The 55,866-nt window shown below is 70.3% G+C and carries 56 protein-coding genes and 2 pseudogenes (1 of these 58 only partly in view); 42 read left to right on the forward strand and 16 right to left on the reverse strand.

Annotated features, from left to right (window positions below; translation table 11 throughout):
* The first annotated feature begins 273 nt into the window (after window positions 1-273).
* Window positions 274-1,272, forward strand: a complete 999-nt coding sequence (locus tag AB0M11_RS17755; RefSeq protein ID WP_365706341.1) for a DUF1259 domain-containing protein — start codon at window positions 274-276, stop codon at window positions 1,270-1,272.
* Complete coding sequence (locus AB0M11_RS17760) at window positions 1,272-2,480, forward strand: cytochrome P450 (RefSeq protein WP_365706343.1); 1,209 nt, start codon at window positions 1,272-1,274, stop codon at window positions 2,478-2,480. The genes AB0M11_RS17755 and AB0M11_RS17760 overlap by 1 nt, the downstream gene beginning before the upstream one ends.
* 100 nt (window positions 2,481-2,580) lie before the next feature.
* Here AB0M11_RS17760 and AB0M11_RS17765 read toward each other — a convergent pair whose 3' ends face one another.
* Window positions 2,581-2,784, reverse strand: coding sequence for a cold-shock protein (locus tag AB0M11_RS17765; RefSeq protein ID WP_003992177.1), 204 nt, complete (start codon window positions 2,782-2,784; stop codon window positions 2,581-2,583).
* A 314-nt stretch (window positions 2,785-3,098) separates the two neighbouring features.
* On the opposite strand from AB0M11_RS17765, the gene AB0M11_RS17770 reads away from it, so the two are divergent.
* Together AB0M11_RS17770 and AB0M11_RS17775 are read left to right on the forward strand one after the other, a co-directional pair.
* Window positions 3,099-3,950, forward strand: a complete 852-nt coding sequence (locus AB0M11_RS17770) for a menaquinone biosynthesis protein (RefSeq protein ID WP_365706345.1) — start codon at window positions 3,099-3,101, stop codon at window positions 3,948-3,950.
* A 134-nt stretch (window positions 3,951-4,084) separates the two neighbouring features.
* Complete coding sequence (locus AB0M11_RS17775; protein ID WP_365706347.1) at window positions 4,085-5,770, forward strand: serine/threonine-protein kinase; 1,686 nt, start codon at window positions 4,085-4,087, stop codon at window positions 5,768-5,770.
* 38 nt (window positions 5,771-5,808) lie between these two features.
* Here AB0M11_RS17775 and AB0M11_RS17780 read toward each other — a convergent pair whose 3' ends face one another.
* Window positions 5,809-10,443: an FtsK/SpoIIIE domain-containing protein gene (locus AB0M11_RS17780; RefSeq protein ID WP_365706349.1), complete on the reverse strand. Its 4,635-nt coding sequence runs from the start codon at window positions 10,441-10,443 to the stop codon at window positions 5,809-5,811.
* 239 nt (window positions 10,444-10,682) lie between these two features.
* Here AB0M11_RS17780 and AB0M11_RS17785 point away from each other — a divergent pair, with 239 nt between their 5' ends.
* Both AB0M11_RS17785 and AB0M11_RS17790 read left to right on the forward strand, forming a co-directional pair.
* The gene (locus AB0M11_RS17785) at window positions 10,683-10,985 is read left to right on the forward strand and encodes a WXG100 family type VII secretion target (RefSeq protein ID WP_365706350.1); all 303 of its coding nucleotides are present in this window, start codon (window positions 10,683-10,685) and stop codon (window positions 10,983-10,985) included.
* Window positions 10,986-11,122: 137 nt separating this feature from the next.
* On the forward strand, window positions 11,123-11,716 hold the full coding sequence (locus tag AB0M11_RS17790) for a hypothetical protein (RefSeq protein ID WP_365706352.1): 594 nt from the start codon (window positions 11,123-11,125) through the stop codon (window positions 11,714-11,716).
* Window positions 11,717-11,785: 69 nt separating this feature from the next.
* Here the strand turns inward: AB0M11_RS17790 and AB0M11_RS17795 are convergent, their stop codons facing one another.
* Window positions 11,786-12,238, reverse strand: a complete 453-nt coding sequence (locus AB0M11_RS17795) for a hypothetical protein (RefSeq protein ID WP_365706354.1) — start codon at window positions 12,236-12,238, stop codon at window positions 11,786-11,788.
* A 330-nt stretch (window positions 12,239-12,568) separates the two neighbouring features.
* Here AB0M11_RS17795 and AB0M11_RS17800 point away from each other — a divergent pair, with 330 nt between their 5' ends.
* The 3 genes from AB0M11_RS17800 to AB0M11_RS17810 are packed head-to-tail and all read left to right on the forward strand — an operon-like array spanning window position 12,569 to window position 15,079.
* Window positions 12,569-12,886 (forward strand): hypothetical protein, encoded by a 318-nt coding sequence (locus AB0M11_RS17800; RefSeq protein ID WP_365706356.1) that lies wholly within the window; start codon window positions 12,569-12,571, stop codon window positions 12,884-12,886.
* Window positions 12,876-13,583, forward strand: coding sequence for a hypothetical protein (locus tag AB0M11_RS17805; RefSeq protein WP_365706358.1), 708 nt, complete (start codon window positions 12,876-12,878; stop codon window positions 13,581-13,583). Before AB0M11_RS17800 ends, AB0M11_RS17805 begins: the two co-directional genes overlap by 11 nt.
* Before the next feature lie 5 nt (window positions 13,584-13,588).
* The gene (locus tag AB0M11_RS17810; RefSeq protein WP_365706360.1) at window positions 13,589-15,079 is read left to right on the forward strand and encodes a hypothetical protein; all 1,491 of its coding nucleotides are present in this window, start codon (window positions 13,589-13,591) and stop codon (window positions 15,077-15,079) included.
* Here the strand turns inward: AB0M11_RS17810 and AB0M11_RS17815 are convergent.
* The 6 genes from AB0M11_RS17815 to AB0M11_RS17840 all read right to left on the reverse strand — a co-directional run bounded on the left by AB0M11_RS17815 (window position 15,069) and on the right by AB0M11_RS17840 (window position 19,412).
* Window positions 15,069-15,557, reverse strand: a complete 489-nt coding sequence (locus AB0M11_RS17815) for a hypothetical protein (protein WP_365706362.1) — start codon at window positions 15,555-15,557, stop codon at window positions 15,069-15,071. The two genes, AB0M11_RS17810 and AB0M11_RS17815, sit on opposite strands and share 11 nt — an antisense overlap.
* A 55-nt stretch (window positions 15,558-15,612) precedes the next feature.
* Complete coding sequence (locus AB0M11_RS17820) at window positions 15,613-16,086, reverse strand: hypothetical protein (protein ID WP_365706364.1); 474 nt, start codon at window positions 16,084-16,086, stop codon at window positions 15,613-15,615.
* Between the two features lie 714 nt (window positions 16,087-16,800).
* Window positions 16,801-17,844, reverse strand: a complete 1,044-nt coding sequence (locus AB0M11_RS17825) for a hypothetical protein (RefSeq protein WP_365706366.1) — start codon at window positions 17,842-17,844, stop codon at window positions 16,801-16,803.
* A complete protein-coding gene (locus AB0M11_RS17830; RefSeq protein WP_365706368.1) occupies window positions 17,832-18,503 on the reverse strand; it encodes a hypothetical protein in 672 nt (223 codons plus the stop codon). Before AB0M11_RS17830 ends, AB0M11_RS17825 begins: the two co-directional genes overlap by 13 nt.
* 223 nt (window positions 18,504-18,726) lie before the next feature.
* On the reverse strand, window positions 18,727-19,083 hold the full coding sequence (locus AB0M11_RS17835) for a hypothetical protein (RefSeq protein WP_365706370.1): 357 nt from the start codon (window positions 19,081-19,083) through the stop codon (window positions 18,727-18,729).
* On the reverse strand, window positions 19,080-19,412 hold the full coding sequence (locus AB0M11_RS17840; RefSeq protein ID WP_365706372.1) for a hypothetical protein: 333 nt from the start codon (window positions 19,410-19,412) through the stop codon (window positions 19,080-19,082). Before AB0M11_RS17840 ends, AB0M11_RS17835 begins: the two co-directional genes overlap by 4 nt.
* A gap of 162 nt (window positions 19,413-19,574) precedes the next feature.
* On the opposite strand from AB0M11_RS17840, the gene AB0M11_RS17845 reads away from it, so the two are divergent.
* The 6 genes from AB0M11_RS17845 to AB0M11_RS17870 all read left to right on the forward strand — a co-directional run bounded on the left by AB0M11_RS17845 (window position 19,575) and on the right by AB0M11_RS17870 (window position 23,874).
* Entirely contained in the window at window positions 19,575-19,802 is a 228-nt protein-coding gene (locus AB0M11_RS17845; RefSeq protein WP_365706374.1) for a GntR family transcriptional regulator, read from the forward strand.
* A gap of 317 nt (window positions 19,803-20,119) precedes the next feature.
* A complete protein-coding gene (locus AB0M11_RS17850) occupies window positions 20,120-20,359 on the forward strand; it encodes a hypothetical protein (protein WP_365706376.1) in 240 nt (79 codons plus the stop codon).
* Window positions 20,356-21,771: a hypothetical protein gene (locus tag AB0M11_RS17855; protein ID WP_365706378.1), complete on the forward strand. Its 1,416-nt coding sequence runs from the start codon at window positions 20,356-20,358 to the stop codon at window positions 21,769-21,771. The genes AB0M11_RS17850 and AB0M11_RS17855 overlap by 4 nt, the downstream gene beginning before the upstream one ends.
* A gap of 59 nt (window positions 21,772-21,830) precedes the next feature.
* Window positions 21,831-22,625 carry a hypothetical protein gene (locus tag AB0M11_RS17860; RefSeq protein ID WP_365706380.1) on the forward strand — a complete coding sequence of 265 codons (795 nt, stop codon included), beginning with the start codon at window positions 21,831-21,833 and terminating at the stop codon, window positions 22,623-22,625.
* Complete coding sequence (locus AB0M11_RS17865) at window positions 22,622-23,278, forward strand: hypothetical protein (RefSeq protein ID WP_365706382.1); 657 nt, start codon at window positions 22,622-22,624, stop codon at window positions 23,276-23,278. Before AB0M11_RS17860 ends, AB0M11_RS17865 begins: the two co-directional genes overlap by 4 nt.
* A complete protein-coding gene (locus tag AB0M11_RS17870) occupies window positions 23,278-23,874 on the forward strand; it encodes a hypothetical protein (RefSeq protein WP_365706384.1) in 597 nt (198 codons plus the stop codon). Before AB0M11_RS17865 ends, AB0M11_RS17870 begins: the two co-directional genes overlap by 1 nt.
* Before the next feature lie 9 nt (window positions 23,875-23,883).
* Here the strand turns inward: AB0M11_RS17870 and AB0M11_RS17875 are convergent, their stop codons facing one another.
* The gene (locus tag AB0M11_RS17875) at window positions 23,884-24,555 is read right to left on the reverse strand and encodes a hypothetical protein (protein WP_365706386.1); all 672 of its coding nucleotides are present in this window, start codon (window positions 24,553-24,555) and stop codon (window positions 23,884-23,886) included.
* Window positions 24,556-25,040: 485 nt separating this feature from the next.
* On the opposite strand from AB0M11_RS17875, the gene AB0M11_RS17880 reads away from it, so the two are divergent.
* Genes AB0M11_RS17880 through AB0M11_RS17920 form a run of 9 tightly spaced genes read left to right on the forward strand, consistent with a single transcriptional unit; the run spans window position 25,041 to window position 31,595 of the window.
* On the forward strand, window positions 25,041-25,769 hold the full coding sequence (locus AB0M11_RS17880) for a hypothetical protein (RefSeq protein WP_365706388.1): 729 nt from the start codon (window positions 25,041-25,043) through the stop codon (window positions 25,767-25,769).
* A gap of 17 nt (window positions 25,770-25,786) precedes the next feature.
* A complete protein-coding gene (locus AB0M11_RS17885; protein ID WP_365706390.1) occupies window positions 25,787-26,638 on the forward strand; it encodes a hypothetical protein in 852 nt (283 codons plus the stop codon).
* The gene (locus AB0M11_RS17890; protein WP_365706392.1) at window positions 26,635-27,942 is read left to right on the forward strand and encodes an ATPase, T2SS/T4P/T4SS family; all 1,308 of its coding nucleotides are present in this window, start codon (window positions 26,635-26,637) and stop codon (window positions 27,940-27,942) included. Before AB0M11_RS17885 ends, AB0M11_RS17890 begins: the two co-directional genes overlap by 4 nt.
* Before the next feature lie 30 nt (window positions 27,943-27,972).
* The gene (locus AB0M11_RS17895) at window positions 27,973-28,983 is read left to right on the forward strand and encodes a type II secretion system F family protein (protein ID WP_365706512.1); all 1,011 of its coding nucleotides are present in this window, start codon (window positions 27,973-27,975) and stop codon (window positions 28,981-28,983) included.
* Entirely contained in the window at window positions 28,980-29,900 is a 921-nt protein-coding gene (locus tag AB0M11_RS17900; RefSeq protein WP_365706394.1) for a type II secretion system F family protein, read from the forward strand. Before AB0M11_RS17895 ends, AB0M11_RS17900 begins: the two co-directional genes overlap by 4 nt.
* A 49-nt stretch (window positions 29,901-29,949) precedes the next feature.
* The gene (locus AB0M11_RS17905; RefSeq protein WP_365706396.1) at window positions 29,950-30,201 is read left to right on the forward strand and encodes a hypothetical protein; all 252 of its coding nucleotides are present in this window, start codon (window positions 29,950-29,952) and stop codon (window positions 30,199-30,201) included.
* Window positions 30,202-30,252: 51 nt separating this feature from the next.
* Window positions 30,253-30,714, forward strand: coding sequence for a TadE family protein (locus tag AB0M11_RS17910; protein WP_365706398.1), 462 nt, complete (start codon window positions 30,253-30,255; stop codon window positions 30,712-30,714).
* Window positions 30,715-31,137: a TadE/TadG family type IV pilus assembly protein gene (locus AB0M11_RS17915; protein ID WP_365706400.1), complete on the forward strand. Its 423-nt coding sequence runs from the start codon at window positions 30,715-30,717 to the stop codon at window positions 31,135-31,137. It abuts the gene before it with no gap.
* A complete protein-coding gene (locus AB0M11_RS17920) occupies window positions 31,134-31,595 on the forward strand; it encodes a pilus assembly protein TadG-related protein (RefSeq protein ID WP_365706402.1) in 462 nt (153 codons plus the stop codon). Before AB0M11_RS17915 ends, AB0M11_RS17920 begins: the two co-directional genes overlap by 4 nt.
* Here the strand turns inward: AB0M11_RS17920 and AB0M11_RS17925 are convergent.
* On the reverse strand, window positions 31,592-33,205 hold the full coding sequence (locus AB0M11_RS17925; RefSeq protein ID WP_365706404.1) for a sigma-70 family RNA polymerase sigma factor: 1,614 nt from the start codon (window positions 33,203-33,205) through the stop codon (window positions 31,592-31,594). The genes AB0M11_RS17920 and AB0M11_RS17925 overlap by 4 nt on opposite strands.
* Window positions 33,206-33,401: 196 nt before the next feature.
* On the opposite strand from AB0M11_RS17925, the gene AB0M11_RS17930 reads away from it, so the two are divergent.
* The 5 genes from AB0M11_RS17930 (at window position 33,402) to AB0M11_RS17950 (ending at window position 39,740) form a co-directional block, all read left to right on the forward strand.
* Window positions 33,402-33,752 carry an SsgA family sporulation/cell division regulator gene (locus AB0M11_RS17930; protein WP_365706406.1) on the forward strand — a complete coding sequence of 117 codons (351 nt, stop codon included), beginning with the start codon at window positions 33,402-33,404 and terminating at the stop codon, window positions 33,750-33,752.
* A 239-nt stretch (window positions 33,753-33,991) separates the two neighbouring features.
* Window positions 33,992-37,057 (forward strand): BTAD domain-containing putative transcriptional regulator, encoded by a 3,066-nt coding sequence (locus tag AB0M11_RS17935; protein ID WP_365706408.1) that lies wholly within the window; start codon window positions 33,992-33,994, stop codon window positions 37,055-37,057.
* Complete coding sequence (locus AB0M11_RS17940; protein WP_365706410.1) at window positions 37,054-37,989, forward strand: A24 family peptidase; 936 nt, start codon at window positions 37,054-37,056, stop codon at window positions 37,987-37,989. Before AB0M11_RS17935 ends, AB0M11_RS17940 begins: the two co-directional genes overlap by 4 nt.
* Before the next feature lie 73 nt (window positions 37,990-38,062).
* Complete coding sequence (gene mqnC, locus AB0M11_RS17945) at window positions 38,063-39,262, forward strand: cyclic dehypoxanthinyl futalosine synthase (RefSeq protein ID WP_365706412.1); 1,200 nt, start codon at window positions 38,063-38,065, stop codon at window positions 39,260-39,262.
* A gap of 28 nt (window positions 39,263-39,290) precedes the next feature.
* A complete protein-coding gene (locus AB0M11_RS17950) occupies window positions 39,291-39,740 on the forward strand; it encodes a hypothetical protein (protein WP_365706414.1) in 450 nt (149 codons plus the stop codon).
* A gap of 38 nt (window positions 39,741-39,778) precedes the next feature.
* Here AB0M11_RS17950 and AB0M11_RS17955 read toward each other — a convergent pair.
* A pseudogene (locus AB0M11_RS17955) lies at window positions 39,779-40,216 on the reverse strand (hydrolase); the annotation flags it as partial.
* Here AB0M11_RS17955 and AB0M11_RS17960 point away from each other — a divergent pair.
* Window positions 40,216-40,344 (forward strand): annotated as a pseudogene (locus tag AB0M11_RS17960) (acyltransferase); the annotation flags it as partial. The pseudogenes AB0M11_RS17955 and AB0M11_RS17960 overlap by 1 nt on opposite strands.
* Window positions 40,345-40,368: 24 nt before the next feature.
* Window positions 40,369-41,064, forward strand: a complete 696-nt coding sequence (locus tag AB0M11_RS17965; protein ID WP_365706416.1) for a demethylmenaquinone methyltransferase — start codon at window positions 40,369-40,371, stop codon at window positions 41,062-41,064.
* Window positions 41,065-41,079: 15 nt separating this feature from the next.
* Here AB0M11_RS17965 and AB0M11_RS17970 read toward each other — a convergent pair whose 3' ends face one another.
* Both AB0M11_RS17970 and AB0M11_RS17975 read right to left on the reverse strand, forming a co-directional pair.
* A complete protein-coding gene (locus AB0M11_RS17970) occupies window positions 41,080-41,388 on the reverse strand; it encodes a PASTA domain-containing protein (RefSeq protein ID WP_365706418.1) in 309 nt (102 codons plus the stop codon).
* Between the two features lie 110 nt (window positions 41,389-41,498).
* Window positions 41,499-42,035: a GNAT family N-acetyltransferase gene (locus tag AB0M11_RS17975; RefSeq protein ID WP_365706420.1), complete on the reverse strand. Its 537-nt coding sequence runs from the start codon at window positions 42,033-42,035 to the stop codon at window positions 41,499-41,501.
* A gap of 48 nt (window positions 42,036-42,083) precedes the next feature.
* On the opposite strand from AB0M11_RS17975, the gene AB0M11_RS17980 reads away from it, so the two are divergent.
* Entirely contained in the window at window positions 42,084-43,418 is a 1,335-nt protein-coding gene (locus AB0M11_RS17980) for a geranylgeranyl reductase family protein (protein ID WP_365706422.1), read from the forward strand.
* Window positions 43,419-43,424: 6 nt separating this feature from the next.
* On the opposite strand, the gene def is transcribed toward AB0M11_RS17980, so the two are convergent.
* Together def and AB0M11_RS17990 are read right to left on the reverse strand one after the other, a co-directional pair.
* Window positions 43,425-44,051 carry a peptide deformylase gene (gene def / locus AB0M11_RS17985; RefSeq protein ID WP_365706424.1) on the reverse strand — a complete coding sequence of 209 codons (627 nt, stop codon included), beginning with the start codon at window positions 44,049-44,051 and terminating at the stop codon, window positions 43,425-43,427.
* 231 nt (window positions 44,052-44,282) lie between these two features.
* Window positions 44,283-45,086 carry a C40 family peptidase gene (locus AB0M11_RS17990; RefSeq protein WP_365706426.1) on the reverse strand — a complete coding sequence of 268 codons (804 nt, stop codon included), beginning with the start codon at window positions 45,084-45,086 and terminating at the stop codon, window positions 44,283-44,285.
* Window positions 45,087-45,855: 769 nt separating this feature from the next.
* Between AB0M11_RS17990 and AB0M11_RS17995 the strand changes: the two genes are divergently transcribed.
* The 10 genes in view from AB0M11_RS17995 to AB0M11_RS18040 are tightly spaced (at most 13 nt apart) and all read left to right on the forward strand, a layout consistent with a single transcriptional unit that may run on beyond the window.
* On the forward strand, window positions 45,856-46,215 hold the full coding sequence (locus AB0M11_RS17995; protein ID WP_007383963.1) for an NADH-quinone oxidoreductase subunit A: 360 nt from the start codon (window positions 45,856-45,858) through the stop codon (window positions 46,213-46,215).
* 13 nt (window positions 46,216-46,228) lie between these two features.
* Window positions 46,229-46,783: an NADH-quinone oxidoreductase subunit B family protein gene (locus AB0M11_RS18000; RefSeq protein WP_152885510.1), complete on the forward strand. Its 555-nt coding sequence runs from the start codon at window positions 46,229-46,231 to the stop codon at window positions 46,781-46,783.
* Window positions 46,780-47,523, forward strand: coding sequence for an NADH-quinone oxidoreductase subunit C (locus AB0M11_RS18005; RefSeq protein WP_365706428.1), 744 nt, complete (start codon window positions 46,780-46,782; stop codon window positions 47,521-47,523). The genes AB0M11_RS18000 and AB0M11_RS18005 overlap by 4 nt, the downstream gene beginning before the upstream one ends.
* Window positions 47,520-48,842, forward strand: a complete 1,323-nt coding sequence (locus AB0M11_RS18010) for an NADH-quinone oxidoreductase subunit D (protein WP_365706430.1) — start codon at window positions 47,520-47,522, stop codon at window positions 48,840-48,842. The genes AB0M11_RS18005 and AB0M11_RS18010 overlap by 4 nt, the downstream gene beginning before the upstream one ends.
* Window positions 48,839-49,714, forward strand: coding sequence for an NADH-quinone oxidoreductase subunit NuoE (gene nuoE / locus AB0M11_RS18015; protein ID WP_365706432.1), 876 nt, complete (start codon window positions 48,839-48,841; stop codon window positions 49,712-49,714). The genes AB0M11_RS18010 and nuoE overlap by 4 nt, the downstream gene beginning before the upstream one ends.
* A complete protein-coding gene (gene nuoF, locus AB0M11_RS18020) occupies window positions 49,711-51,060 on the forward strand; it encodes an NADH-quinone oxidoreductase subunit NuoF (RefSeq protein WP_365706434.1) in 1,350 nt (449 codons plus the stop codon). The genes nuoE and nuoF overlap by 4 nt, the downstream gene beginning before the upstream one ends.
* Window positions 51,057-53,561: an NADH-quinone oxidoreductase subunit G gene (locus AB0M11_RS18025; protein WP_365706436.1), complete on the forward strand. Its 2,505-nt coding sequence runs from the start codon at window positions 51,057-51,059 to the stop codon at window positions 53,559-53,561. Before nuoF ends, AB0M11_RS18025 begins: the two co-directional genes overlap by 4 nt.
* A complete protein-coding gene (nuoH, locus tag AB0M11_RS18030) occupies window positions 53,558-54,922 on the forward strand; it encodes an NADH-quinone oxidoreductase subunit NuoH (protein ID WP_365706438.1) in 1,365 nt (454 codons plus the stop codon). The genes AB0M11_RS18025 and nuoH overlap by 4 nt, the downstream gene beginning before the upstream one ends.
* On the forward strand, window positions 54,915-55,556 hold the full coding sequence (gene nuoI, locus AB0M11_RS18035) for an NADH-quinone oxidoreductase subunit NuoI (RefSeq protein WP_365706440.1): 642 nt from the start codon (window positions 54,915-54,917) through the stop codon (window positions 55,554-55,556). Before nuoH ends, nuoI begins: the two co-directional genes overlap by 8 nt.
* A protein-coding gene (locus tag AB0M11_RS18040; RefSeq protein WP_365706442.1) for an NADH-quinone oxidoreductase subunit J crosses the window boundary here: on the forward strand, window positions 55,553-55,866 show its beginning. The gene runs 532 nt beyond the window's last position; only the first 314 of its 846 coding nucleotides appear in the window; its start codon is at window positions 55,553-55,555; its stop codon lies off the right edge, out of view. The genes nuoI and AB0M11_RS18040 overlap by 4 nt, the downstream gene beginning before the upstream one ends.

Here is a 55,866-nt window from a genome sequence, read left to right on the forward strand (position 1 = left end):
AGCTGACCCGGCGTCGGCTGGGAGACGGGGCCGCGGGTGACCCGGCGTCGGCTGGGAGACGGGGCCGCGGGTGACCCGGCGTCGGCTGGGAGACGAGGCCGCGGGTGACCCGGCGTCGGCTGGGAGACGGGGCCGCGGGTGACCCGGCGTCGGCTGGGAGACGGGGCCGCGGGTGACCCGGCGTCGGCTCTGGTTAGGCCAGCTGGCTTCACTGGCGGGCGGAATCACCGGTCCTGGACAGCCCCCGTGCTTCCATCGCGGATGGAGGTACACATGGCTGAAATCCGACAGCGGACCATCCTCACCCCGCCCACCGCCACCCGGCGCCGCCTGCTCGCCGCGGGTGCCGTGGCCCCCGTCCTCGCGGGCACGGCGACCCCGGCCGCCCGCGCGCTGCCCCGGGAGCGCCCCCGCGCCCTGATCAAACCCGTCATGACCAAGCTCGCCGACTGGACCGAGGTCACCAAGGCCATGGGCCGGCCGGGTGACATGAAGCGGTACATGTACCACACCGGCCTTCCCCGCCGGGACCTCGACGTGGTCTCCCAGGGCGTGCGGATCGACACCGCGCTGGCCCTCGGCACCCACGTCTCCTTCGTGCGGTACGAGAACGGCGCCCATCTGCTGATGGGCGACGCGGTGATCACCGAGCAGGAACTGCAGGGCTTCAGCGACGCCCTGCTGGACCACGGCATCGGCATCACCGCCCTGCACAAGCACCTGCTCGCCCACAAGCCCGCCGTGTGGTGGCTGCACCTGCACGCCCACGCCCACGACCCGGTGGCGGTCGCCAAGGGGCTGCGTGCCGCCTTCGAGCGCACCGGCACCCCGCCCGACCGGCCGTCGCCCACCCCGCCGCGGCTGGACCTGGACACCAAGGCGATCGACCGCGTGTTCGGCTTCGCCGGCTTCCAGGACGAGGGTGTCTACAAGCTCACCTGGGTCCGTAGCGAGCAGATCGTCGACGGCGACATGATCCTGCCGGCCGGCCTCGGGGCGACCACCACGGTCAACTTCCAGCCGCTGGGCGGCGGGAGAGCCGTGATCAACGGGGACTTCGTGATGACCGCGAGCGAGGTCCAGACCGTGCTGAGGATCCTGCGCAAGGGCCGGATCGAGCTCGTGGAGCTGCACCACCACAACCTGACCGACGAACCGCGGCTGTTCTTCCTCCACTACTGGGGCACGGGCGACGCCCTGCGGCTGGCGAAGGCCCTGCGCGACGCCGCGCACGCCACCGCCGTGGTCCCGATGGCGGGGGTGGCCGGCTGATGACGACCCACCGCGACCAGACGGTCACCTGCCCCTTCGCGTTCAGCGAGGCCCTCGACTTCGACCCGGTGCTCGCCGAGCTCATGCAGCGCGAGTCCCTGGCCCGGATCCGGCTGCCGTACGGCGGGCCGGACGCCTGGCTGGTCACCGGATTCGAGTCGGTGCAGCAGGTGACCACCGACCACCGCTTCAGCCGGGCCGGGATCATCCGGCACGACTATCCGCGCCTCACCGCGGAGCCGATCGTCTCGCCCGAGTCCATCAACGTGATGGACCCGCCGCACAGCAGCCGGATCCGGCATCTGGCCACCCAGGCCTTCACCCCGCGCCACGTGGACCGCATGCGGGAGCGGATCACCGTCCTCGCGGACCGGCTGCTGGACGGGATGGAGTCCGAGGGCCCGTCGGCCGACCTGGTCCGCCACCTGTCCGACCCCCTTCCCCAGCACACGATCCTGGACCTGCTCGGCATCGAACGCGCCGAGTGGCCGCGGATGCAGGAGGGCGTCCACCGCCTGCTGGTGCTCGGCGAGGGCAACCGGGACGTCGCGCGGGCGGCGAAGGAGGACCTGACGGCCTACTTCATGAAACTCGTCGCCGAACGCCGCGAACGTCCCGGCACGGACATCATCAGCGTGCTCGCCGAGGCACGGGACGGCGAGGACAAGCTCGACGACAAGGAGCTGGCCGTCCTCGCCCTGACCTTCACCCTCAGTGGCCAGGACACGGCGACCTGCCAGATCAGCAACATCGTGTACCTGCTGCTGACCCGGCCGGAACTGGCCGAGTACGCGCGTGCGCACAGCGGCAAGCTGACGGACTTCCTGCACGAACTGCTCCGGTACATCCCCTTCCGCAAGGGGGTGGGCATTCCCCGGGTGGCGCTGGAGGACGTCGAGATGGACGGGGTGGTCATCCGGCGCGGTGACTTCGTGCACGTGTCGTACCTGACCGCCAACCGCGACCCGGCCCGCTTCCCGGACCCGGACGAGATCGTGCCCGGCCGTCTCGGGGCTCACCACATGGCGTTCGGCTGGGGCGGCCACCGGTGCATCGCGGTGCCCCTGGCGATGGCCGAGCTGGAGGTCGCCGTGGGCCGCCTGCTGGACCGCTTCCCGGCCCTGCGCCTCGCGGTACGGCCCGAGGAGATCCGCTGGGACACCAAGACCATCCGCCGCTTCCCCCTGGAGCTGCCTGTCGCCTGGTAGGACCGGCCTTTGGTGCGCAAGGCAGGAGCCCCGTCGCCTGACGGCGCGGGGCTCCTTGGGTACTGCACTCAGTCTGCGATCAGACTTGCTTTGTCTGGGATCAGACGGGGGTGACGTTCTCCGCCTGCGGACCCTTCGGGCCCTGCGTGACGTCGAAGCTCACCTGCTGGTTCTCCTCCAGGGAGCGGAACCCGCTGGCGTTGATCGCGGAGTAGTGAACGAAGACGTCGGGGCCGCCGCCTTCCTGGGCGATGAAACCAAAGCCCTTTTCGGCGTTGAACCACTTCACGGTTCCGGTAGCCATAAGCCCTCCTTGGGCTCAAAGGGTCGCCCTGCTCCAGAACCTGCAAGTGTGAAAACAAACTAAGTGCCGCACAACTGCATTCGTCTGAAAACGACGAGAGCCTGCGGTTACATGCTCCGCAGGCTCTGTACTGCAAGGAAACCAAACTGCAACTTGCGGCGAGCCTAGCATGTGGGCAGCGGAAAGCAACAGAGGCCAAGATCACGTCACCCGGACGTTTGAATGCGCCGGAAGCGGGTTGACCTCAGGGACGGCCTCGACCCAAGGGTGGGGGCGGTCCCAGCACCGTACCCCATGGGGTCTAGTGTCGCGATGTGGACAATGCTCGCACCCGGCCGCGCGTCGGACACATCCAGTTCCTGAACTGCCTTCCCCTCTACTGGGGGCTCGCGAGAACCGGCACCCTCCTCGACTTCGAGCTGACCAAGGACACCCCTGAGAAGCTCAGCGAGCAGCTCCTGCGCGGCGACCTCGACATCGGGCCCGTCACCCTCGTCGAGTTCCTGCGCAACGCCGGCGACCTGGTCGCCTTCCCGGACATCGCCGTCGGCTGCGACGGCCCCGTGATGTCCTGCGTGATCGCCTCCCAGGTGCCGCTGGACCAGCTGGACGGCCGCCGGGTCGCCCTCGGCTCCACCTCGCGCACCTCGGTCCGCCTCGCCCAGCTGCTGCTCGCCGACCGCTACGGCGTCCAGCCCGACTACTACACCTGCCCGCCCGACCTGAGCCTGATGATGCAGGAGGCGGAGGCGGCGGTGCTGATCGGCGACGCGGCCCTGCGCGCCAACCTGCTGGACGGCCAGCGCTACGGCCTCCAGGTCCACGACCTCGGCGCCCTGTGGAAGGAGTGGACGGGACTGCCGTTCGTCTTCGCGGTGTGGGCGGCGCGCCGCGACTACCTGGAGCGCGAACCCGGCATCACCCGCGCGGTGCACCGCGCCTTCCTGGAGTCCCGCAACCTCTCCCTGGAGGAGGTCGCCAAGGTCGCCGAGCAGGCCGCCCGCTGGGAGGCCTTCGACGAGGCGACCCTCGCCCAGTACTTCACCACCCTCGACTTCAGCTTCGGCGCGCCGCAGCTGGCGGCGGTGGCGGAGTTCGCCCGCCGGGTCGGCCCGACGACCGGGTTCGCGGCGGATGTGCAGGTCGACCTGCTGAGCGCCCCGTAGAGGCGCGGGGCGGTACGCGATCCGCGGCTGCCGCCGCGTGGGCGCGACCGGCCCTCGCCGGGCCCGCGACAGAAGAACCGCACAGCGCGCGAAGCGCATAGGCTGCTGCCGAACTCTCTGGGGGGTGAGGGCGCATGCAGCCGCTCGCGGGCGACGAACCCACGGCCGTCGGGCCGTACCGGCTGCTCGGCCGGCTCGGCTCCGGCGGCATGGGCCGCGTCTATCTGGGGCGTTCGGCCGGCGGCCGGACCGTCGCCGTGAAGATCGTGCACCCGCACCTCGCGCTGGACGAGGAGTTCCGCGCCCGGTTCCGCCGCGAGGTGGCGGCCGCCCGGCGGGTCGGCGGTGCCTGGACGGCGTCCGTCCTGGACGCCGACCCCGACGCGCCCGTGCCGTGGGTCGCCACGGCCTACGCGGCCGGCCCCTCCCTGACCGCCGCCGTGACCGACGGCGGCCCGCTGCCCGCGCACACGGTACGGGCGCTGGCCGCGGGGCTGGCCGAGGCGCTGGCCGCGGTGCACGCGCTGGGGCTGGTGCACCGGGACGTGAAGCCGTCCAACGTGCTGCTGACCCTCGACGGACCGCTCCTCATCGACTTCGGCATCGCCCGTGCCACGGACGGCACCGCCTCGCTGACCTCGTCGGGCGTGTCGATCGGCTCGCCCGGATACATGTCCCCGGAGCAGATCCTCGGCCGGGGGGTGACCGGCGCGGCGGACGTCTTCTCGCTCGGCGCGGTGCTGGCCTACGCGGCGAACGGTGAGCCGCCGTTCCCGGGCGACTCCTCGGCCGCCCTGCTCTACAAGGTCGTCCACGAGGAGCCCGAACTCGGCTCGCTGAGCGGCGAGCTGCGTGAGGTGGCCGAGGCGTGCCTGGCCAAGGAGCCGGGGCGGCGGCCCGGCCCGGCCGAGGTGGCCCGACGGCTGGCGCCGCAGGGGGCGGCACGTCTGGTGACGGACGGGTGGCTGCCGGGATCCCTGGTGGAGCGGGTGAGCCGCAGCGCCGTGGAACTGCTGAACCTGGAGGCCGCGGAGACCACACCGGCACCGCGACCGGGGGCCTGGCCGGAGCCGCCCGCGGTCGTGGCGGACGTGCCTGCGGTCGCACTGGAGCCGCCTGCGGTCGTACCGGACGCGCCCGTGGCCGTGCCCGACCCGTCCCCGGTCGTACCGAACCCGTCCCCGGTCGTACCGAACCCGCCCCCGGCCGTGCCGGAGCCGCGGGATGCGGGGGCTGCGTCGGCCGGGAAGGTGTCCGTGAGTGTCGCCGCGACCGCCGTGCCGGCGGAGGGCGGGCGGGGGCGCCGGGTGAGCTGCACGGTCGCGCTCGCGGTGGCCGGGGCGCTGGCGGTGGTCACCGTCGGGGTGGGGTTCCTGGTGAAGCCGTTCCTCGGGGCCGACGACGGCGGGCCGAGCAGCGACGCGGGCAGCGCGGCCAGGTCGCCCTCGGGGGCCGCGACGCCCGGCGCCGGGCCGATCCCGGCCGCCTACCTCGGCACCTGGCAGGGCTCGGCGACCGCCCTGTCCGGCAACCTGCCCATGGGCACCTTCCGGATCACCGTACGACAGGCCGCCGTCGGCCATGAGCTGGGCCGGCTGCGGCAGACCGACCAGCTGGGCGGGGTCTGCACCGACATCCTGACCCTGAGGTCGGTGTCGGCGACCAGGCTCGTCGCCTCCTCGACCGGCGCCGAGGGCAACCACGACGGCTGCGACCCCGGCACCAACACGGTCTACCTGACCCCGACCCACGACACCCTCGTCTACACGTCGGACAGCACGGCGGAGGGCAGTCCGGTGGCCGTGATGACGAGGCTGTGACAGCCCCGCCCCGCCCGGCCTCGGCCGCCGCGCCGTCGCTACTGCGGGGTCGTCACCGTGACGTGCTCCCCGCTGCCCAGGTGCAGCATGCCCTTGCCGGGCTGGATCGGGCCGCCCACCATCGCCCGGGTGGTCCGGATGCCGATCAGCTCACCGGAGCCGGACTCCTGCGGGGAGAGCAGGATGCCCCGGCGGGCCTTCTTGGCGTCCACCTGCCAGCCCGAGAAGCCGTCGCAGATCTCGTCCTCGTCACCGGCGATGACCACGGCGAGCCCCTCCTCGGCACCGCGCTCCACGATCCGCTTGAAGACGTCCTCGGCGTCGCAGTCGTCCAGCACCTCGGCGTCGTCGACCAGCACGACGATCGGCTCGGCCGGGGACGCCGACGCGAGCACCTCCGTCAGCTCGTCCTCGTCCACGTCCCGCCCGGTGAAGACCTTCAGCACGCCCTCCCGGCCGTCGAGTTCACGCAGCGGCGACTGGCGGGGCGCGGCGACGACGATCCGCACGCCGTTGGCCAGATAGGAGCGGGCGAAGCCCAACAGGGCAGTGGAGCGGCCGGACTTGGCGGGGCCGCCGATCACGAAGGCGGGCACGCCCTGGGCCAGGTCGGGCCCGAAGGCGGTGAGTTCGTCGCCACCGACACCGACGAGCGCCCACAGCGGGGAGGCCGCCGCGGCCGCGTCGCGCATCGCCCAGGCCTCCTCGAAGGAGATCCGGCTGGGCAGCACGTCCACCCGGAACGGCCGCCGGGAGCGGGGCACCTGGGCGTCGCGCGCCTCGGCCGCCTCGCCGATCGCGACGATCGCCGCGTTCTGCCCCTGGCCGGTGGTGTCCGCGGAGAGCAGCGCGAACTGCGTCTCTGCGGCCGTCTCGCTGCGGAAGGCGCGGCCGGGCGGGATCTCCTCGGGCACCTTGCGGGAGTTGATGTCCAGCATCGAGAAGTCCGCGCGGTCGGCGAGCCGCAGACCGTACTTGTCCTCGGTGAGGGAGGAGATCCGGCCGGCCAGGATCTGCCGGTCACCGGTGAGCACGAGATGGATGCCGACGCTCGCGCCCTCCCGCATCATCACCATGATCTGGTCGGTGAGGTCACCGTGGTTCAGCTCGCCGAGGGTGGGCAGCCAGCCCTCCCAGCGGTCCAGCAGCAGCACGACGTGCGGCAGCCGCTCCGCCTCCGGCACGGCGGCCCGCTGCTCCCCGATGTCCGCGAACCCCCGGTCGGCGAGCAGCTCCTGACGTCGGCTCAGCTCACCGGAGAGGCGGGCCATGAGCCGTTCCACCCGCTCGGTCTGGTTGCGGCCGACGACGGCACCGCAGTGCGGCAGCCGGGTCAGCGCGTTCAGCGCGCCGTTGCCGCAGTCGATGCCGTACAGGTGCACGTCGGCACAGGAGTTGGTGCGGGCCAGCGAACCGGCGATGGTGCGCAGCACCTGCGAGCGCCCGGTGCGCGGGGCACCGGCGATGATGAGGTGCCCGAAGGTCGCGAAGTCGACGGCGACCGCGCGCCGGGCCTGGTCGGCGGGCAGGTCCTCGACCCCGTACGGGGCGGCGGGCAGCGCGCCCTGCGCCTGCACGGCCGGCACGTCGTCGAGCAGCAGCATGTCGTCGAGGGCGGGCAGCCACGGCGAGTGCTGCGCCGGGATCCGCAGCGCGGTGTTGGCCTCGCGGACGGCGTCCACCAGCACCTTCAGGTCGGTGATCTCGTCGTCCTCCTTCACCTCCGACTTCGGCTTGCGCAGCGCGGCCCGCCCGAGGTCCTGCCAGGACAGCGCCCCGGCCCAGGGCGCGAGGGTGGCCGGGTCCGCGGCTCCCGGCCGCCGTCCCCCGACCCGGCCCGACTGGAAGGGGATCAGCGAGGCGTGCCCGAGCCGGACGTAGGCCCGTCCCGGCGTGCTCTTCGCGATGTGCCCGGCGTCGGGCGCGTCGATGACGTCGGTCGACTCACCGGCGTCGGTGACGCGCAGCGCGATCCGCAGGTTGGTGTTGGCGCGGATCTCGGGCGACACGACACCGGAGGGCCGCTGGGTGGCGAGCAGCAGGTGGATCCCGAGCGACCGTCCGCGCTGGGCGATGTTCACCAGCCCGGTGACGAAGTCCGGCAGGTCACGCACCATCGAGGCGAACTCGTCGATGACGATGAGCAGTCGGGGAACGGGAGAGCGCGAGGGGTCCCTCCTGACGAGGTCCTGGTAGTCCTCGATGTCCTTGGCGTCGGCGGCGGCGAGGATGTGCTCGCGCCGCTTGAGCTCCGCCCCCAGTGACTCCAGGGCCCGCTCCACGAGGTGGGCGTCGAGGTCGGTCACCATGCCCACGGTGTGCGGCAGCTTCACACAGTCCTTGAACGCCGAACCGCCCTTGTAGTCGACCAGGACGAAGGTCATGTTCTCGGGAGTGTTGGCGACGGCCAGCGCGGCCACGATGGTCTGCAGCAGCTCGGACTTGCCGGAACCGGTGGTGCCGGCGATGAGCCCGTGCGGCCCGTCCCGCCGCAGGTCGATACCGAACGGGCCGTCGTAGGACTCGCCGATGACGGCCATCGTCGACTGCCCGCCCATCCGCCAGCGCGCGGCGATCGCGTCCCGCGTGGGCGGCTCCAGCTGCAGCACGTCGAGCAGCCGGCTCGCGGCGGGCAGGGCGGAGTCCTCGCTCTCGCCGCTGATGTCCCGCAGCGGAGAGAGCGAGCGGGCGAGCCGCCCGCACCAGGCGGCGGAGACGAAGTCGGGCCGCACGTCCCGCTTGCGCAGCGCCCCGCTCTGCTCCACGCGCAGCCGCAACTCCAGCTCCTGCGGGGCCTGTTCCTCACCGGCGCCGTACTGGGGATGCCAGGCCTGGAAGGACGGGAAGCCGCCGGCCGCCTGCTGCGGCACCGGTGCGGCGGGGGCCTCCTGTCCGGCCCTCGGCTCGGCGACGACCACGCCCTGGCACTCACCGGGCAGGAAGCGCTCCTCCTCGTCGAGGCAGATGGAGCGGATGGCGACGCCCGGCCCTTCCTTCAGCAGCCGTACGACACCCGGCAGGGACCGCAGCCGCCGCGACCCGTCCCACACCACCACGATGTCCGGGTCGGCGAATGCGGGCCCGTCGAGCTTGCCGCGGCCGCCCTGCTGCAGGGCCTTCTGCCGGCCGTCGAGGAGCTGGGTCAGCTCGCCGACCCGGGCGCCGACGGTCTCGGAGTCGGTGCCGATCAGCACGTTCACGTCCTGGCCGCCGCTCGGGCGGGCGTGCGGCAGCCAGCGCACCCAGTCCCAGCGGGCGCCGGCGTCGTGGTCGGTGAGGACGTAGAACTGCACGTCCATCGGGCTGTGCAGGACGGCGGTCTGGGCGACGGCCCACCGCCCCAGCGCGTGCGCCGCATCCCCCGGCCCGGCGACCCCGATCACTCCGAGGTCGCGCAGCGACAGCGCCACCGGGGCGTCCTCGATGTACCAGCGGACCTTGCGCCTGTGCTCGTCCTGCTCGGGATCGTCGAGCTCGACCTCGCTGGGCACCCGCCCGGTGCCGAACCGGATCAGCAGGTGGTCGGCGTCCGTGCGCCGCCGCTCCCACAACCGGGTGCGCGGCCCGGTCCCGTACGTCAGCACGGCCGCCGGATCCGGCACCGCCGCCCGCCGCTCGGAGCGCTCCGCGACCAGCGCCTCCTGCGCCTCCCCCTCGATCCGCGCCTTGTGCTCCTTGTACTCCTTGAGCTGCTTGGCGTGGGACTTCCGACCGTGCTTCTTGTCCATGAAGTAGTTGCCGAAGAGCATCACCGGGCTCATCAGCGCCATGATCAGGTAGTACCAGCGCCCGAACATCAGCACCGAGACGACCGCGCCGACGAGCGGCAGCAGCGCCATCAGCCAGGGCAGCGGCCGGGCCTCGTAGTCACCGGGCGGGTTGGGCAGCGAGAAGTGCGTCTGCCGGTCGGCGGGGCGCAGCCGCGGGGGCCGGTTGTAGTCGAGCCCGGCACCGTCGTCGGACCACTTGAGGGCGGCGTTGGGCGGTGTGTACCCGGTGATCTCCAGGAGGCTGTTCCCGACCGAGAGCTGGGCGTTCAGCGGCCAGTCGGCACCGCTTGCGAACTCCTCCCCGTCCAGCCGCGCCCCTTCGGTGTGCACCTCGACTTTGCAGGTGCCGTCGATGGCGATGGTGAGGGTGGCGGCGCGGGCGGGCAGTTCGGGGTCCGCCACGCGGAGGGGGCAGGCGGGGCCGGCGCCGATGTCGTACCGCCCGACCCCGAGCCGGTGCACGGCGCCGGCGGCGGGGCCGCCGGCGACCCGGAACTCCACGACACCGGTGGGCTCGCCGAGCAGACACCCGGCGGGGTCGTGGAGACTGACGACCACACCGTCGCGCAGGGGCGAGCCGACGACGGTGGCGGCGGGGTCGAGGGCGTACCCGTCGACGTAGGCGAGCGGACCGGAGAACGGGACGGCGGCGGACGCCTGTTGGCGGTGCGCGCCGATGGGGATGACCTGGGCGCCGCCCCCGCCTTCACCTTCGCTCGCCCCCTCGCTCGCACCCCCGCGGTCGCCCCTGCCCGCACCGCCGGCCGGAGCCGCGTACTCCGCACCGACCTGCCGAGCCAGCTCCCTGGCGACGTCACCGACGGTCGACTCGGGATCCGCGTCGAGCACCACGTCGGCGGTGCCACCGCCGACCGGATCCACCACGGTCAGACTCAGGCGCACGTTCGTCCCCCCACAACCGAGAGCACCCAACACAGTGGAAGTGACCTTAGCCGCCCGCTCTTTCCCGGGTGCAACGGGATGTGTACGGTTCACGATTCCGCCGCAGAAGCACCGTGCGGTCCCGTGCGTCACCCCCGTAGGATCTTTGCTCGTGCGGACGGCCATGCCATGGCCGGGGATCCGCGCGCACGGTGCCACGGGGGAAGGCCCTGCGGCCACGTCAACGGGAGGGAGCCGTCATGGCCGGCAAGGACACGGATCTCACATATGCCGAGATGGAGAAGGTCGCGGGCGACCTGATCAAGGACATGCACGAGCTTGAGGACAGGATCAAGAACGTGGAGAAGCGGGTCAGCGCCCTGGTGGAGAACGGCTTCACCACCCAGAAGGCCTCGGGAGCGTACGACGACTCCATGAAGGACTTCACCAAGGGCGCGACCAAGACGATCCAGGGCCTGCACGGCCTCTCGGACTTCCTGAAGAAGGCCAAGGAAGCGTACGAGCAGCTGGACGAGCAGCTGGCGAAGCAGGCCAAGGGCTGAGCACCGCCTCGGCGGCGGAGGGCCCACGTCGGTGCGATGGAGCGGTCGGCCATCGCACCGACGGTCGCCGACCGCCATGGTCGAGCTCTTCGACGCGGTCGCTGGTTCGCTGACCTGGCTCGACGGTGGCACCATCCATGAGTGACGTCCAAATGTGCGGCATCGTCTGTCCGACGGACTGGGTGCCGCTGCCGCTTGATCCGTCGGACGACGTGAAGAGATGGGCAAAGGACACCGCGGCGGAACTCTGCGAGCGGAGCAGTGCTGCGGGATTCCAGTTGGATGGTAGGGCCCTGCGCAAGGACCTGCGTAACTGGGCCGAGGACAGCCGCAGACGTGCTCCGCTCTACGGCTTCGCCTTCTACCCCGGCGGCTTCGACTCGGCCTTGGGCCTTCTGGAAGTCGAGGTGATCCGGACCGACAATACGGTCCCGCGGTTCTCACTCGAATGGTTGGCGGACACCTTCAGCGCACATGACTTCGGCCCGCCGCAGATCTCCCACCCCGAACTGCCGATCGGTCCCGCCGTGCGCCTTCGTCAGAATTTCGTGGCGAACGATATGCCCCGCGGCGGTCCCGGAGTGCTGCTTCAGACCGTCACGTACGGAGTCCTGCCGGAGGGTACGGACGACGCCCTCGTTCTCCTCGTCTCCTGGACCGCACCGGGCTTCGACGACGTGATGGAGGACGCTGCGGACAGCATCGCGCAGACGTTGACGGTAGGTTTCTGAGCCGAGGGAGGCCGAGCAGCCGGCGGAAGGGCCGACCAGGGGGCCGTCAGCAACCGGCCTGCCGTCCCCTCACACGGCTTCAACGTGTACGTCGACCGGGTTGAGCACGGCCAGACACGCCTCGATGTCCGCGGGATCGCTCGTGAAGATCACCGCACTGCCGTGCCTGACGGCGGACAGGGTCACCCAGGCGTCCACCGCGTCCGCCCTCTTCTTGGCGGGAAGCCGCGCTTCGCCGAGAGCCGCACCGATCCGGCGCCAGTCGATCAGGTCGGGGCCGGTCGCGCACGCGATGCATTCCGGGCGTCCTGCCGCAGTTGCCCGCATGGGAGGCTCCGACGCGCGGGACTGCGGCACGGTGCAGTCCTTGAGAACGCCGGCCAGGGCAAGGATGACCGATGGGCGCGGGCGCCACACCTGAGCCAGTACGGGACCGAGGACAAGTGCGCGATGCGGCGTGTTCCTGAGGCCGTTGTGCAGGGCCACGGCCTTCGCCTTGCGGTCTGCCAGCGCGACCAGCATGCCCGAGGCGTAGCCCGGGACGCGCACGCTCACACGACCTGCCCGGGGCGGGCGGTACACCACGTTCAGCGCGGCCGCCATCTGCCGCGTGGCGGCGTGCACCAGGTAGGCCGAGATGTCCGTCCCGGCGTGGGTCGCCTCGGTGAGGCGGATGTTCCGTGGAATGGCCGACGTCGGCCATGGTGGCACGTCGCCCCTTGTAACGTGCGCGCTGCAGCACAACGGCTGCCTGCTGATCCCGTCGGCGATGAGCAGTAAGATCCGACGACCGCATTGCAGAAGTGACGGGTGCGATGTCGGCGCGATCTGGGTTATTGGGGGATACCAGACATGTCCAAGGGCGATCTGGCCCTGAGCCTCGCCGGGCTCGACGACTTGGCGGCTCGACTGAGGTCGATCAAGCAACGCATGGACGACACCGGCCAGGTCGACCGGAAGCTGGGCAACGGCGAGCTGGGCTCAAGTGCGGCTTTCGACGCGATGGAAGACTTCATGCACGGCTGGAAGGACGGCCGCAAGGAGATCGACGTCGGCCTTGAGAACGTCGCGAAGATGGCGCAGGAGATCGTCGACAAGATGACCAAGCTCGACACGGACCTCCGGAACGCCGTCCGCAAGCACGAGAGGGAGGGCAAGGGTGGAAACTGAGGCCCCTCTCGCCGACGAGCCCACGGCTGAGGACCCCTTCGCGGGAGCGGCTCCCGGGGATGTCATCGGCATCAACATCCAGGTCCCCAGCACCTGGTACGAGTTCGACGTCCACCCCGCCACGGTGAATCGCTCCATCCGGGAGGTCGTGGCCGAGCGGGTCAGGCAGCGGCCGGAACTGGCCAAGTACCAGGCGGACTTGGTCAGGACCCTGAAGAAGGTGGCCCGCGAGGCCCGGAAGGCCAACGTCGTCTACTCCGGGTCCATGTGCGAGATCGTCGACGGCGAGCCGATGGTGGCGAGCCTGACGGTCAGTGTGGACGCTGCCGTCAACGAGACCACCGGCGAGACCGCCCCCACCGGACTCGACACCCTCATGAGCGTCCTGAAGCCGATCGAGCCCGGCCGTCGGCCCACGGACCCGTGGCGCCGCGTACGCCTGGTGGAACTGCCGGACGCCGGCCAGGCGGCCCGCGCCGAAGGCATCGAGGACATCGAGATCCCCGACGACAACCGCAGCTACCGCGCGGTGCTGATGCAGACGCTCGTACCCTTCCCGGGCAACGACCCGAAGGTCGCCGTCATCAGCGCCAGCACACCGCAACTGGCGCTGGCCGAGCCCATGCTGGAACTTTTCGATCTCATCGCCGGCACCTTCCGCTTCGTCCACCGCGCAGACCTCGACACGGAGAGCTGAGCCCCATGGCCCGCCCCACCGACTGGCACAACCTCGACCTGCACGACGACCCGACGCCCGGCGACCCGCACGAGGTCAGACTCCAGGGCCAGCGGTACAAGACCTTCGTCGAGGACGTCGCCACGGTGCTCAGGAGCATGCGGTCCGCCTCGAAGGACTCCGTCCTCAAGGAGTCGGCCGGCAAGGCCATGGAGGCCTTCAAGGAGCAGATCGGCAGGCTGCCCGGCCAGTTGCAGAAGCTGCACGACTCGTACGACCTGGTCTCGGGTGCCCTGCTCACCTACGCCGGGAAGCTGGAGCAGGCCCAGACCACGGCGGACCACGCGCTGGCCAAGGCACGGCTCCTGCGCGGCGACCTCTCCAGGGCACAGGCCCGGCTGGCCGGCGCCACCACCGCGGCGAACACCGCCAAGTCGGCCCAGGACAAGCTGAACAACCCCAGCGGCGACGCCCCTGCCCCCGACCCCCAGAAGGTCCGCAAGGCGACCCGCGACGCCCAGCACGCCAATGAGCACCAGAAGGCGATGCAGAGTCAGGTCGACAGCCTGAACAGCCAATTGGCAGAACTGAGGGCCAAGGCCGAGAACGCCGGCAAGGACCAGGACAGGGCCGCCACGAAACTCGTCCACGACATCCACAGCGCTTCCGACGCGGGGATCCACAACAAGAAGTGGTACGAGAAGGTGGGGGACTGGCTGGCCGAGGCGTGGAAGGTGACGGTGATCGCTGCCAAGATTTTCGTAGCCGTTGCCGGAATTGTGCTCCTGTTCCTGGGAGGTCCGCTTGTCTGGTTTGTCCTGGCGGCAGCCTTGATTGTGCTGGCGGACACTATTGTGCAGTTCACTCAAGGCAAGGCGGGTTGGGGTGATCTTCTATTCGCCGTACTGGACTGCATCCCAGTGGTTGGGAAACTGTCAATGCTTGCGAAAGCGGGCAGGCTTGCCGACGGAGTCAAGATGGCGTTGCGGGTCAGGAAAGCGGAAATCGCCAGTGCCCGCCTGATCAAATTGTGGCACGCCGGTGAAGATCTAAAGGGATTCCGGAAAATCGGCTTCGCCTTCGTCAAGGGGGAGTTCAAGAACACGCTCAAGGACGGACTTAACGGAGGCTGGGGCGATGTAAGGAAGAATGCTCTGGGCAACCTCGTCAGCAACGCTGTCGGTGTGGGCTCCGGGGAACTTGTCAGCAAGGGCTTGAGCAAGGGGCTTCCCAAGGTAGCTGCAGTGATCTACGCCAGCGGTCTGACCAATATGACGCGTCGGAAATATCAGGAACTCGGCATGACCTTGGCCGGGAAGAATATGAGGGGAAAGGCGATTCTGGGAGGGACCCAGGGGCTACTCACCAGCGTCACCAAGGCCACTGTCAACAGCGCACTTTTCGGTGTCAAGTTTGACACCAGTGGTGTGTTGATGGACACCGTCGGTGGTTACGGTGAAAGCGGCCTGGGCTACAAGCCTGGGATCCTGCCCGCCAAGGCCGCGTTCAGTGACTGATCTGTTCCTGTGCTTCTGCGAATCGGGCGAGTGATTCCTTGACCTGGACCCGGAAGTCAATATACCGGACCGTACCATCGGCTGCTGTTTCGATGTGCTCTGTAGGCTCCGTGACCCGGCCAAGGAGACTTCCGGCCAGTTGCTGAGCCGCCGCCCAGACGGCAGCGGCAGTTATCCGCGGTGATGATTCATCAATCACTGTCCAGCGGTGACTGATCGTCATAAGCCCATCCTTGAGCTTGAACTTCAGCGGCAGTCCGATGGCCTCGGAACACTTGAACGTGCCGCGTCCACGCTGCAGCAGATCGCTCACACCGTCGAGCAGTTCGACCAATGCTGGGAAGAGGATGATCCCTATGCCGCCATCCGGTTTCCGGGGATTCCGCGAAGTGGCTTTTCCGGAGCTTCCCCTGACGTCGAGATGTCCCTGGAACATGCCGTCTAGGACGTCATCCTGGTCGTCGAGCAGCGTGTACATAAATTCGGGCACGGGAACCTCGCTTCGTTCTCGGCGGACACTCGGCAGACGGTGGTCAGTGGGCGATGCCGGCGGACTGCGCCAGTTCCCAGGAACTGCTCTCCACACCGTTGGGACGTCCGCTGCTGAGCGGAGGATGTTTGGGGCGCACGGCGATCAGTTCCTGCCGTCCGCGAGGCGCGATGACTACGCCGAACCGCGGGTCCCCTGCGAGAGAGAACCCTTGGGCTCGGGCAACTGTCATTGTCGTCCGCCACTTTTTGCCGAGCCCGTAGCGTAGGGCGACGACACTGACCTTCTTGGTCGGGGCATCCGGATCCGGAAGTTGGAAGTGCCCGACGTCCCCCTGAGGAACGGGCTTCAGGGAGGGGTGTTCGCTCCAGGGGTAGACGGCCAGGATGCCCTTCATCTGTTTGACCTGGGTCCAGCGGCGCTCCGACAGGGCAAGCCCGACTGTCGACACGACGACCAGCGGAACGATGGCGTAAGCAGGCAGCGAGCCACCGACCAGTGACTCCCACAGAACCATGGCGAGTAGAGGGAACCCGGGTAGGGAGAGCCCCCAGAGAGTGAACACCGCACGGGACCGCCGCCGCGCCCGCTGCCACGTACGAAGGGTATCCGGATCATCCAAGGCACTACGAGGTGTTGCGTCCCCCATGCGGTGAACCCTCCAGACAGTTGGTTAATTGTGTCCGCCCGTCCATCGGTTGGCGGGGTCGGAAAGCAATTCGGTGTTACCAGCCGACGGTATCAGGACGCTGGTGTTCCTCTGCGGGTGGCGAAGGCGCGTGAGACGGGGCGGCGCGTGTCCTTCCGGCCATCACTCTTTCGAGGCTTCGGCCAAGACGATTCGAAGCTCGTCGGTTTCACGATGTTGTGGAGGATCGCACGCTATCGGACGTGTCGTTCCTGCCCGCTGGTCGCTCTGCGGTATCCCTCCTTGTCCTCGCGGTGACCGCTGCCATCCATCTCATTGTCCGCACCGAACCTGCTGATCGTCGCAGTAGCAGCGCTCGACTTCGGCGAGGTGGGCGCGCTGCTCCAGTCCGTGATCGGTCCTGTCGCCGAGGAGTCCGTCGTCGGTTTCGATGGCTGGTATGCACCGCCGCGGACCGTTGTCGCCATCCGAGGGCGCCGAGGGCTGTCCTACATCGCGACTCCATCGTGCGGCGAGGGAACCGAGTCGGCTCTGCATGTGTCCAGCCGTGCTCTTCCGGCCAGTTTCCTCGGTTGCTTCCTGTCAGCGATTCACGGCTTGAGCTTCCTGAACCTTGACGTCCTGATCGTTGCCGAAGGTCCCATCGGGCAGGTCGCCGTCTGTACCTCCAGTTCCCGTCCAGGTGATCTCCCAGGTGACCGTGGCCCGCAGGTTGTACGTCCCGCCACCGGACGAGCGCAGGTACTTGATGCCGCAGGGTGGCGTCTCCGTGGCTTTCCCTTTTGCGTACGGTTCTCCGATCGAATCATCGGCGTTGATCGCGCACTCTCCGGAAGCGGGATAGGTCTCGGCGTCGGCGGTTCCCGGCTGGAGCCTCAGCGATACAGGCTTGGCTACGGTCGTGGCCTGGATGTTCAGGCCTGGCGCGGTGATGGATGCGGTGACGGAGACGGGTTTGAAATCACCCTTGTCCAGCCACGCCCAGGTGGGGAGGTTGACCTTGGTCGCGCCGCTCGGGGCAAGCGTCACCTCGGTGCCTGGAACCTTGATCTGTTCATAGGCGAGTCCCGCCAGGATCTCCGGCGATATTGCGTTCTTGACCTTCGGGGTATCGCCGTTCTGCACCCAAAAAGGCAGAGTCGAGTTACACGCCGTCCGATCGAGGAGGGGCGCGTTCGGATTCTCGACCGCTCCCCACCACATGCCGTCATCCTGCTTGTCGAGATTGTAGTTCTTGTACTCGCCGTCCTTGTACTTCTCTCGAAACTCGGCCGTGGCGTTCTTCGCGTAGTTGGGCTGACTGGGATCGGTTGTGACGTTCTTGTACTCGGACTCTGTTTCCTTGGCGAACTGCTTGGCTGTCCACCTCGGCGCGAGCCAGCAGGCTGGAGGCTTCCACGAGGTGTCCGCGGGCGACACGTGCCCCACGGACGAGCCGGAGCCGTTCTTTGAGGTGTCGTAGGAGACCGCCGCGTAGAGCGTGCCGTCCTTGAGGCCGTTGTCCTTCTTGGTATTGGTCGTGCCCTTGTCGATGGGGCCGCCGGCGAAGGCGCTGTGAGCCGGGGCGAGAAGCAGGGCGGCAGTCAAACCGGCGACGCTGATCGTGTGACGCTTCAGGCCTTGCACTGCGTGGCCTCCGTCTGCACCTCGATGTCCGCTGCGGTCCACAGGCCTTGGGCTTCCTGAGACGCCGTCATGACGATCTCGAAGTAGTAGTAGTCCTTGTCGCTGGGACTGGTCTTGAGGATCTTTCTCGACTTGACTTCCTTGCCGTAGAACTTCGAGTCGTCATCACAGAAGGAGACGGAAGCTCGCTTGCCGTCCGCAGCCAGCTCAACCTTGCCCTGCGAGTAGCGCTGGATCCCGGTGACCGTCCAGCCGCCGTCGATGTACTGCTTGATCTGCTTCTTCGCGTAGGACTGAGCGGTACCACCGGCCGTGGAGTAGAACTTGTATGCAGCATCCTCCGCGTCCTGCCGAACAATGCCGTAGTTGATGGCCCGGACGAAGTTCTCCGCGTCTCCGAGAGCCGCGGACTCCTTCGCGTCGGACGGCTTGGTGATGTCGAAGGCCATCTTGAAGTCCGGAGGGAACGTCATGGTCGGACGGTCGATGTCCGCCGTGGTGTTCGATGCGCTCGGGGAAGGTGCCTTGGTGGCGCTGGTGTCGGCCCCCGCGATCTTGTCGTTGTCCTTGGAGCTGTTGTTCCCGCCGCCGCATGCTGTCAGTAGCAGGGTCGCGGTCGCGGCCAGCGCGGTGGCAATGGGCAATGTGCGGCGCTTCACTGTGGACTCCCCGTGAGAATGAAGTTCGTCAAGTAAGCAGACGCTATCGGCGGGGTTCACGGTTTCGCCAGAGCGAACATCCTTGCAAATATGGCCGAATGGGGCATATTTCGTTCTGATGGCATGGGATGCGTCTCGATTGTGCTCGAACGGGTGACGGCCCCGGTCGCCTTGAGGTCGCGTCCGGGGTTGCCGGGATGCTCGACTCCAACTCGTGATTGAGCTACTGGTCGCGGCTCGCGCGGGCATGGTCCGACCCGCTGTCGTTTCTGGCGTCGAGTGTGGGGGTCTCGGCGAGCCGTAGGCCGCGTGACTCTGCCACTCGCAGGGCGTTGTTCAGGGACTCCGCAAGTCGGATTCCGGCGTAACGCACCTCGGTATACGGCGATGCGGGGTCGGCCAGCACCTTGCGCGCGCAGGTGAGGACGTCCATGCCCGCTGCGAGCTGTGCGGCCTCGATGTTGTCGGCCAAGTGGGAGAGGTGGCCGCCCTCGGCGTCAGGTACGAGGTAGCACGGCTTGCCGTCGGGGGACGGCCAGGGCAGGAGGCGGATGGGAGTTGTCGACTTCGGCTGCGTCATGCGGCTGCTCCCTCCGTGCCGATCAGGTGCTGGTCGAGGCCGATTCGGGAGTCGGTGGCGAGCGCGAAGGAGGGGCGGCGTCGTGCGTGCTGGGTGCCTTTCTGTTCCAGTGTCGTGAGATAGGGGCGGGCGAGGGCGGAGGCCGCTCCGTCGAGTGGAAGGTCGAGGCCGTAGGGGGAACGGTGGGCGGGGAGCCCGGCGGGCTCCGGACGGGGAGCGGTGGGTGTGGGGGAGGTGGAGTGTGGGGCCGGGCAGCGCCGGTGCTGTCCTGCGCCGAAGCCGAGCAGCAGGCTCAACCGGTCGAGGATCCGGCGGATAGAGTCGTACATGTCGACGCTCCTCTAGAACGTTGGCCGTACCCCTCGGGCCGTTCCAGCGGTCGCGGGGGTTTTTGCTGCTCCACCGTAGGCTCGCATGTATGTACCTGTCTATAGCTATGCATTTAGAGGGGTTGCTATGCGTCTAGCTCTGCCCCTACATACAGTCTGGGCGTGTTCGAATTTGACCCCACCCGGCCCAAGTGGCAGCAGATCGCGGAAGTCGTTCGAGCGAGGATCGCCGGCGGCGAGTACCCCGTGCGCGGACTCATCTCGGAAGTGAAGCTGGAGCAGGAGTTCGGGGTGTCTCGTGTGACCGTGCGCAAAGCCACCGCGGCCCTGCGGGAAGAGGGCCTCATCACCACGACGCCGGGCATGGGGTCATTCGTCGCGGAACGCTGACGGCGGTTGGCGGCTCTGCGGTGCAGTGAAGCCGCTGGGCAGAGTCTCCGAACGTGGATCAATGCGTCGTGATGGGTAATCGGCGCAACTCGGGACAGCCCTAGCCTCTAGGAGCGGGACCGGCTCAGCCTTGGCGCTTTGGGCCTCCTTTTGCGGTCCGTTGGTTGTAGCCCCCAAATCCCTCGACACACAGTGACCTCGGCCCCCTGCGTCTCGCGGGGTGGCCGGGTAGGCAGGTGTTCACGGGGGTAATGGTGGCGGATCACGTCAGTGTGTCCACGGGTGAGTTGCGGGAGATCAGCAGGTCTGTCGCGAAGTTGAAGTCCAACTTTGAACATGCGAAGGATCTCGTCGACTCGTACGGGTCCGAGATCGGGTCCGGCGAGGTGGCGGACGCCCTCGGTGACTTCGCGGACGACTGGAAGAAGAAGCGCAAAGAGCTCTGCGACGGGCTGGAGTTCCTCGGGAAGACCGCGGGTGAGGCGGCGAAGGCCTACGACGGGGTCGATCAGCATCTCGCCGACGCGCTGGTCAAGGCTCAGCCGGGGGACAAGTGAGCGATCACGACTTCTCCGGCGTCGACTGGCAGACGGCCCGGTACGACGACAAGGAGTTCACGCCAGGAGACCCGTACGAGGCGGCCCGGCTCGGGAAGCGGATCTCCGACACCGCCAAGCTGATCGAGGAGCAGGCCGGGAAGCTGAACAACCTCGTCGACGGGAACGGGTGGGACTCGGACGCCGGGAAGGCGTTCACCGCGAAGACCGGCGACACCGTCAAGCTGCTGAAACAGTCGCATCAGCGGTATGCGGCGGCGGGGGCGGCGCTCGGGTCCTCCGTGCCGTACGAGCCCATCGCCGACAGCGTGCGGGAGAACTGGGCCACCGCGCTCAATCACGCCCAGAATCGCGTGCGTTCCGCGCTGAAGAAGGCCGCGGCCGCCGATGCCGACAGCAGTCACTACCAGAAGCAGATCGATCAGCATCCGTCCCCTGACGACAACCATCCGGACAAGCAGAAGCTCAAGCGGCAGAAGGAGGCCTCGGACGGGGAGCTCGACGCCGCGAAGCGGGAGCTCCGGGCCGCGCTCGAGTACCGGGACACGCAGGCCGAGTATGCCGCCAAGGCGATACGGGACGCCATCGACCACGACGGGCTGAAGGATCCCAAGCACCACTGGTGGGACAACTGGAAGGACTGGGTCGCCGAGGTGGGGCATTGGGCGGGGGCGATCGCCGGCGTGCTCTGCGTCCTGGCGCTCGTGCTCGGAGCTATCCCCGTCCTCGGCGAGATCATCGTGGCGCTGGCACTGGTGGCTTCTGTGGTCGCCCTCGTCTGCGACATGGTCTCCGCCTTGGACGGCAAGGGCACCTGGCTGGACGTCGCCATCGACGTCGTCGGTGTGCTGTCCTTCGGCGCCGGGCGAATCCTGGGCACGGCCGCGAAGGAGGCGGCCACCGCCGCGCGAGGGTCGGCCGCTTTGAAACAGTTCCTCGCCCTGCGGGAGCTGGGCGTGGACGCGAAGGTGGCAAGCGAGAGTGCGGAGGCGCTCACGGGGGTCAAGGCGGGCAAGATCAGTGAGGCCCTGGCGAAGGGGCCGAACAGCGTCCTGCCGACGATGCGGTCGATCGTCAAGGATTCCCTCGACTTCAAGTCGTACTACAACGACATACGTGAGGCCATCACGAAGACGGCCCCGGACGACGGAGTCCTCGTCAAGGGCAAACTGCCCAAGCTGATCGGTCTCTCGGACGCCGGGTTCAGGACCGTGGCCTATTCGCGGGCCGCTCTCTACCAGGCGAGCCAGATCCTGCCGACAGCCGCGGGCGTCATGAACGTGGCCCCCATGCACTCCTGGGAACCGACCTCGCTGGAGCCCAACGCCTTCGACGGCCTGAAGCACACCAACGGCTGGGGCGCGAACGGAATCCCCTTCTACAACGGGCATCTGAAGGTCTCCGGAGGCTGAGAAACCCGACGAGACCCGACCATCGCGAGGCCCATGAGGGCAAGGGGAGCAGAGAAGAAGTGGCACGGGAAGACGGTCGGACCGTCGACGAGTTGTTCGCCGGACTTTCGCCGGCCAAGCAGCGAACGTTCGAGGAAGTCGGGCTGGGGCTGCCGGAGTTGCGGCGGATTGCCGAAGAGGACGGTCATACGCGGCGTGTGCGGCGCATCCTGGACATCGATGGAGGAAAGCCAGAGGACACGACCAGCGTATGGGCCTGGGTCCGACTGCCGCTGATCGCCCTCGTGGGTGTCGTTAGCTGTCTGGCGTCCACGTATCTGATCGACAGGTACGCGTTGTTGGTCGGCCTGGCCTGGGGCATGGCCGTGATCTGGGTGGCGGTCAAAGCCCCGCTGTGGCGCGGTGGCCCCGTTGTGCGGGTGTTGGCCGTGGCCGCCTATGTAGTGCTGGTCTGGCTGGGGTCCCAGCAGGCCGACAAGTGGTATCTCCAGGTGCGCGGGCAGGAGACCACGGTCACGTATGCCAAGGCCGTCGATCGCGGGTCACACGGTGTGACCACCCTGTACTGCCGTGTCAAGCTCCCTGACGGATCGATCCGACAGGTGTTCAGGAACGACAAGTGGTGCACGGACGAGACCATGGTCGGGACGAGGACACAGGCGGTGATCGATCCGGCAGGCCACTACCGGCCTTTCCTGGGACGTAAGTCGGACCTTGATGACGGCGTCATCGACTATCTCTGCCTGGGCGCCGCCGTCGTTCTCCTCCTCACACCGATGGCTGCCGCCGCCCTGAGTCCCGCGAGCAGGAGGCCTCGCAACCGGGGTGGCCGTCCGAGCGAGGCCGGCGTATGACCGGCGGCATCGAAGCCCGCGCCGCCGCCAGTGCCTCCGCCCCACCTCCCTCCGACTATCGTCTCGCCGTCCCCGAAGGCTGGGAGCGGATCGTGCTGGACAGCCCGGAGCGCTGGACCCACCGCATCGACAAGCTGGTCAAGCGGGGGTTGCGGCGGACGCAGGCCACCCCGCAGCTGGAGGCCGCGCTGGCGGAGCGGATGCGGGCGCAGGCCGAGGCCGCGCGGGCCAACGGCGGCGTGGAGATGTACGTCGTCAACCAGGTCCTCGGCCAGGTCCCCGTCTCCGCCGGACTGGTCGTGACGGTGCTGCGGCCGTCGCCCGGTACTGAACCCGGCGACCTCGGCGACATCGCCCGCTCCCTCGCCCTCCGCGCCGACACTAAGGACGCCGGCATCGATGACGTCACCCTCGTCGACCTCCCCGCAGGCCCTGCCGTACGCCACCGCTACCTCCGTCGACCCGCCGCCGACGACCCGGACGGGAACAAGCTCGCCGTCGCCCACCTGGACGTCTACCTCGCCGTCCCGCAGAGCGGCCAGCGACTGCTGCTCTCCTTCTCGACCCCGACGGCACCCCCGCTGGAGCCGCTGGTTGAGGCCCTGGTCACACTGTTCGACTCCGTCGCCCGCACCCTGCAATGGATGGCCTGATGCCCGAGTTCGCCGCTGCCACCGTTCGTCTGCGGACGCCGGAGGACGCCGTCGCGCTGCCCGTGCGGTCGTCCGTGGATCTGCGCGCGTGGGCTGCGGAGACGGCCCGGGGGCTCGTCGGCCGGGACGGCGACGAGCCGAAGCTGCTCGACGCCCTCGCCGCCGAACTCCGCGAGGCCGCCGCCGACTCCCGCGAGCGGGGTCCGATCACGGCGCTGTCGTACGTTCCCGAGCCGCGTCTCGGGGAGCTCGCCCGGATCGAGTTGTCCGCGCTGGTCGCCGACGACACGCACCCGGAGCTGACCGTCGACCTTCTCCGTGACTACCTCGCCGCCCCCACCGCCGACTCCTACCGGCCGCCCGAGGCCGAGCTGTGTACCCTGCCCGCCGGGCCCGCGGTGCGGGTAAGGCATGCGTATGTCCGGGACGTCGGCCGGGACGGGCTGGGGACGGTGCTGGAGACGTGCGCGTACGGCATAAGGGCCGACGAGGCGTGGGGGCTGGTCCTGCTGACGTCCTGGCAGGCGCTGGCCCACACGGACACCCTGTGCGAGCTGACCGACGAACTGGCCCGGACGGTCCGGGTCACGGCGTAGCCGAACGGCTCAGGCAGCCGTCAGGCGGCTGACGAGGGACTCGCCCTCCAGGGACGTCAGGCGGCACCAGGAGTCGTCCGTGAAGGTGATTCTGAAGTCCCGGCCGCCGACGCTGAACGGCCGTCGTTCGACGGTGGCGACCGTGCTCAGGTCCGTCTCCCAGAGGACTTCCTCCCAGGGGTCCCGGGGGTCCTGGAGCCCGCCGAGGACCAGCAGGCGGCGGTCGGTCAGGACGAGGTGGGTGACGTCGGTGTCGGGGCGACGGGCCGGGTCGAGTTCCCAGGGGAGGGTACGGGCGATCGTGCCGGGGGCGGCCCACAGCACCGGGAAGTCCGTCTCCTCGTTCTCCGGGTCCTCGCTCCTGCCCAGCGAGTCGGAGCCGCCGGGGCCGCTGCCGGAGGGCACGTTGCCCCCGGAGACCGCGGCCAGGGCGAGCACGCCGAGGAGGAACGCGACGGCCAGCACGGCCCGCACGACGGGGCCGGTCCGCGACCTGAGCCGGTAGGCCGGGCCCGTCGGCCAGTCCGGCAACTCGGCCTGTATGTCGCGCCGTTCGGTGTCGCGGAACCAGCGCCGGCCCCGGACCCGGTCTGCTGCGCCGGTCGCGAAGGACACCGGCGCGCGCGCCACGAGCTTCTCGCCCTCCGGGGGTTGCCAGGAGTGGCGCTGCGGCACGGTCACGGTCGGTCCTCCTCAGGGTGGTGCGCGGCGGCGGAACCCGTCGTCCGGCCGGGTGATCCGTGATCCTAGTCAGGCCGCCGTCGGAAACCGGCCGCCGGCGTGAGCACTTCGTGCAGGCCTGATGGGCGCACGGTGACGGTGCCGGGTGCGGACGGGTTGCGAGCGGGGGACGGGGGATTCACCGGCGCACACCCCCGCGTCCCTTGATGTGTCCAGAGTCTCAACCGCCCTACAGGTCAACGCCGTTGCAGATCGCAACGACGATTTCGGTGAGGTCAAGGAGTCCGGACGTGCCTTGAGGGGCTTATGTGCGGCTGATACGGTGCGATCGCTTGACACTCACCCCGCGGCCGAGTATTTGGCCGAGTCGGGGTTGATTGGTGTCGAGTGTCCGCTTTCGCGGTACCGGCCGGTGCGGCGACAGGCGTTGACAGGTTTTCAGGTTCTCGACAGAGACTGTCTTGGCTGTAACGGGGAGCGGTTGCGTGAAGATCCAAGAGCGTACGGGGGCGGGCGCCGGTCGTTCCGCGGGTCCGGCTCAGCCCTCGGTCGGTGACCGGCTTCCCACCGCCCCCCGCGAGCGCAAGCCCGCGCTCGCCGCGCTCGCCGTGCTGCTGATCCTGCTCGGTGCGCTGGGCGCGACGACGCTCGTGCTGCAGGCCGGCAAGCGGATCGAGGTCATAAAGATCACGAAGGACGTGCCGGCCGGCACGTCCGTGACCGACAGCGACGTGACCTCCGTCCTGGTCGCCGACGACCCCGGCATCCACTACGTCAGGTGGTCCCAGCTGGAGAGCCTGAAGAAGCTGAAGGCCAACAGCACCATCCCGGCCGGTGCCGTCGCCGTCGGCGAGATGTTCGGCAGCGGCAGCAGGCTTCCCGCCGGCAAGTCCACCGTCGGCCTCGCCCTCAAGGAGGGCCAGTACCCGAGCGGTATCGAGAACGGCGACACCGTCGCCGCCTACCGCGTCAGCAGCTCCTCGTCCTCCGGCGGCTCCTCCTCCGGCAGTTCGTCCTCCTCCGGCGGCGACTCGCTCATCACGGGCAACGCCAAGGTCAGCGCCGTACCGGAGGACAAGGGCAGCTCGGAGCTGGTCAGCAGCACCAACTACGCCATCACGCTCACCGTCGACAGCGACAAGGCCGCCGAGCTGGCCGAGGCCGCGTCCAACGGCGAGGTCGCCCTCGTTCTCGTACCCGGCAACGGCAACTAGAAGGCGGCACCCACCCCATGGCGCTCATCGCAATCGCCGCCGACAAGGGTTCCCCCGGCGTCACCACCGCGGCCGTCGCGCTGGCCGCGGTCTGGCCGCGCCGGGTCCTGCTCGCCGAGGCCGACCCGGCCGGCGGGGACCTCGTCTACCGCAGCGCCGCCGCGCACGGCGGACCGCTCAACCCCAACACCGGCATGCTGTCCATCGCAGCCACCGCGCGGCGCGGCCTCGTACCGGACCAACTCTGGGACCACGTGCAGCCGTTGAGCGGCGGCCTTGAGGTGCTCGTCGGGCTCGGGATAGCCGAGCACGCCGCCGGGCTGGCCGGGCTGTGGCCCACCCTCGGGCACGCCTTCGCCGCCCTCGCCGACTCCCCGAACGCCCCGGCCGACGTCATCGCCGACTGCGGACGGATCAGCGGTGACACTCCGGCCGTGGAGATGTTCCCGCACGCCGCCCTGGTGCTGCTCGTCTCGCGGACCGAGCCCGAGGCGCTCGCCCGGGTCCGGGACCGGGCCGCCGCCCTCGCGCAGCGGCTGCACGGCGGTCCGCGCGGTGCCGGCGCCCTCGCCACCCCGCTGATCGGCGTCGTCCTGGTCGCCGACCCGGCCGGCGCCGGCAAGCTGGTCAACCAGGTCAACGACATGCTCGTGCACGCCCAGACCGGCGCCCGCGTGGTCGGCACCATCGCCGACGACCCGGCCGGCGCCGACCAGCTGGCCGGCCGCAGGCGGGGGCGTCTCGACAAGTCCCTGCTCATCCGCTCCGCCCGCAAGGTCACCGCCGACCTCCACCAGCAGTACGGCGCCGCCTGGACCGTACCGGCGTCCGTACCGCCGCAGGCGCCCCACGCGGGGGCCGGCCGATGACCGCTGTCGACCACCAGTTGGTCAAGCGGTTCCGGCAGGACGCCGGCGACCGCATCGCCGAGCAGCGCCGCCAGGACCAGGCGTCCGGCGTGACGCCGATGTCCACCGAGGACGAACGCCAGTACGCCCGCGCCGTCATAGCCCAGATCCTGGAGGAGTACGCCCGCGCGGAGATCAACGCCGGACGCACCCCGCTGGACGCGGAGACCGAGGAGCAGTACGCGGCCGCCGTGCACGCGGCGCTGTTCGGCGTGGGGCGGCTGCAGCCGCTGCTCGACGACCCGGACGTCGAGAACATCGACATCAACGGCTGCGACCAGGTCTTCGTCGGCTACAGCGACGGCCGTGAGGTGGTCGGGGAGCCCGTCGCGGAGACGGACGAGGAACTCGTCGAGCTGATCCAGGTGCTCGGTGCCTACTCCGGACTCTCTTCCCGGCCCTTCGACTCCGCCAACCCGCAGCTCGACCTGCGGCTGCCCGACGGCTCCCGGCTCTCCGCGGTCATGGACGTCACCCGGCGGCCCGCGCTGTCCATCCGGCGCGCCCGCATGGGCAAGGTCTTCATCTCCGACCTGGTCGGCAACGGCACGCTGACCCCCGAGGTCGCGCACTTCATGGCCTGCGCGGTCCGCGCCCGCAAGAACATCATGATCGCGGGGGCCACGAACGCCGGGAAGACCACCCTGCTGCGCGCCCTGGCCAACGAGATCCCGCCGCACGAGCGGCTCATCACCGTCGAACGCGCCCTGGAACTGGGGCTGGACACCTTCCACGACCTGCATCCGAACGTCGTGGCCTTCGAGGAGCGGCTGCCCAACTCCGAGGGACAGGGCGCCATCAGCATGGCGGAACTGGTCCGCCGCTCCCTGCGCATGAACCCCTCCCGGGTCATCGTCGGCGAGGTCCTCGGCGACGAGATCGTCACCATGCTCAACGCGATGTCGCAGGGCAACGACGGATCGCTCTCCACGATCCACGCCAACAGCTCCAGCGAGGTCTTCAACCGCATCTCGACCTACGCGCTCCAGGCCTCCGAGCGGCTGCCCATCGAGGCCAGCCAGATGCTGATCGCGGGCGCGGTGAACTTCGTCGTCTTCATCCAGCGGCGCAACAACTACCAGACCGGCGGCCGCCTCCAGCGCATGGTCACCTCGGTCCGTGAGGTCAACGGCGTGGACGGCCGGGTGCTGTCCAGCGAGGTGTTCGCGGAGACCCCCGACGGCCGGGTCGTCCCGCACGCGCCCATAGCCTGCCTGGAGGACCTGATGGCCTACGGCTACCAGCCGCACGGGGCGTGGGGGTGACGTGACGTGAACCTCGATTCCCTGGGCTCCCTGGGCGGGCTCTTCTCCGCCTCGGTCCTCTACGCCCTCGGCTGCGGAGTCGCCGTCGGTGGCGGCCTCGCGCTGCTGGTCCTGGCGGTCCGCGGGCTGCCCGTCAAGCCCGACCACGAGAAGCAGAAGGCCAACGAACGGGCCGCCGAACTCCTCCGGTTCGCCGGGCAGCGCGGCTCCCTCGCCGCCATCATCGGCCTCGCCGTCCTGCTGCTGACCCGCTGGGCGGTGGCCGGCATCGCCGCCGGCGTCCTGGTCTTCTTCTGGGACAAGCTGTTCGGCGGCGCCGCCGAGGAACGGGCCGCGATGAAGCGTGTGGAGGCGCTCGCCTCCTGGACCGAGTCGCTGCGCGACACCATCGCCGGCGCGGTCGGCCTGGAGCAGGCCATCCCGGCCTCGGCCCGCGCCGCCGCGCCGATCCTGCGGCCGCACCTGGACGCCCTCGTCGACCGGCTGCGCGCCCGCACCCCGCTGCCGGAAGCGCTCCAGCACCTCGCCGACGAGATCGACGACGCGTCCGCCGACATCATCGTGGCCGCGCTCATCCTCAACGCGCGCCTGCGCGGACCCGGTCTGCGCCAGGTGCTGGGCGCGCTCGCCAAGTCGGCGCGCGAGGAGGTCGACATGCGCCAGCGCGTGATGGCCCAACGGGCGTCCACCCGACGCTCGGTGCAGATCGTCGTCGCCGTGTCGGTCGCGTTCGTGCTCGGCCTCGCCGTCTTCAACCGCGACTTCGTGGCGCCGTACGGCACCGCGGTCGGCCAGCTCGTCCTCGCCCTGGTCTGCGGGCTGTTCGCGCTCGGCTTCTGGTGGCTGCGCAAGCTGTCCACCATCGAGACCCCGGAACGGTTCCTGGTCCGCGACCAGTCCTCCGTGCAGTTCGTACGACCGCCCCGCACCGCGCCCGGCCAGCCGGGCCAGCCCGGTCCGCCTGGTCAGCCCGGTCCGCCTGGTCAGCCGGGGCAGCCGGGTAGGCAACAGCTCCCCACCGACGAAGGGATCCGCCGGTGAACCTCACGATGCCGATCGTCGTCGGCGTGGTCCTGGGGCTCGGCGTCTACGCCCTGATCCGCGCCCTGATGCCGTCCCGGCGCAGCGCGGTCGCGCAGGTCGCCCGGATCGACGCGATGCGGGCGCGCGGCGCGGCCTACGAGGCGGCCCGGCCGGCCCAGGACACCGGCCGCTTCGGCTCGCTGCGCGCCGAAGTCGGCGAGCGCGTCGCCGAGTTCTACCGGCAGCAGGGCTGGGAGCAGCGCTCGCTCCGCGCCGACCTCGCCGTCCTCGACCGCAGCTGGGAGAGGTTCCTGGCGACCAAGGTGCTGCTCGCGGCGGCCGGGCTGCTGTTCGGCCCCTTCCTCTTCGCCGTCGTCTACACCATGGGCTTCGGGCGCAGCCCGGTCGTCCCGGTCTGGCTGGCCCTGGCCTGCGCCGCCCTGTTCTTCTTCCTGCCCGATCTGGAGGTACGACGGGACGCGGCCGAGAAGCGCCGGGACCTCAGGCGGGTCATCGGGGCCTACCTCGACCTCGTGTCGATGAGCCTCGCGGGCGGCCGCGGCCTGCCCGAGGCGCTGATGGCGGCCGCCGAGGTCTCCGACGGCTGGGCCAACCAGCGCATCCGCAACGCCCTCTCCGACGCCCGGATCACCGGCGTCAGCCAGTGGCAGGCGCTGGGCGCGCTCGGTGAGGAGCTGGGCGTGGAGGAGCTCAAGGACCTCTCCGCCTCCCTCGCCCTGGTCGCGGACGACGGCGCCAAGGTCCGTGAGTCCCTCGCCTCCCGCGCCGAGACCATGCGCCACCGCGAGCTCGCCGAGATCGAGGGCAGCGCGGGCGAGAAGTCCCAGTCGATGCTCGTCGCCCAGCTGCTGCTGTGCGCAGGCTTCCTGGTTTTCCTGATCTTCCCGGCGGCGATGCGGGTGTTCCAGGTGTGAACGCGAGCGTGAACCTTCGCCAACTGCTGTTTCGAGAGGACAAGTCATCATGAACGCACGGAACGTCAGCACCGGGATCCCGGCGGTGGACTTCCTGGTCACCTTCCTCCAGGGCCGGGTGCAGCGCGCCCGCTCCGGCGAACTCGACCGCGGCGCCTCCGCCGTCGAGTGGGTCATCATCTCGGCGGTCGTCGTGGCGATCGTCGGGGTGGTCGCCGCCATCATCAACGCCGCGCTGAGCGACGGCGCCAACAAGGTCGGCAACTGCATCAAGGGTGCCAACGCGAGCGGGACCTGCTGAGCGGGCGCACGGGGACGGCTACGGGGCGACGGGGGTGACGGGGTGACGGGGATGTCCACGGGCGAGGGCAGCGGCCTGCGCGGCTGGGTGCGCCGCCGGGCGGCCGCCGCGCGCGGCGACTCGGCCGACTCGGGCATGACGGCCATCGAGTTCGTGTTCCTCACCCCCGTCCTCTTCTTCATGATCTTCGCGACGGTCCAGTTCGCGCTGTACTTCTTCGCCGACCACGTGGCCCAGGCGGCCGCCCAGGCCGGCGCCCGCAAGGCCCGCGCCACCGCCGACGCGGAACCCGCCGCCTGGCGCGGCGAGGCCCAGGACGTGGTCGCCTCCTACATCAGCCAACTCGGCCCGCAGCTGGTCCTGTCGCCCGACGTGCGGACGGTCCAGCCGGAACAGCACACGGTCGGCGTCGAGATCACGGCGCGTATCCCGACGGTGTTCCCGGGCCTGGACCTGACGGTGCACGCACGGTCCGCGGGGCCGGTGGAGCGTTTCGTGGAGGACGAGAACTAGATGTCCTCCTCCGCCGCTCAGCGAGTCCGGCACGACGACCGGGGGCTGTCGACCGTCGAGGTCGTCATCCTCGCCCCGGTCATGATCCTGTTCATCCTCGTCCTGGTCGCCTTCGGTCAACTCGTCGACGGGCGGGGGGCGGTGGACGGCGCCGCGCGGGACGCGGCCCGCGCCGGGTCCATCCAGAAGGACCACGCCACGGCCATGGCGGAGGCGCGAAAGGCCGCCGAGGCGGACCTGTCGGACGTCTGCTCCGGGCCGGTCTCCGTCGTCCAGACCAGTGCGGGCTTCGAGCCCGACTCCATCTTCACGGTCGAGGTGAGCTGCCAGGTGCGCGGCCTGGCCATGCTCGGCCTGGACATCCCGACGAGGCTCAGCGCGAGCTTCTCGTCACCGCTGGACCCGTTCCGGAGGGCAGCATGAGCCTTGCGGTGCTGCGCAGTTGGTGGACCGCGCGCCGGCTCCGTCTCGACGACCGGGGCTCGGGCGCGGGGGCGGTCATCATCTTCGCCCTGGTCTTCCTGACCCTGTCCGCGTTCGTCATCGACGGCGGCCTGTCCATCTCCAAGCGTGAACGGGCCGCCGACATCGCGGAGCAGGCGGCCCGTTACGCGGCCCAGGACATCGACCTGGACAAGCTGTACGAGAACCAGGGCGGCGCTCCCATCAACTTCCAGGACTGCGACGCCCGGGTGAAGACCTTCGCCCGCGAGATGGACATGTCCGCCGCCGACGTCGCCGGCACCCACTGCGTCTCGGCGAACGAACAACAGGTGCGGGTCGAGGTCCAGTTGACGTACGACCCCGTCTTCACCGGCATGTTCTACGGCGGCGCGATCGTGGTCCACGGCGAGGCGACGGCGGAGAACGAGGTCGGTTAGGACCCGGCGGGGGCGGTGTGGCGGTGGTGGCCCTTGCCGTCGGAGCCGTCGCTCCCGTGGCCGTCGCTCCCGTGGCCGTCGCTTCCGTGGCCGCCCCTTCCATGGTCGCCTCGGCCGTGATCGCCGCGGCCGTGGTCGCCGTCGCCGCCGTGCGAACGTCCGTTGCCGTTGCCGTCGTCGCCCTGGCCGGGGCGGGGCGGGCAGCCGTCGTCGGGGGGAGTGACCGGGGCGGGGTCGGCCGGTGTCGGGGCGGGGTCCGTGGCGGGCGGGGTGTCCACGGGGGCCGGGTCCGTCGGGGTGTCCGTCGGGGGAGCGGGGGTGGGGTCCGTGGGACCGGCGGGCGGTGTCGGGTCCGTCGTCGCCGGCGGGGTGCCGTCCCCGTCACCGGTGCCGGTCCCCGCGCCGTTCCTGTCGCCCCCCGAGGTCGTCCCGCCGGGATCCGGCGTCGTCCCGTCGCCGCTGTCCGACGGCGGCCGGGGCGTGGACGCGGGCCGGGAGGCGGCCGCCGGGGTACCGCCGTCGCTCACCTCCGGCTGCCGTACCGGCTCCCCGCCCGGCTGCCCGGGGGCCACCGCGGGCCGCGCGGCGGGGGTGTCCGCCGGAGCGGTCGGCTGCCCGGCCACCGGCGCCTGCGACACCCCCGCGTCGGCGACGGGGGTCCGCCGGGCGGGGACCGAGGCGGACTGTCCGGGGCCGATCAGCAGCACCAGCGCCGCCGCCCCGGCCACCATCGCCCCCGCCGCGACCGCCACCGGCGCCTTGGTGCCGCCGACACGGGCCGCCTGCCGTACGCCGTGCCGCAGCCCGCCTCCGCCGCCGCCCGCGTGGCCGCCCGCCGAGCCCCCGGCGGCGGTCAGCGTCAGCAGGCACCTGCCTGCCGTGCCGCCCACCGCGAACACCAGCAGGGCGGGGCCGATCAGGGCGGGGAGCCGGTCGTTGGCGCTCATCAGCGCGGCGAGCCGGGCCCGGCAGTCGTCGCAGCCGTCCACGTGGCCGAGCAGCCGGTCGGACTGACGTTCCGTCGCGGCGCCGCGCACGTACGCGGGCATCCGGCTCCAGTGGACCTGGCAGGCGGGGTCGTCCGGGGCGCCGGTCTGGGTGCGCAGGAAGGCCTGCCGCATCCCCTCCCGGGCCCGGTGCAGGAGTACGGCGGTGGCGCCCTCCTTGGTGCCCAGCTGGGGCCCGATCTGCGCCAGCGGCTGCCCCTCCGCCTCGGCCAGCCAGAGGGCCTTGACCCAGCGTTCGGGCAACTGGGCCAGCACGCGGACGAGAAGGTCGACGGAGGAGACGTGCTCGGCCGGGTCGGCGCCGTGCCGCCCGGACTCGGCCTGCTCGGCGTCGTGCGGGTCGCGAGGTGTCTCGCTGACGGCGCCGTTCGCGGCGTACGCGAGATGCCGGACGGTCGTCGTCAGGTACGCCGACACGTTGTCGATCTCGTGTCCCTCGGCCAGCCGCCGCCAGACCCGGAAGTGCGCCTCGGCGACCAGGTCTTCGGCGACCCAGGCGTTCCGGGTGAGGGAGCGGGCGTACGCGACGAGACGCGGCTGCTGTTCCTCGTAGATCCGGGTATAGGCGGTGGTGCTGATCACTGCAGAGGAACCGTCGGGCATGGCGGAACGCTCCAGTTGCCGGCAGAGAGGCGGGAGAAGGTTTGTCAGAGTAGATGACGAAACTTTCAAGCAAAGTTTCCATCGCAGCGGAAAGTGACCCATGTCACTCACGTCGCTTGTGTTTTCCGCGTAATCAGGCTCGGCGCCAGGCGCTCTCACTTGCATGACGCCCACCACCGCACCCCGGAGAAGACCCGTGCCCATCACGCTCGAACAGCCCACCGGCGCCCGCCTGCTCACCGCCGACGAACAGGAGGTGGCGGTCCCCGCGACCCTCCGCTACACCTCCGCCGACCCGCAGGCGGTGCACTTCGTCTTCCCGCCGTGGATCTCCCTGGACGGCGAGGAGGTCACCTGGACCTTCGCGCGGACCCTTCTGGAGGAGGGCCTGGCGGCCCCCGCCGTGCTCGGCAACGTGCACGTGCGCCCGTACGGCGCCTCCCGCACGGTGGTGGAACTGCGGGCGGAGGAGGGCGTGGCCGCGATCGCCTTCCCCACCTCGGTGCTCACCCGTTTCCTGATGTCCTCGCTGCGGGTGGGCGGTTGACGAGAACCCGCGCGCGTGGCCGCGAGATGTGGGGCGTGTGGAGAGGGTGTGCGCAGGGCGAGCGGCGGTAACTCCGGCCAACGGGACGGAGATTGGCGAAAGCGGAGAATCCGGGCGGTCGTCGGCCGTTCGCCCCCTTCGACGCTGTCGGCGCCAGTCAATAGGATCGGCGGGGGGACCTCGGCAGGCCCGACGCGTTCCCCGGTCCACTCCTTCCACACGACCACGGGGCACTCGTCATGGCGCGACGCAGCACATCAAGCTCGACGGGAAGACCGACGGGGGGCGGCCCGGCCGGTCCAGCTGGACCGGTCGGCCCGGCGGGGCCGCGCAACCGGACCCCGCAGCCGGTGCGGCTGCGCCGGCGCACGTTCGGGGACGTCGTCAAAGCGTTCCTCGCCTTCGTGGTGCTGCTTCTCCTCGTCGTCGGCGTCCCCGGCGCCCTCGCCGACTTCGTCGGCTGGCCCCTGCCGCGCGGCGTGCCCAGCATGGACTGGCTGTCGAAGCCGATCGACGTCCAGACCTTCCTGAACGCGCTGACGATCGTCGTCTGGCTGGCCTGGGCCCAGTTCACGGCCTGCGTGCTGGTGGAGGTCAAGGCCGCCGTCTCCGGCGTCGGCCTGCCCGGCCGGGTCCCCGGCGCCGGGCCCAGCCAGCTGCTCGCCCGGCAGCTCGTCGCCGCCCTGCTGCTGGTCGGTGCCACAGCCGCCAGCTTCACCCCGGGCCTCTCGCAGCTCGGGCACAGCCTGGAGGGCAACCAGAAGGGCACGGTGGCCACCGCGCAGGCGACCCCCGGCATCCTCGCGCAGCAGCAGGAGCAGGCGAAGAGCACCGCCGCCGCCCTCGCGGAGCAGGCCGGCCACGCCGCCGCCCAGGCCGAACAGGGCGGCTCCAGCGCCACGCACGGGGCGACGAAGTACTACCGGATCCAGCCGCCCGAGGGCCGCCACCACGACTCCCTGTGGGAGATCGCGCAGCGCCACCTCGGCGACGGCCGCCGGTACAAGGAGATCTACGAGCTCAACAAGGACCGCGTCCAGCCCGACGGCTCCCGGCTCTCCGAGGCCAGCCTCATCCGCCCCGGCTGGATCATGGAGATGCCCGGCGACGCGCACGGTGGCGAACTCGTCGAGAACCCCGACGCGCACGTCTCGCCGGAGGTCCGGCAGCAGATCGGCGACTACGCGAGGACCGGCGACCACGCCCAGACCCAGCACCAGCAGCAGCACCAGGAACAGGGCGGCGGGCAGCACGCGGGCGAGGACGGCGCCACCGCGCAGATCACCGTGCCCGGACCGCGCCAGGCCGACGACGGCACCGGCAGCCCCTACGCTCACGGCACCCCCTCGGCACACGGCAGCCCGGCGCACGGGTCTTCGGCGCTCGGGTCTTCGGCGCACGAGACCTCCGCGCACTCCTCCTTCGGGCTTTCCGAAGCCCTTCTCGGCGCCCCCCTCCTCGCCGCCGGTCTGCTCGCCGCCCTCGGCCGCCGGCGCCGTCAGGCCCTGTGGCAGTCGGCCCTCGGTGCCGTCGGCGGCCGGCGCGGCATGGAGCCGCCGGTCCCGACCGGCGACGCCCAGGACGTGCAGGACGCACTGCTGGTCGGCGCGGACCCGGACGGCGTGCGCCTGCTCGACCGGTCGCTGCGCGGACTCGCCGCCGCCCTCACCGCGGAGTCCCGCTCCCTGCCCGTCGTCTACGCGGCCTGGCTCAGCCACGGCGATCTGCACCTGCAGCTGGCCCAGCCGGCTGGCAAGCCCCCGGCGCCCTGGCAGCTCGGCCAGGACCAGACGTTCTGGACCCTGTCCCGTGCGGACGCCGAGCGCTACGAGGACACCGACGCCGCTGCGCCGTACCCCGGGCTCGTCAGCCTCGGCACGATGGACGACTCGCGGCTGCTGCTCAACCTGGAGGCGGTGCCCGGCATCGTCTCGCTGAGCGGCCGCGAGGCCGACCGGGCCGCGGTGTTCGCCTCGGTCGCCGCCGAACTCGCCACCAACGGCTGGTCGGACCGGATGACCATCACCCTGGTCGGCTTCGGCGCGGAGCTCACCCCGCTCGCCCCCAACCGGCTGCGCCATCTCGACGACGTGGAGGCGCTGTTCGAGACGATGGAGGCGGAGACCCGGCAGCGGCGCGGCGCGCTGGGGGCCGCCGACCACCACTCCGTCCTCACCGGCCGGACCGGGCCGGCCCAGCACACCCGCTGGGCGCCGAACCTCGTCCTGCTCGCCGGCCGGCCGTCCGACCAGGACGCCCAGCGGCTGGCCGAACTCGCCTCGGACGCCGCCCGGCTGGGCATCGGCTACCTGGTCGGCACCGACAGCGGCGACCTGCCCGGCGCCGCCTGGGCGATGGAGATCACCCCGGACGGCAGGCTCCTCGCCCCGCTCCTCGGCCTCGAACTGCAGGCCCAGTTGCTGCCCGCCGTCCAGCAGCGCGCGGTCGTCGAGCTCTTCGTAGAGGCCGACCCCGAGCACGACCCGGACGGCCCCACCACCACGCCGCCGTTCCTCGTCGACATCAGCGAACAGGGCCGCCCCGCGGTGTACGCGCGGCTCGTGGGTCCGTACGAGATCATCGGTCTGGACACCCCCGACGGTGAACGCAGCCCCCTCCTCCACGAGGCCCTCGCGCTCCTCCTGCTGCACCGCGAGGGCGTGCACCCGCGTGTGCTGTCGTCCGCGCTGTGGCCGCGGGGCGTGACGGAGGACGTCCGCGACGCCCTCCTGGAGCGGCTGCGCGGCTGGCTCGGCACCGACCCCGACGGCAGTCCCCGGCTGCGCTCCGACGCGGCCGGCCGCCTCACGCTCGCCAAGTCGGTCGTCTCCGACCTGGACGTGCTGCGCTCCCTCTACCACGAGGCCACCCAGGGCAAGGGCGTCGACAGCCGCGCGGTCCGCGGCCGGCTGCTCACCGACGCGCTCGTCCTGGTGCGCGGCCCGCTGCTGGCCGACCGCGCGGAGGGCCGTTACCGCTGGCTCACCCACGAGATCATCGACGCCCAGCTCCCGCTCCTGGTCGCCGACATCGGCCTCGCGCTGTCCGCGTTCCACCTGGAGAAGGACCGCGCGGAGAAGGCGATCGAGGCGCTCGGGGCGGCGCTGCGCACGGCCCCGGCGGACGAACGCCTCTGGAACGAACTGCTGCGGGCCACGCACGCCACCGGCGACCCGGACCGGCTGCGCGCCCTCGCCGCCGACCTCGTCGCCCGCAGCGGCGCGCGCGGCCTGCCCCCGCGCACCGAGGCACTCCTCGACGAGCTCCTCCCGACCTGGCGCGACGGCGCTGCCGCGACCGGATGACGACCGCCTCGGACATCGTCCTCCCGGCCGTCGCCGCCCTCTGGGGCGCGACGGCCGGCGCCCTGCTGCCCCGCGCCGCGTACCGCTTCTCGGCACCGGCGGGGGAGGAGTGGCGCAAGGAGTGCCCGGCGGGTCACCCCGTCAGCGGCTGGCTGGGCGCCGCCCCCTGCACTGCCTGCGCCACCGACTCCCCGGCCCAGGGGCCCACCACCGGCGGCGAACCCGCGGCCGCCGACAGCGAGGACGCCCCACCAGGGCCACCGGCACCCGACGACGAACGCCGCACGGGCGGTGCGGAGGGGAACACAAGACCCGCATCCACCCACGAACCCCCACCGGCCCCCGCCCCCGCCCCGGCCCCCGCCGCCGCACCGGCCCCCGCCCCGGCACCGGCCCCCGCCCCGGCCCTCACCGCCCTGGCCACCGCCCTCGTCTGCGCAGCCCTCGCCCTGGCCACCGGCACCCGCCCCGAGCTCGCCGTCTGGCTGCTGCTGGCGCCGGTCGGTGTGCTGCTCGCGCTGGTGGACTTCCGGGTGCAGCGGCTGCCCGACCCCCTCACCCTCCCCTTCGTCGCCGGCGCCCTCGCGCTCCTCGGGGTGACGGCCCTGCTCCCCGAGCACGCCGGCGACTGGCTCACCTCCCTCTACGCGGCCCTCGCCCTCGGCGGCGGCTACTTCGTCCTCTTCCTCGTCAACCCGGGCGCGATGGGCTTCGGCGACGTGAAGCTGGCCCTCGGCGCGGGTGCCGTCCTCGGCTGGTACGGCTGGCCCACCGTGCTGCTCGGCACCTTCGCCGGCTTCCTGTTCGGCGCCCTGTACGGCGGTGCGCTCGTCGTCGTCCGGAGGGCCGGGCGCAAGACGGCGATCGCGTTCGGGCCGTTCCTGGTCGCGGGGGTGTTCGCGGGGCTGCTGGTCGGCGCGTACACCGCCTGAGGTCGGGCCCTGCGAGGGGCTGGCGTAGGCTGGTTCGGTCCGTCCGCAAGCCATTACGAAAGGGACGCGCCCGGTGACCGAGAAGGCCGACCTTCAGTCCGTCCTCGACCGTGCCGCTGCCGGTGGGCGGATCACCCCGGAAGAGGCGCTCGACCTCTACCGCGACGCCCCCCTGCACGCGCTGGGTGCCGCCGCCGACGCCGTACGCCGCCGCCGGTACGCAGGCACCGAGCACATCGCGACGTACATCATCGAGCGGAACATCAACTACACGAACGTGTGCGTCACGGCGTGCAAGTTCTGCGCCTTCTACGCGGCTCCCAAGGACACCGCCAAGGGCTGGACCCGCGACCTCGACGACATCCTGCGCCGCTGCGCGGAGACCGTCGAGCTGGGCGGCACCCAGATCATGTTCCAGGGCGGCCACCACCCGGACTACGGCGTCGAGTACTACGAGAAGCACTTCAAGGCGATCAAGGACGCGTTCCCGCAGCTGGTCATCCACTCCCTCGGCGCGTCCGAGGTCGAGCACATGGCGAGGATCTCGGGTGTGTCGGTCGAAGAGGCCATCACCCGTATCCACGAGGCGGGCCTGGACTCCTTCGCCGGCGCCGGTGCGGAACTGCTTCCCGCGCGCCCCCGCAAGGCCATCGCGCCCCTCAAGGAGAGCGGCGAGCGCTGGCTGGAGATCATGGAGACCGCGCACAAGCTGGGAGTGGAGTCCACGTCCACGATGCTCATGGGCACCGGCGAGACCAACGCCGAGCGCATCGAGCACCTGCGCATGATCCGTGACGTCCAGGACCGCACGGGCGGCTTCCGCGCCTTCATCCCGTACACCTACCAGCCCGAGAACAACCACCTGAAGGGCCGCACCCAGGCCACGCTCTTCGAGTACCTGCGGATGATCGCCATCGCGCGGATCTTCATGGACAACATCGCCCACATCCAGGGCTCCTGGCTGACCACGGGCAAGGAGGTCGGCCAGCTCTCGCTCCACTACGGCGCGGACGACCTCGGCTCGATCATGCTGGAGGAGAACGTCGTCTCCTCGGCCGGCGCCAAGCACCGCTCCAACCGCCTGGAGATCATCGACCTGATCCGCAAGGCGGGCCGCGTCCCGGCGCAGCGCGCCACGACCTACGAGCACCTCGTCGTCCACGACGACCCGGCGAACGACCCGGTCGACGAGCGCGTGATGTCCCACATCTCCTCGACCGCGATCGAGGGCGGCACCGCGCACCCCGAACTGAAGCTCCTCGCCTCCAACTGACATAGAACTACGCGGAACTGACACAGAGGTGCAGACGATTCACATGGCGGACCGGGTCTTCGTCACCTGGGACGCCGAACCGGTCGCGAGCGGGGCGGTGGTCGTCGTGCAGGACCGGATCGCCGCCGTGGGGCCGTACGAGGAACTGCGCGGGCGCTTCCCGCTGGCGCGGGTCCGCACCTGGCCCGGCGCGCTGGGTCCCGCCCGCCTCCACGACGGACCCCTCCCGGCCGCCCCGAGCCCACGTGAGCGCGTGCACGCCGTGCTGAAGCGGGGGGCGGCAGCGGTCCTGGAGCGGTACGTCGACTCACCCGAACTGAGAGCGGCGGCGGAGCGCAATGACGTGGTAGTTGCTCCGGACGCGCCCCGGACCCCGGCGCTCGCGGAGTCCGGCCGGGCTGACCTGGCGGTGTTCGACGAGGCGGGGGAGTGCCTCGCGACGGTGTGCGCGGGCCGCCTGGTCCACCGGCGCACGTAAGAGCGCCCCGAAAGGGGCACGGAGGGAAACGCGCGACCAAGCGAGAACGTCTCCCCGGCCACGTCGTTCACCCCGATCATCGAGGTCAGCGCCATCCCGCCCCACGCGCCCGCGTCCGACAGCCCGAACACCTTCCTCAGCTGCGTGTGCAGCGCGAGGCTGTCGGAGTCGAGCCCCGACGGCATCACCGGCAGCGTGAACGAGACTTCCAGGCCGGGCCGTTCCTTCTGGAGGAACGCGATCGCCCGCGACCGCAGGGCGACCGAGGCGGCGTCGGTCAGCGTGTCGCCCTCGATGCCGAAGCCGGCCTGCGTGGAACCGACGGCGTCCAGCGCGGCGCCGTACGCGGCCGCGAGGTGGGCGATCCGCGACTTCACGGCCGGACTGCCGACGGCCTCCGTCCCGTTCCACGCGGGCGTGCAAGCGCTGCCGTCGGCGATCACCAAGGCCAGGTTGTACGTCGAGGGCGACCCCGCGCCGGCTCCCGCTGGACAGCCAGTGGTTCATGTTCGGCGTCGGCTGGATCCTGATCGCGGTGTTCGTCGTGGCGTGCGGCTGGGTGGAGGACGTGGCCGCCAAGAAGAAGCCGAGGCTTCTGCCCTGAGGGCGTGCTGCAAGAATGGCAGGCGTGACCCGCGCTTCCCTGAACAAGCAGCCGCACGAAGTCGCCTCGATGTTCGACGACGTGGCGGAACGGTACGACCTGACCAACGACGTCCTGTCGCTCGGTCAGGACCGCCAGTGGCGCAAGGAGGTCGCCAAGGCGGTCGACGCGCGCCCCGCGCAGAAGATCCTGGACCTGGCGGCCGGCACGGGCACCTCCTCCCAGCCGTTCGTCCGGGCCGGCGCCTATGTCGTGCCCTGCGACTTCTCCCTCGGGATGCTCCAGGTCGGCAAGCGGCGCAACGCCTGGATGCCCTTCACCGCGGGGGACGCCACCCGGCTGCCGTTCGGGGACGACACCTTCGACGCCGTGACGATCTCCTTCGGGCTGCGCAACGTCCAGGACACCGACGCGGCCCTGCGCGAGATGTACCGGGTGACGCGGCCCGGCGGGCGGGTCGTGATCTGCGAGTTCTCGCACCCGACCTGGGCGCCGCTGCGGACCGTCTACACCGAGTACCTGATGCGTGCACTGCCGCCGGTCGCCCGCGCGGTCTCCTCCAACCCGGACGCCTACGTCTACCTCGCCGAGTCCATCCGTGCCTGGCCCGACCAGCCCGCCCTGGCCGGACGGCTGCGCGAGGCGGGCTGGTCGAAGGTGGCCTGGCGCAACCTCACCGGCGGGATCGTCGCCCTGCACCGGGGCTTCAAGGAGGCCTGAGCGCCGGCCGGCGACTCACCGGCTGCTCACCTCGAAGGCGTCCCCGGGCCGGTCCAGCTCCCGTTGCAGTCCGCCGCTCGGCGGCCGTGGCACGCGCGGCTCGCGCACGCCCCCGCCGCCCTCGCCCTCACCGAAGTCGAACCACACGTACACCATCGAGTCCCGCGGCACCTCGGCACCGGCTTGCGGGAACTGGCGCACGACGTAGTCGACGACCGTGAGATGGAAGTCCGGCCGGTCCGGCGCGTTCAGGAACAGGCCCCGCGACCGGGCGGTCTCGCGCGCGTCCACGGCCATCAGGCCGACGAGCCGTGGCACGCGCACTTCGGGTGTTTTGGGTGTTATATGCACAGATGTCACCCCCAGCGGTACTGGAAGGGTAACCCCCCGCGCAGGGCAATCGGAAGCAATAAGTGTCTTTCTGTAACAGATAGTCACTCTCTGTAGTTGTCGGAGTGGTCGCCGCGCAGGTCGAGCCGGAAGCAGAGCGCCTCCTCGGCGAGCCGCGGGTGCGGGAAGGTCTCCGCCAGCTCCATCCCGAGGCGCCGGGCGACCGCGACCGACCGCTCGTTCCCCGGCCGCACCATCGCCACCACCCGCGGCACCCCCGCCGCCCGCAGCCGCGCCAGCGTCATGTGCCCCGCCGCCGTCACGTACCCCTTGCCCCAGTGGGGCCGCCCGAGCCGCCACCCGATCTCGATCTCGCCCCGGGGTCCCCAGTCCGGGGCCCACGGCTGGGCGCCGGTGAAGCCGATGACCTCTCCCGACTCGTCGGTCATCGTCCACAGGCAGAAGCCGAGCTCCGCGTCGTGCCGGCGCTGGCGCGCGGTGAGCTCCTCGTAGACGGACAGCTCCGCGGACCTCCCGCCGTAGAACTCCATGACCTCCGGGTCGTCGAAGACCCGGTGCCAGGCGAACGCGTCCTCGTGCGTGGGTACACGCAGCCGTACCGCGGGGAGAGCTCGGTTCACAGGGGCGGCCCTTCAGCAGGGTGATCAGTACCGCTGAATAGACTGCCCATGTCCAGTGCCGGTCGGCACGCAGATTTCGAGCCTTGGGGAGCCCCCGCCGTGACCGAGCCCCTCTCCGAAAACACCGCCGATGTCATCGTCGTCGGCGCGGGGCCAGCCGGCTCCACTACGGCCTACCACCTCGCCAAGGCCGGCCTCGACGTCCTCCTGCTGGAGAAGACCGAGTTCCCGCGCGAGAAGGTGTGCGGCGACGGACTCACCCCGCGCGCGGTGAAGCAGCTGGTCGCCATGGGCATCGACATCTCCGAGGAGGCCGGCTGGCTGCGCAACAAGGGCCTGCGCATCATCGGCGGCGGCACCCGCCTCCAGCTCGACTGGCCGGATCTCGCCTCCTTCCCCGACTACGGCCTGGTCCGCAAACGCGACGACTTCGACGAACAGCTCGCCCGGCAGGCGCAGAAGGCGGGCGCCCGCCTCTACGAGCGCTGCAACGTCGGCGCCCCGATCGTCGACGACCGCACCGGCCGGATCACCGGTGTGCACGCCAAGCTCGGTGAGGAGAAGCGGGAGGTCACCTTCCACGCCCCGCTCGTCGTGGCCGCCGACGGCAATTCCACCCGGCTCTCCCTCGCGATGGGCCTGCACCGCCGCGAGGACCGCCCGATGGGCGTGGCCGTCCGGACCTACTTCACCTCCCCCCGCCATGACGACGACTACCTGGAGTCCTGGCTGGAACTCTGGGACCGCCGCGGCCCCCAGGACCGCCTGCTGCCCGGCTACGGCTGGATCTTCGGCATGGGCGACGGCACCTCCAACGTGGGTCTCGGCGTCCTGAACACCTCCGACTCCTTCAAGGAACTGGACTGGCGCGAGGTCCTCAAGGCCTGGTGCGCCTCCATGCCCGAGGACTGGGGCTACACCCCCGAGAACATGACCGGCCCGATCCGCGGCGCCGCCCTCCCCATGGCCTTCAACCGCCAGCCCCACTACACGCGCGGCCTCCTCCTCGTCGGCGACGCCGGCGGCCTGGTGAACCCCTTCAACGGCGAGGGCATCGCCTACGCCATGGAGTCCGGCCAGATCGCCGCCGACGTCATCGTCCAGGCCCACGCGCGGGCCACGCCCGGCGGGCGCGAGCTGGCCCTGCAGCGCTACCCGCGCGTCCTCAAGGACACCTACGGCGGCTACTACACCCTGGGCCGCGCCTTCGTGAAGCTCATCGGCAACCCGAAGGTCATGCAGATCGCCGCCCAGCGCGGCCTGACCCACCCGCTGCTGATGAAGTTCACCCTGAAGCTCCTGGCGAACCTCACCGACCCGACCGGCGGCGACGCGATGGACCGCATCATCAACGGCCTGAGCAAGGTGGCCCCGAAGGCCTGACCGCTCCTACGCACCGATCGCCTCGATGTTGGCGGCCCGGCGGGCATGGACGTCCTCCCGCCGGGCCGCCACCTGGCGCAGCGCTTCCTTCCGCTCCCGCGTGGAGAGCCGGTCGAGATACACGTGTCCGTTCACATGGTCGGTCTCGTGTGCCAGGCAGCGGGCGAAATACCCCGTTCCCTCGATGGTGAGCGGATTCCCGTCTTTGTCCTGTCCGTGCACGACCACCCGGTCCGGCCGCGGCACGTCCATGACGGCACCGGGCACCGACAGGCATCCCTCGCTGTCCTCGAGCAGCCGCCGCCCGGCCGGGTCCGACGCCTCCAGCACCGGGTTGACGAGGTGCCCGACGTGTCGGACACCGTCGTCGTCGGGGCAGTCGTACACGAACAGCCGCAGGTCGACCCCGACCTGGTTGGCGGCGAGGCCGGCTCCGTCGGCGATGTACATGGTGAGGAACATGTCGTCGATGAGTGCGGCGAGGTCGGGGCCGAACTCGGTGACGTCACGGCACGGCCTGTGCAGGACCTCCTCACCGGTCTCGGTGATCCGGCGCACCGAACCGCGCCGGGCCTCGGGGGCGTGCCGGGGGTAGTGGTCCTGGGGTTTCCCCTGGACGAAGACGCGTGGCATCGCAGTGTCTCCTTCTCGGATCTCGGGCCGCCGCGCCGTGTGCGGGCGGCCTGCGTCGAGCATCCCAGGAGTCACCGGATCATGTGCGGGCCTGTGGAAAACCCTCGCGCCCTCCTGCGTCCTGTGGACGACCGGGAGAAGGGCGGGGACGCCGGAAGGGCCGCTGCCCCCGAGCGGCTGCGGCCCTACCGTGCTTGTGCGATGCCTGAGTTGTCCTCGTTGCCCGGGTTGTCAGAGCACCCGCACCGCGCCGGTCGGCGGGTCGTACGACAGCGGGTGCTCACCCACACCGCTGGAGGGGTTCTGCGCGCCGACGAACATGCCGTCACCGACGTACACCGCCACGTGGTACGCGCTGCCCGCGCTGCCCCAGTAGAGGATGTCGCCGGGCTGGAGGTTGCTCAGCGAGACCTGGGTGCCCTGCGTCGACTGGTCCTGGGAGACGCGCGGCAGGCTGACGCCGACGGACTTGAAGGCGGCCTGGACGAGGCCCGAGCAGTCCCACGAGTTGGGGCCCGTGCCGCCGGAGACGTAGGCGTCGCCGATCTGCGCCTTCACGAAGGCGACCACCGCGGCGGCCGAACCGGTCGCCGTGGACGTGCTCGTGGAGGTGCTGGAGCTCGTGGTGGCGCTGAGGACGGTCCGCTCGGCGCTGCGGGAGGCGGCGCGCTCCGCGGCGGCCTTGCGGGCCTCCTCGGCCTTCTTCTTGGCCTCGGCCTTCTGCTTGGCCTGGGCGAGGTCCGCCTTGGCCTGCTTCGCGGCATTTGCGGCGGCCGCGTCGCGCTCGGCCTGGAGGGTGTAGTTCGCCGCGGCCTGCTGCGTGGCGTCGGCGGACTGGGCCACCTGAGTGGCCAGATCGGCCGTCAGGGTGGGCAGTTCGAGCGTCTGCGTCACGGGTTCGGCGGCACTCGCCGAGGCCGCGCCCGCCGCTGCCATGCCGAGGACACCACTGGCAACTCCGGCGCGCACGGCGATGCTTGTCGTCGCGCTGCGGCGGGGCTTCCGGTGGCTGCGTATGTGAGCGGTGTGGGACATGGGAACAACCGGTATCAGGGGCTCCTTCATATCTACAAGAAACGTGTGCTGCGCCACAGTTGCTCAATCGAGACGCCAAATCCCCCGCATGTCTTTCTTTATTGACGCCGTAACGGACATTGCGGACTCTCGCGATCAAGCCCGTGATCACGCTGTTTCGCTGTTACGTCCGAATTGCCCCCGACTTACCATCGGTTGCGATGATTGGCCAAGCCCCGTTCTCAGGCGCCTCTTATCCATGTGGCGGAGGTCACGGAACGGTCACCGGGAGGGAGGCGTCTCGCGCGGGTGCGGAGCCGGTGTCGGGTCCGCCCGGGTTCGTGAACGCGTGCACGCGTCCACATCGCCTCCCCCATCTCCCTCCGACGTGTGAACGCGGTCCTCTATCAAGGAGTCCCGTCCATCGCCAATTTGCATGCAGAGGAACTCTCTTGATATAGAGACGCCCGCTCGAAACCTTCTCCCGCCTGCATCGACGATCGAAAATGTCACTTCTGGTGATCACCTGAACGCTTCGCGTGTGAAGATCACCACTCATCCGACTTCATGATCGATCGTCAGGTGGTGGAGATCACAAAGCTTGTGCAATACCCCGTGTCGCAGATCACAGAGCGGCGGGCATAAGATGCGAGGCAGTTGGGCTTGTGACCTGCTTCACATGTTCGCGATCTTCGCCCGGGACGCGCGGGGTTCGCGTGACGGACGAGGCAGGTGGGAAGCCCGATCCGAACCGCCACCAGTCAGTGCCGACTGAGAGGAGCGAGGAGCGGTGAACGCCTATGCGCCCATCCTCGTACTGGGAGCCCTCGGGGCAGGCTTTGCGATCTTCTCCGTGGTCATGGCCACGCTGATCGGTCCGAAGCGGTACAACCGCGCCAAGCTCGAAGCCTACGAGTGCGGAATCGAGCCGACCCCCACGCCGGCCGGCGGCGGGCGTTTCCCGATCAAGTACTACCTGACGGCGATGCTCTTCATCGTCTTCGACATCGAGATCGTCTTCCTCTACCCCTGGGCCGTCACCTTCGACGCCCTGGGTGTCTTCGGGCTCGTGGAGATGCTGCTCTTCGTGCTCACCGTCTTCGTCGCCTACGCGTACGTGTGGCGGCGCGGCGGCCTGGAATGGGACTGAGGGGCTTTACGTCATGGGACTCGAAGAAAAGCTGCCGAGCGGATTCCTGCTGACCACCGTCGAGCAGGCCGCCGGCTGGGTGCGCAAGGCGTCCGTCTTCCCCGCCACCTTCGGCCTCGCCTGCTGCGCCATCGAGATGATGACCACCGGCGCCGGCCGTTACGACCTGGCCCGCTTCGGCATGGAGGTCTTCCGCGGCTCACCCCGCCAGGCCGACCTCATGATCGTCGCCGGCCGGGTCAGCCAGAAGATGGCGCCGGTGCTCAGGCAGGTCTACGACCAGATGCCCAACCCCAAGTGGGTGATCTCCATGGGCGTCTGCGCCTCCTCGGGCGGCATGTTCAACAACTACGCGATCGTCCAGGGCGTCGACCACATCGTCCCCGTCGACATCTACCTGCCCGGCTGCCCGCCGCGCCCGGAGATGCTGATGGACGCGATCCTCAAGCTCCACCAGAAGATCCAGACCTCCAAGCTCGGCGTCAACGCGAGGGAAGCGGCCCGGGAGGCGGAGGAGGCGGCGCTCAAGGCCCTGCCCACGATCGAGATGAAGGGGCTGCTGCGGTGAGCGACGCGAACGGCCACAACGGGGTCAACCCCGAGAAGGACCTCGCCGCCGACAACCTCCCCGGCCAGCGCGGCCAGGGCGGTGAGGAGATCCGCGTCCAGCGCGGCATGTTCGGCGCGAACAACGGCGGCGACACCTCCGGCTACGGCGGCCTGGTCCGCTCGGTCCGCCTCCCGGGACCCGCGACCCGCCCCTACGGCGGCTGGTTCGACGAGGTCGCCGACGAGCTGGAGGGCGCCCTGGAGGAACAGGGCCTCCTTCCCGAGAACGCCATCGAGAAGACGGTCGTCGACCGCGGCGAGCTCACCTTCCACGTCGAACGCGAGCACCTGCCGCGCGTCGCCCGCACCCTGCGCGACGACCCGGCCCTGCGCTTCGAACTGTGCACCGGCGTCAGCGGCGTCCACTACCTGCACGACAAGGGCCGCGAGCTGCACGCCGTCTACCACCTGCGCTCGATCACCCACAACCGGCTGATCCGCCTGGAGGTCAGCGCCCCGGACGCCGACCCGCACATCCCGTCCCTGGTCTCCGTCTACCCGACCAACGACTGGCACGAGCGCGAGACCTACGACTTCTTCGGAATCGTCTTCGACGGTCACCCGGCCCTGACGCGGATCATGATGCCGGACGACTGGCAGGGCCATCCGCAGCGCAAGGACTACCCCCTCGGCGGCATCCCCGTCGAGTACAAGGGCGCCCAGATCCCGGCTCCGGACCAGCGGAGGTCGTACTCATGAGCACGCAGCACGCAACTCCGCGGGAGACCACCGAGGGCACCGTCTACACGGTCACCGGCGGCGACTGGGACGAGATCGTCCAGTCCGCGGCCCGCGCGGACGACGAGCGCATCGTCGTCAACATGGGTCCCCAGCACCCGTCCACCCATGGAGTGCTCCGCCTCATCCTGGAGATCGACGGCGAGACGGTCACCGAGGCCCGCTGCGGCATCGGCTACCTCCACACCGGGATCGAGAAGAACCTCGAGTTCCGCACGTGGACGCAGGGCACCACGTTCGTGACGCGCATGGACTACCTGACGTCCTTCTTCAACGAGACCGCCTACTGTCTCGCCGTCGAGAAGCTCCTCGGCATCGAGGACCAGATCACCGAACGCGCCAAGATCATCCGGGTGCTCCTGATGGAGTTGAACCGGCTCTCCTCCCACCTGGTGTGCATCGCCACCGGCGGCATGGAGCTCGGCGCCACCACGATCATGATCTACGGTTTCCGTGATCGTGAAATGATTCTCGATCTCTACGAACTGATCACCGGCCTGCGGATGAACCACGCCTACATCCGCCCCGGCGGCCTCGCCCAGGACCTGCCGCCCGGCGCGGTCGACCAGATCCGCGAGTTCGTGAAGAAGATGCGCAAGAACCTCCCGGAGTACGACAAGCTCGCCACCGGGAACCCCATCTTCAAGGCCCGCATGCAGGACATCGGCTACCTCGACCTGGCCGGCTGCATGGCCCTCGGCGCCACCGGTCCCATCCTGCGCTCCGCCGGCCTGCCGCACGACCTGCGCAAGGCACAGCCCTACTGCGGCTACGAGACGTACGACTTCGAGATCCCGACCGCCGACACCTGCGACGCCTACGGCCGCTTCCTGGTCCGCCTGGAGGAGATGCGCCAGTCGCTCGGGATCGTCGAGCAGTGCCTGGACCGGCTCCAGCCCGGACCGGTCATGGTCGCCGACAAGAAGATCGCCTGGCCCGCCCAGCTCGCCCTCGGGCCGGACGGCCTCGGCAACTCCCTCGACCACATCAAGAAGATCATGGGCACCTCCATGGAGGCCCTGATCCACCACTTCAAGCTGGTCACCGAGGGCTTCCGGGTGCCGCCCGGACAGGCCTACGCGGCTGTCGAGTCCCCCAAGGGCGAACTCGGCGTGCACGCCGTGTCCGACGGCGGCACCCGCCCCTACCGGGTCCACTTCCGCGACCCGTCCTTCACCAACCTGCAGGCCATGGCGGCGATGTGCGAGGGCGGCCAGGTCGCCGACGTCATCGTCGCGGTGGCGTCCATCGACCCCGTGATGGGAGGCGTCGACCGGTGACCACCTCTTCCTCGGAGCGCGGTGTCAGCCTGGGCATGCCCGAGCTGCCCGCGCCCGCGTACCCGGACGACGTCCGGACCCGCCTGGAGGCGGACGCGCGCGACATCGTCGCCCGCTACCCCGACTCCCGGTCCGCCCTGCTGCCGCTGCTGCACCTCGTGCAGGCGGAGGAGGGCCACGTCACCCGCACCGGGATGCAGTTCTGTGCGGACGTCCTGGAGCTGACCACGGCCGAGGTCACCGCCGTCGCCACCTTCTACACCATGTACCGGCGCAAGCCCTCCGGCGACTACCAGGTGGGCGTCTGCACCAACACGCTGTGCGCGGTCATGGGGGGTGACGCGATCTTCGAGACCCTCCAGGAGCACCTGGGCGTCGGCAACGGCGAGACCACCGGCGACGGCAAGGTCACCCTGGAACACATCGAGTGCAACGCGGCCTGCGACTTCGCGCCCGTCGTGATGGTCAACTGGGAGTTCTTCGACAACCAGACCCCGGCCAGCGCCAAACGCCTGGTCGACGACCTGCGCGCGGGCCGGGACGTCCAGCCCACGCGCGGCGCCCGGCTGTGCACCTTCAAGGAGACCGCGCGGATCCTGGCCGGCTTCCCCGACGAGCGGCCCGGGGCCGTCGAGGAGGGCGGGAGTGCGGGACCCGCGTCGCTGGTGGGCCTCCGCCTGGCACGGGGTGAGGCCGCACCCGCGCGCGTCGTCCATCCACGCGGAGGTCCGCAGGAGACGCAGAGCCGGCCGGACCGGCCGGTGCACGAGCCGTCGCCGACCGAGCACCTCAGTTCCCACGACGCACCGCAGGAGACCTCGGCCTCCGACCCGTCGCACCCGGCAGGGCCTGCCGCCGAGGAGGGGGAGTGATGAGCGTGGTACCCGACCTCAAGGACACCAGCCCCGAGAAGCTGCTCGCACCCGTGCTGTCGGCCTTCTGGGACGAGGACCGGTCCTGGACGCTCGACGTCTACCGCAGGCACGAGGGATACGAGGGGCTCCGCAAGGCGCTCGCCATGTCACCGGACGACCTGATCGCCTATGTCAAGGAGTCCGGACTGCGCGGCCGCGGCGGCGCGGGCTTCCCCACCGGGATGAAGTGGCAGTTCATCCCGCAGGGAGACGGCAAACCGCATTATCTGGTTGTCAACGCCGACGAATCCGAGCCCGGGACCTGCAAGGACATCCCGCTCCTCTTCGCCAACCCGCACAGCCTCATCGAGGGCATCGTGATCGCGTGCTACGCCATCCGGTCGTCGCACGCCTTCATCTACCTGCGGGGTGAAGTCGTCCCCGTCCTGCGGCGGTTGCACGAGGCCGTGCGCGAGGCCTACGCGGCCGGCTTCCTCGGCGAGAACATCCTCGGCAGCGGACTCGACCTGCAACTCACCGTGCACGCCGGCGCCGGCGCGTACATCTGCGGTGAGGAGACCGCGCTGCTCGACTCGCTCGAAGGCCGCCGCGGCCAACCGCGGCTGCGTCCCCCCTTCCCTGCTGTCGAAGGGCTCTATGCCTGCCCGACTGTGGTGAACAACGTCGAGTCCATCGCCTCGGTTCCCGCCATCCTGCACAAGGGCAAGGAATGGTTCAGGTCGATGGGGAGCGAGAAGTCACCCGGCTTCACGCTCTACTCCCTCAGCGGCCACGTCGCGAGCCCCGGCCAGTACGAGGCACCGCTCGGCGTCACCCTGCGCCAGCTCCTCGACATGAGCGGCGGGATGCGCACCGGCCACCGCCTGAAGTTCTGGACCCCCGGCGGCTCCTCGACGCCGATGTTCACCGACGAACACCTCGACGTCCCCCTGGACTACGAAGGAGTGGGCGCCGCCGGTTCCATGCTCGGCACCAAAGCGCTCCAGTGCTTCGACGAGACCACCTGCGTGGTGCGCGCCGTCACCCGCTGGACCGAGTTCTACGCCCACGAGTCCTGCGGCAAGTGCACGCCCTGCCGCGAAGGCACCTACTGGCTCGTCCAGCTGCTGCGCGACATCGAGGCGGGCAAGGGCGTCATGTCCGACCTCGACAAGCTGAACGACATCGCCGACAACATCAACGGCAAGTCCTTCTGCGCCCTCGGCGACGGCGCGGCGTCCCCGATCTTCTCCTCGCTCAAGTACTTCCGCGAGGAGTACGAACAGCACATCACGGGCCGGGGCTGCCCCTTCGACCCGGCCAAGTCGACGGCCTGGGCGGACCGCCCGGAGGTGAACGCATGACCGTGACCACGAGTTCCCCCTCCTCGGGGGGAACGGCGGCGGTCCCGCCGCAGGACCTCGTCACGCTGACGATCGACGGCATCGAGATCAGTGTGCCCAAGGGCACCCTGGTCATCCGCGCCGCCGAACAACTCGGCATCGAGATCCCGCGCTTCTGCGACCACCCCCTGCTCGACCCGGCCGGCGCCTGCCGCCAGTGCATCGTCGAGGTCGAGGGCCAGCGCAAGCCCATGGCGTCCTGCACGATCACCTGTACGGACGGCATGGTGGTGAAGACTCACCTCACCTCACCCGTGGCCGAGAAGGCCCAGCACGGTGTGATGGAACTGCTGCTGATCAACCACCCGCTGGACTGCCCGGTCTGCGACAAGGGCGGCGAGTGCCCGCTGCAGAACCAGGCGATGTCGCACGGCAACGCCGAGTCCCGCTTCGACGGCAGGAAGCGCACCTACGCCAAGCCCGTCCCGATCTCCACCCAGGTGGTCCTGGACCGCGAACGGTGCGTCCTGTGCGCCCGCTGCACCCGGTTCTCCAACCAGGTCGCCGGCGACCCGATGATCGAGCTCCTGGAGCGCGGCGCGCTGCAGCAGGTCGGCACCGGCGAGGGCGACCCGTTCGAGTCGTACTTCTCCGGGAACACCATCCAGATCTGCCCGGTGGGCGCGCTGACCTCGGCGGCGTACCGCTTCCGCTCCCGCCCCTTCGACCTGGTCTCCTCGCCGTCCGTGTGCGAGCACTGCTCGGGCGGCTGCGCCACCCGCACCGACCACCGGCGCGGCAAGGTCATGCGGCGGCTCGCCGCCAACGACCCCGAGGTCAACGAGGAGTGGATCTGCGACAAGGGACGCTTCGCGTTCCGGTACGCGCAGCAGAAGGACCGTCTGGAGACCCCGCTGGTCCGCAACGACCAGGGTGTCCTCGAACCCGCCTCCTGGCCCGAGGCCCTTGAAGCGGCCGCCCGGGGACTGGCCGCCGCCCGCTCCCGTGCCGGCGTCCTCACCGGCGGCCGGCTCACCGTCGAGGACGCCTACGCGTACAGCAAGTTCGCGCGCGTGGCCCTGGACACCAACGACATCGACTTCCGCGCGCGCGTGCACAGCGGCGAGGAGGCCGACTTCCTGGCCGCCCGGATCGCCGGCCGCGGCCACGACCTGGACGGCACGGGCGTCACCTACACCTCCCTGGAGAAGGCGCCCGCCGTCCTGCTGGTCGGGTTCGAGTCGGAGGAGGAGGCCCCTGGCGTCTTCCTGCGGCTGCGCAAGGCCTGGCGCAAGCGCAAACAGCAGGTGTACGCGCTCGCCACCCACCCCACCCGCGGGCTGGAGAAGGCCGGCGGCACGCTGCTGCCGGCCGCGCCCGGCACCGAGACCGAGTGGCTGGACGCCCTGGCGAGCGGCGTCGGCCTCGAAGAGCCCGGTACCCGGGCCGCCGAGGCGCTGCGCACCGAGGGCGCGGTGATCGTCGTCGGAGAGCGGCTGGCGTCGGTCGCCGGCGGCCTCACCGCCGCCGTTCGGGCCGCCACCGCAACCGGCGCCCGGCTGGTGTGGATCCCGCGCCGGGCCGGTGAGCGCGGTGCGATCGAGGCCGGTGCGCTGCCGTCGCTGCTGCCCGGCGGCCGTCCGGCCACCGACCCCCGCGCGCGTGCGGAGGTCGCCGCCGTCTGGGGCGTCGCCGAACTCCCGCTCCGCTACGGCCGCGACACCGGCGAGATCGTCGAGGCCGCCGCCCGCGGCGAGCTCTCCGCCCTGCTGGTCGCCGGCGTCGAGGTCGCCGACCTGCCCGACCCGGCACGCGCGCGTGCCGCACTCGAAGCCGTCGGCTTCCTGGTCTCGCTGGAGCTGCGGCCCAGCGAGGTCACCGAACACGCCGACGTCGTCCTGCCGGTCGCCGCGGTCGCCGAGAAGGCCGGCACCTTCCTCAACTGGGAAGGCCGGGCGCGTCTGTTCGAGGCCGCCCTCAAGCCGGAGCAGATGACCCGGCGGCTCCCGCCCACCGACGCGCGCGTGCTGCAGATGCTCGCCGACGCCATGGACGTCCACCTCGGCCTGCCCGACCTGCGCACCGCGCGGGCGGAACTGGACCGGCTCGGCGCCTGGGACGGGGCGAGGGCCTCCGACCCGCTGGAGACGACCGCGCCGCTGCCGCGGCCCGCGGCCGGGGAGGCGGTGCTCGCCGGGCACCGGCTCCTCCTCGACCAGGGCGTCCTCCAGGAGGGCGACGAGGCACTGGCAGGCACCCGGCACGCCGCCCACGCGCGCGTGTCCGCGGCGACCGCGGCCGAGGCGGGCGTCGAGAACGGCGGCCTCATCGCCGTCACCGGGAGCTCCGGCACCGTCGAACTCCCGCTCCGGATCACCGACATGACCGACCGGGTGGTGTGGGTCCCGCTGAACTCGGTCGGCGGCGGCGTCGCCTCCGACACCGGCGCCCTGCCCGGCTCCCTCGTCCGCATCGGCCCGGCGGACACCGCCGGTGAGGCACCCAAGGAGGTGGAGGCATGAGCCCGTTCCTCGCCGCTGAAGACCTCTCCATGTTCGGCCGCGACCCCTGGTGGCTGGTCGTCCTCAAAGCGGTCTTCTGCTTCGCCTTCCTGATGGTGACCGTGCTGATCTCCATCGTGATGGAGCGCAAGGTCGTCGCCTGGATGCAGCTGCGCATCGGCCCCAACCGGCACGGCCCCTGGGGCATGCTGCAGTCGCTCGCCGACGGCATCAAGCTGATGCTCAAGGAAGACGTCGTCGTCAAACGCGCGGACAAGGCCGTCTACGTCCTCGCGCCGATCGTCGCGGCGATCCCGGCGTTCATGGCCATCGCGGTCATCCCGTTCGGTCCGGCCGACAACGAGATCTCCATCTTCGGCCACCGCACCACGATGCAGCTCACCGACCTGCCGATCGCGATGCTCTACATCCTCGCGGTCGCCTCCGTCGGCATCTACGGCATCGTCCTCGCCGGCTGGAGCTCCGGCTCCACCTATCCGCTCCTCGGCGGCCTGCGCTCCTGCGCCCAGATGATCTCCTACGAGATCGCCATGGGCGCCGCGTTCGCCTCCGTGTTCCTGTACTCCGGGTCGATGTCGACGTCCACGATCGTCGACCAGCAACAGGGCCGCTGGTACATCCTGTTGCTGCCGGTCTCGTTCGTCCTCTACGTCGTCACCATGATCGGCGAGACCAACCGCGCCCCCTTCGACATGCCCGAGTCCGAGGGCGACCTGGTCGGCGGCTTCAACACCGAGTACTCGTCGATCAAGTTCGCGATGTTCATGCTCGCCGAGTACGTCAACATGGTGACCGTCTCGGCCGTGTCGACCACCCTGTTCCTCGGCGGCTGGCGGGCCCCCTGGCCGATCAGCACCGTCTGGGCGGGCGCCAACCACGGCTGGTGGCCGATGCTCTGGTTCGTCGCCAAGGTCGTCCTGCTGCTGTTCGGCTTCGTCTGGGTGCGCGGCACCCTCCCGCGGGTGCGCTACGACCAGCTGATGAAGCTCGGCTGGAAGGTCCTCATCCCGGTTTCCGTCGTCTGGCTGATGCTCGTCGCGACCGTGCGGACCCTGCGCAACCAGAACTACGGCTTCGCCGACATCGCCCTCTACGTCGGCGGCGGGATCCTCGCCCTGCTGGTCCTGTCCTTCGTCGTCGACATGTTCCGCGACCAGGGCAAGGAGGCCGCGCAGCCCGCCGCCGAACCGGCCGCGTTCGACCCGATGGCGGGCGGCTTCCCCGTACCGCCGCTGCCCGGACAGGAACTGCCGCCGGTGCCCCGGCGCAGGCCCCGCCGGGAGCGGGAGCTGATTGTCAGTGGTGGACCGGACACTGTCAGTGACGGATCTACGGATGGAAAGGAGGCGTCCGATGGCTGAGGAGCCCAAGGAGACCAAGCCCGGTTTCCAGAACCCCGTGGCCGGCTTCGGCGTGACCTTCAAGGCCATGTTCAAGAAGCGGCTGACCGAGCAGTACCCGGAGCAGAAGAAGACCACGGCCCCGCGGTTCCACGGACGGCACCAGCTCAACCGCCATCCGGACGGCCTGGAGAAGTGCGTCGGCTGCGAGCTGTGCGCCTGGGCCTGCCCCGCCGACGCCATCTACGTGGAGGGCGCCGACAACACCGACGAGGAGCGCTACTCGCCCGGCGAGCGCTACGGCCGCGTCTACCAGATCAACTACGCCCGCTGCATCCTGTGCGGCCTGTGCATCGAGGCGTGCCCCACGCGCGCGCTGACGATGACCAACGAGTTCGAACTGGCCGACAGCAGCCGCGCGAACCTCATCTACACCAAGGAACAGCTCCTCGCCGGCCTCGAAGAGGGCATGGTCGACACGCCGCACGCGATCTTCCCGGGGACCGACGAACAGGACTACTACCGGGGCCTGGTCACCGAGGCCGCGCCCGGGACCGTACGCCAGGTGGCCGTCTCCAAGGGCGAAGCCCCGCAGGAAGCCGACGCCACCTCGGGCCCGGACGAACCGGCCTCGCAGGAGGTGATCGGCCGATGAACCCGCAGCAGCTCGCCGCCTACGCCACCTCCACCGGCGAGGCCTTCCAGTTCTGGGTCCTCGGCACCGTCGCCGTGATCGGTGCGCTGTCCACCGTCTTCATGAAGCGGGCCGTGCACAGCGCGCTGTCCCTCGCCGGAACCATGATCATCCTGGCGGTGTTCTACCTCGCCAACGGCGCCTACTTCCTCGGCATCGTGCAGATCGTGGTCTACACCGGCGCGATCATGATGCTGTTCCTCTTCGTGGTGATGCTGGTCGGCGTGACCGCCGCCGACTCCCTGAAGGAGACCATCAAGGGCCAGCGCTG

This window comes from Streptomyces sp. NPDC051987, from assembly GCF_040680735.1.
Lineage (GTDB): Bacteria > Actinomycetota > Actinomycetes > Streptomycetales > Streptomycetaceae > Streptomyces.

Excerpts from the sequence above, each read along its gene's own strand:
- AB0M11_RS17840 (WP_365706372.1), bottom strand. The coding sequence starts at position 19,412 with ATGTACGACTCTATCCGCCGGATCCTCGACCGGTTGAGCCTGCTGCTC.
- AB0M11_RS17785 (WP_365706350.1), top strand. The coding sequence starts at position 10,683 with ATGGCCGGCAAGGACACGGATCTCACATATGCCGAGATGGAGAAGGTC.
- AB0M11_RS17820 (WP_365706364.1), bottom strand. The coding sequence starts at position 16,086 with ATGGTTCTGTGGGAGTCACTGGTCGGTGGCTCGCTGCCTGCTTACGCC.
- AB0M11_RS17865 (WP_365706382.1), top strand. The coding sequence starts at position 22,622 with ATGACCGGCGGCATCGAAGCCCGCGCCGCCGCCAGTGCCTCCGCCCCA.
- AB0M11_RS17870 (WP_365706384.1), top strand. The coding sequence starts at position 23,278 with ATGCCCGAGTTCGCCGCTGCCACCGTTCGTCTGCGGACGCCGGAGGAC.
- def (WP_365706424.1), bottom strand. The coding sequence starts at position 44,051 with ATGCCACGCGTCTTCGTCCAGGGGAAACCCCAGGACCACTACCCCCGG.
- AB0M11_RS17800 (WP_365706356.1), top strand. The coding sequence starts at position 12,569 with ATGTCCAAGGGCGATCTGGCCCTGAGCCTCGCCGGGCTCGACGACTTG.
- AB0M11_RS17885 (WP_365706390.1), top strand. The coding sequence starts at position 25,787 with ATGGCGCTCATCGCAATCGCCGCCGACAAGGGTTCCCCCGGCGTCACC.
- AB0M11_RS18010 (WP_365706430.1), top strand. The coding sequence starts at position 47,520 with ATGAGCACGCAGCACGCAACTCCGCGGGAGACCACCGAGGGCACCGTC.
- AB0M11_RS17990 (WP_365706426.1), bottom strand. The coding sequence starts at position 45,086 with ATGTCCCACACCGCTCACATACGCAGCCACCGGAAGCCCCGCCGCAGC.
- AB0M11_RS17810 (WP_365706360.1), top strand. The coding sequence starts at position 13,589 with ATGGCCCGCCCCACCGACTGGCACAACCTCGACCTGCACGACGACCCG.
- AB0M11_RS17925 (WP_365706404.1), bottom strand. The coding sequence starts at position 33,205 with ATGCCCGACGGTTCCTCTGCAGTGATCAGCACCACCGCCTATACCCGG.
- AB0M11_RS17755 (WP_365706341.1), top strand. The coding sequence starts at position 274 with ATGGCTGAAATCCGACAGCGGACCATCCTCACCCCGCCCACCGCCACC.
- AB0M11_RS17980 (WP_365706422.1), top strand. The coding sequence starts at position 42,084 with ATGTCCAGTGCCGGTCGGCACGCAGATTTCGAGCCTTGGGGAGCCCCC.
- AB0M11_RS17835 (WP_365706370.1), bottom strand. The coding sequence starts at position 19,083 with ATGACGCAGCCGAAGTCGACAACTCCCATCCGCCTCCTGCCCTGGCCG.
- AB0M11_RS18025 (WP_365706436.1), top strand. The coding sequence starts at position 51,057 with ATGACCGTGACCACGAGTTCCCCCTCCTCGGGGGGAACGGCGGCGGTC.
- nuoI (WP_365706440.1), top strand. The coding sequence starts at position 54,915 with ATGGCTGAGGAGCCCAAGGAGACCAAGCCCGGTTTCCAGAACCCCGTG.
- AB0M11_RS17765 (WP_003992177.1), bottom strand. The coding sequence starts at position 2,784 with ATGGCTACCGGAACCGTGAAGTGGTTCAACGCCGAAAAGGGCTTTGGT.
- AB0M11_RS17890 (WP_365706392.1), top strand. The coding sequence starts at position 26,635 with ATGACCGCTGTCGACCACCAGTTGGTCAAGCGGTTCCGGCAGGACGCC.
- AB0M11_RS18000 (WP_152885510.1), top strand. The coding sequence starts at position 46,229 with ATGGGACTCGAAGAAAAGCTGCCGAGCGGATTCCTGCTGACCACCGTC.
- AB0M11_RS17940 (WP_365706410.1), top strand. The coding sequence starts at position 37,054 with ATGACGACCGCCTCGGACATCGTCCTCCCGGCCGTCGCCGCCCTCTGG.
- AB0M11_RS17795 (WP_365706354.1), bottom strand. The coding sequence starts at position 12,238 with ATGCTGGTCGCGCTGGCAGACCGCAAGGCGAAGGCCGTGGCCCTGCAC.
- AB0M11_RS17935 (WP_365706408.1), top strand. The coding sequence starts at position 33,992 with ATGGCGCGACGCAGCACATCAAGCTCGACGGGAAGACCGACGGGGGGC.
- AB0M11_RS17920 (WP_365706402.1), top strand. The coding sequence starts at position 31,134 with ATGAGCCTTGCGGTGCTGCGCAGTTGGTGGACCGCGCGCCGGCTCCGT.
- AB0M11_RS17910 (WP_365706398.1), top strand. The coding sequence starts at position 30,253 with ATGTCCACGGGCGAGGGCAGCGGCCTGCGCGGCTGGGTGCGCCGCCGG.
- AB0M11_RS17760 (WP_365706343.1), top strand. The coding sequence starts at position 1,272 with ATGACGACCCACCGCGACCAGACGGTCACCTGCCCCTTCGCGTTCAGC.
- AB0M11_RS17905 (WP_365706396.1), top strand. The coding sequence starts at position 29,950 with ATGAACGCACGGAACGTCAGCACCGGGATCCCGGCGGTGGACTTCCTG.
- AB0M11_RS17775 (WP_365706347.1), top strand. The coding sequence starts at position 4,085 with ATGCAGCCGCTCGCGGGCGACGAACCCACGGCCGTCGGGCCGTACCGG.
- AB0M11_RS17815 (WP_365706362.1), bottom strand. The coding sequence starts at position 15,557 with ATGTACACGCTGCTCGACGACCAGGATGACGTCCTAGACGGCATGTTC.
- nuoH (WP_365706438.1), top strand. The coding sequence starts at position 53,558 with ATGAGCCCGTTCCTCGCCGCTGAAGACCTCTCCATGTTCGGCCGCGAC.
- AB0M11_RS17915 (WP_365706400.1), top strand. The coding sequence starts at position 30,715 with ATGTCCTCCTCCGCCGCTCAGCGAGTCCGGCACGACGACCGGGGGCTG.
- AB0M11_RS17790 (WP_365706352.1), top strand. The coding sequence starts at position 11,123 with ATGAGTGACGTCCAAATGTGCGGCATCGTCTGTCCGACGGACTGGGTG.